This is a genomic window from Rhizobium sp. YAF28 (assembly GCF_052113285.1).
Classification (GTDB): domain Bacteria; phylum Pseudomonadota; class Alphaproteobacteria; order Rhizobiales; family Rhizobiaceae; genus Rhizobium.
Map to the genome: position 1 here is coordinate 55,493 of NZ_JBFRCX010000012.1, position 57,392 is coordinate 112,884.

A 57,392-nucleotide genomic window follows, 5' to 3' on the forward strand; every position below is an offset into this window, starting at 1 on the left:
GATCGAAAGCTCGTATCATCTTCGATCCGGCCAAAGATCCGGCAAGCCTTAACTTCTGACCCATCACGAGGAAATCAGACAAATCCATGCGGGAAAGTGATTTCGTCAGCGGCTTCGCCCGCGGTCTCAAGGTGATCGAAGCTTTCGGCGAAATGCATCGTCGGCTATCAATCACCGACGCGGCGAAGCTCACCGGCCTCGACCGCGCCACCGTGCGTCGCTCGCTGCTGACGCTCGCCGAGCTGGGTTACGCCGATTACGACGGCAAGTTCTTCACCCTGACGCCGAAGATCCTGCGGCTTGGGCATGCCTATCTGGAGGCGACCCCGCTGCCGGTGCTCATCCAGCCGCACCTCGACGCACTCTCCGAGAAAGCCGGCCAGAGCGCATCCGCATCAGTGCTCGACGGCACTGACATCGTCTATGTCGCCCGCGCCTCGCAGCGCCGTGTCATGTCGATCAACCTCACTCCTGGCAGCCGCCTTCCCGCCTATTGTGCTTCGATGGGTCGTGTCTTGCTTGCAGCCCTACCGGAGGCCGAAGCCCGGGCTGTGCTTTCCAGGAGCGAGCTGAAAGCGAACACCCCGAACACGAAGACCGATCCCGGGGAATTGATAGCCGAATTCCGGAAGGTCCGCGCCGAGGGTTATGCCCTCATCGATCAGGAGCTGGAGCTCGGCCTCTGCTCCATCGCCGTGCCTGTCGAGAACGATCGCGGCCAGACGGTCGCCGCCATCAATATCGGCGCGCCGGCCGCCCATGTGCCGGCGGCTGAGATGGTCGCTCGCTACCTGCCGCTGCTGAAGGAAACCCAGGCCGCGCTGCGTACCGTGCTGCGCTAACGCATGTCGCGCAACGCTTTAGAGATGCCGGACCATCCAGCCGGCCGAAATCAGCGCGCCGTTCCAGATGAGACAGCCGATGAATGTGGCAACCGCAAAACGGATGGCATCGATCGAGACCACCGACGAAGCAAGGCCCGAATAGACCCGTGCGGCCGGCACGAGCTGCACCAGCGCCATGCGCGTCATGCTTTCCGCGTACCAGCCCGAGGCTCTGCGTGCTACCGTGAAGCGCCCAAGCCATACCGATAACGACCGAAGGCCCGGAGAGGCACCGGAGAAGCGCGCCAGATAGTACCAGCAAAGCGACCCGGCCATCGAACCGAAGGCGGAGATGATGACCAGCGGGATCACAGCCGAAAATTCCGAGCCTGCCGTCAGCCCGAAGAACAGCTAGATGCCGACGGACGGGACGACCGGAACCAGTTTTTCCAGCATCGCGACAAGCATCACGCCGCAGAGGCCTGTTGCAAGGATAAAGGTCACGAAGTTCGGCACGGTCATATCGTCACTCCGGCCGGCGCGAAATGCGAAAGACGCTGGCGGGCGGGATATTCAGGCGCACCCGGCCGAGCCTCTCTGCCCGCAGCCCGAAGTCATCGAGCACGTCTGCCGGTACAGAGCAGGCATGGCCGTAGGTGAACTGGTAGAATGCGCCGCCATGTTCCAGCAGGCCAAAGCTGCCGCCGACAATGGCGCGGATGATTTCCGAGGGCATATTGCGAAAGGGCAATCCGCTGACGATTGCCGCCTGCGGTCCAAGCTCCGCCTTGCAGGCGGCAAGCTCGCGCGCATCGCGCTGGAGTATCGTTACGTCAGGAAACCGTTGTTGCAGCGGAGCGATGAAGCGGGTTTCGAGTTCTACCAGCGTGAGGTCTCGCGCCGGCAGGCCGCGTTTCAGAAGCGCCTCCGTGAAAACCCCTGTGCCGGGACCGAGCTCCAGCACCTTGCCTGAGGAAGCCTCAATTTCGCTGGTCATCAGCCGCGCCAGCCGCCCTCCCGAGGGCACGATCGCGCCGATTTTCCTGGGCTCGGCGAGAAGCGCGCTAAAGAAGGCGGCCAGCGGCGGCTGTTGCATGCGGGTCTCCAGCATCGAATGTCCGTCTACGGTATTCCCCTTTCAAATGATGCGAACATGACCTGCACCCGCGCCATCGGAAAGATTCATGCGGTCTGGACCGTCGGCTCGAAGCTCATGTTGAAGCTTGCCCCACCGCTCTCCGCATTCGACACCCATACGCGCCCGTGGTGCAGCTTGACGATCTCGCGCACGAGATGGAGGCCAAGCCCGATGCCCTGGCTGCGACCGTTCGCACGCTGGAAGGGCTCGAAGATCCGCTCCTGGTCCTCAGGCGCGATACCAGGGCCTTCATCGCTGACGGAAATCTGTGCAGGGCGCTCGACCGCAATCGTGATCGTACCGCTCCTGCCGCCATGCTGGATGGCGTTCTGCACCAGATTGGCAATCGCCCGTTCCAGCGCCGTCTCATCGCCGAGGATGCGCTCCGGCATCGAACGCAACTCGAAATTCGCCTGATAGCCGGCGGCAATGATCAGCGGTGCAAGCTCGGCGGCCTGCCGCCGCGCAACGGTCGCAAGGTCGATGGAGCAATCCAGTACCGGCTCCTGATTAAGCCGCTGCAGGTCGAGCAGTTGCTGGGCTAGCGTCGAAAGGCGGGCGACATCTTCCAGCAGCCGGTTGGTCGCCTCCGTCGGCGGCATGGTTTCCAGCCGGTTCTGCAGGATGGCGATCGGCGTGCGCAGCTCATGGGCAGCGGCCAGCATGAAGCGCCGCTGCTTGTTGTGGTCGTCGTCGAGACGCTGCAGCGTCTCGTTCATGGCAATCACCAGCGGCGCAACTTCTTCCGGCACGTTTTCGAGCGGCAGGCGGTAGCCGCGTGTCGTCCCGTCGATGCCTTGTGCTGCCTGCGCCACTTCGCTCAATCCGCGGTGGATGCCGCGCGCCACAAAGGGTGTGACCGCCAGTGTTATGAGGCCTGTCAGCAAAATCACCGGAAGCACGATACCGGAAGCGATTGCCATGAAGACGACCAGAAGTTTGCCGGCCGAAAGGCTGCCCTGTCGGCCGACGATGACGAGCAGATCGCCGTGATCCGTCTTTATTTTCTGCAGGCGCGCGGCAATCGTCGCGGGATTGTCCTCGTCCCCATTGAAACGGGCTTCGGCGATATCGGTACCCGACGCGGCGATGGCGAGATATTGCGCCGGCACATTGCCTTCGCTGACCATGCGTCCCTGCTGATCGCGTACCAGAAACCAGAAGTCGGCCGCCTTGTCGCGCTGATAACCCAGATCGTCGGTGTTGGTGATACGCATCGAACCGTCGGCGTTCCAGGCAATCGATTCCGTGACCGCATCGATTGCATGTTCATCGGGTGCGAAGATGCCACTCATGCCCGAAATCCAGAAGACGAAGGCAAAGGCGATCGCAATCAGCACCAGGGTCGCTGCCTGCAGCGCCACCAGCCGGCGGATCAGCCTCCATTTCAGCGAATAGAACTTCATCTTCTTCATGGCCGGGCCTGCCGGATCAGATAACCGACGCCGCGGATCGTATGGATCTCGACCCCCGCGCACGCCGCATCGAGCTTGCGGCGCACGCGCGAAACATGCGCGTCGAGGGCATTGGACTGGATCTCGTCGTCCATGCCGTAGACCGCTTCCTCGAGGCTGGAGCGCTCAACCGTGCGGCCGGCCCGACGCATCAGCGCTTCCAGCACCAGCAATTCGCGGCGAGGCAGTTCAAGCGCCATCTCGCCGACACGCGCCTCGCGGTTGCGCAGGTCGAAATGCAGCCGGCCAAGGCACAAGCTCTCGATCTCGATATTACCCGGACGGCGCAGAATGGCCCGCAAACGCGCCATCAACTCCTCGACCGCAAAGGGTTTGGCGAGATAGTCGTCGGCACCGAGATCGAGGCCTTCTATCCGGTCCTTCAGATCGCCGCGCGCCGTCAGCATGATAACCGGGACAGCCGGCTGGATACGGCGCGCGTCGGCGATCAGCTCCAGCCCGTCGCCGTCAGGCAGGCTGCGGTCAAGCAGCAGGGCATCATAGCTGTTCAGCCGCACGGCCTCCTCGGCCGCCTCGATGGTAGAAACGTGGTCCGTGATGATATTGTTGTTGCGGAGCGCCGCCACGAGCACGGCGGCCATTTCCGGTTCATCTTCCGCCAGCAAGACGCGCATTTAACCGTCCAACTTCAAAAGCTGCTCTCTGCACCTGCAAGATTGCGTCAGCATGACACCAAATGCCAGAGCGGTGTGGCGTCAATCCCCGAAAGGCAGGCTGATTGCCTCGGTTCGCGCTTCAAGGGCCCGAATGACGGCCGCCATATCCTCGCGCCCGAAACCCAGGTTTTCGGTTTCGGCATAGAGCGCATGGCAGGCATCGAGCAGCGGCGAGGCGACGCCCGCCTGCCGCGCCGCTTCGGCCACCAGCCTGTTGTTCTTCAACACGTCTGTTATTGCCGCCTGCACGGAGAAATCCCGCTCCACCAGCTTGCCGCTCTTGATCCGCGATATGTCGCTCGCCATCTGGCCGGCATCGACGACGGCCTTGAAAATCCCCATGTCCAGCCCCTGCCTACCGGCAAAATGGGCCGCTTCCGCCAAGCCCGTCACCGACGTGATGAGAAAGATGTTGACGGCGAGCTTCATCAACAACGCATTTGGCACCGCGCCACAGACGACCGTCTCCCGGCACATGGGCATCAGCAGCGGACGGACCTCATCGACCACACCAGCCTCTCCGGCAAGCATAGCCACAAGCTCGCCCCCCTCCGCCGGCCGGCGCGAACCCGAAACGGGCGCCTCGACATACCGACCGCCGGCTGCGCGGATATCCGCTTCAAGCGCTTTCGAATAGGCCGGCGCCGTCGTTCCCATATGGATGATGACATGCCCGGCGACGCGTGCAGCAAAATCAGGCGCGCCACGCCCGAGAACAGTGTCAATCACTGCCTCTGTCGCCAGCATCAGGATCACGGTGCGGGCCTTGCCGAACACCGCATCGACATCGGCAGCCACCTCGGCGCCTGCCGCCCGCAACCTTTCTGCGCTTTCCGGCGAACGGTTCCAGACGGTGAGGTCGGTGCCTGCCCGGGCGAGATTGAGCGCCATCGGCGTGCCCATCACGCCGAGACCGATGAAGGCTGTTTTCATTACTGCCGCCTCCTTGGATAGCCAGGGGCAACAAGTCTACGAACAAAGGTGGCTGCTGTCTTGAAGGTTAGTGCGCAGGTGCGGGCTGACCAGAAATTTCCAGCGCCGCCTCGCGGATCGTCTGCATGAGGATCGACAGCGGCAGCGAAGGAATGGAATCCGTACGCACCGTCAGTCCGACCGGCCCCTTCGTCTCGCTGGTATCGACAGGCAGGGCGGCAAGCACGCCATCGGCAATATCGCGCGCAACCACGCCGTTGGAAATAATCCAGATCGCGTCGCTGTCGCGCACAAAAGCACGGCCGAAGGCATCGGAGACCGTTTCGATCTGGCTTGGCAGACTGGCGACGCCATTGGCGATCAGAAAATTCTCGACGACCGGCCGGATAATCGAACCGCGGGTCGGCATCAGAAGCGTATAGCGGCCGAGTTCAGCGAAGAGCGATTTGCCGGAGGCAAGCAGCGGATGGCCGGCGCGCACGGCAAAGACGACCTGTTCGGAATAGAGATGCTCGAAGGAAAAGCCGGCCATCCTTTCCGCTCCCGCCAGACGCCCGACGACGAGGTCGAGATCGCCTATGCGCAGTTGCTCCAGAAGCACGGCATTGTCGCCGGTGACGATCTTCACCCGGCTCCAGGTATTTTCCTTCAGAAACAGGTCCATTGCCCGTGGCATGATGCGCGTCGAGACCGTTGGCAGCGCGCCGATACGGATCGGCGGAGCATCGCCGAACTGCTCCTGCGAAACGGAATCAAGCCCCTGCCGCAGCGCCGTCAGCGCAGCACCCGCATGGCGCAGGAAGACCTCGCCGTAGCGCGTGATCCGGATGCCTCGCCCATCGCGCTCGAAGACGCCGACACCGAGCGCCTGTTCCAGCTCACGGATCGTCTTCGTTACCGCCGGCTGGCTGATATGCAAAAGCTCGGCCGCCTTCATCACGCTTTTCTGCCGCGCCACCTCGACAAAGGCCTGCAGATGGCGAAACTTGATGCGGCTATCGATCATCGCTTTCATAACCCGCGAGTTATTGGAAAGCTAGAAAATATCATTTTACTTAACCGGATCAACTCACCAAATTGGGTGTGGAGGAGATTTAAAGTGCAGTTTGCCAGTATCAACGATGTAACGATCCACTACCAGCTCATCGGGGCTCCGGCTGACAGGCCGGTAATCGTCTTTGCCAATTCGCTCGGCACGGATTTCCGAATCTGGCGGGATGTGATCGTCCGTCTGGCCGGCGACTTCGCCATCATTCTCTATGACATGCGCGGCCACGGCCTCTCCGATGTCGGACAGGTGCCCTACGCCATGGAGGATCATGCCACCGACCTTGCCGGCCTGCTCGACCTTCTCTCGGTCAAGGATGCGGTCATCTGTGGTCTCTCGGTCGGGGGCCTTATCGCCCAATCGCTCTACCAGCGCCGTCCGGATCTGGTGAAGGCGCTGATTCTCTGCGACACAGCCCACAAGATTGGCACGGTCGAAAGCTGGAACAACCGGATTGCCGCCGTCGAGAAGAACGGCATCGCCAGCATTGTCGACATGGTGATGGAGCGCTGGTTCACACCAGCCTTCCGCCGACCGGAAAACATCGCCTATGCCGGCTACTGCAACATGCTGATCCGCCAGCCGGTAGAAGGTTATGTCGCCACCTGCGCGGCGATCCGCGACGCCGATTTCACCGAAGTCGCGCGCAAGATTACAGTGCCGACCATCTGCGTGGTCGGTGATCAGGACGGCTCGACGCCGCCGGATCTGGTGCTCTCAACGGCAAAACTGATCCCTGACGCGCGCTATGAAGTCATCAAGGATTGCGCCCATATTCCGCCTGTCGAGCAGCCGGAAGCGCTGACGGCGATCATCCGCGCCTTCCTCTCATCCATTGGAGAAAAGAGCCCATGAGCGAGACCGCGTCCGAACGCTATCACCAGGGCATGGTAACCCGCCGCTCCGTTCTCGGCGATCCTCATGTTGACCGCGCGCAGGCGGCCTCAACCGAGTTCGACAGACCGTTCCAGGAACTGATCACCGAGGCTGCTTGGGGCCATGTCTGGTCCCGGCCGGAGCTGACGAAACGCGAGCGCTCGATGATTACAATCGCGCTGCTTGCCGCGCTCGGTCAGGATGACGAGGTGGCAATGCATGTGCGCGCCACCGCCAATACCGGCGCCTCGCGGGAGGATATTCGCGAGGCGCTGCTGCATGTGGCAATCTATGCCGGTGTGCCGGCGGCCAATCATGCGATCAAGATCGCAAAGCAGGTTTTCGAGCAGATGGACGCCGGCAAGGCGGCCTGAGGGGGAGAGAATGTCCGACTTACCGAACCGCAAGCCAGAAACCGGGGCCTTCTTCGCTCGTGACCGCGCCTGGCATCCGCCGGCCTATGCGCCAGGCTACAAGACCTCGCTCCTGCGCTCGCCCCAGCGCGCGCTGCTATCGCTCGATGGCACGATCTCGGAAATCACCGGCCCGGTCTTCGGCCATTCGATGATTGGCGAGATGGATAACGACTTGATCCATAATTTCGCCCGGCCCGGCGAGAGCGCCATCGGCGAGCGGATCATCGTGCACGGCCGGGTGCTCGACGAGCGCGGCCGGCCGCAGGCTGGCGTTCTCGTGGAATTCTGGCAGGCCAATGCCGGCGGTCGCTACCGCCACAAGAAGGAAACCTATCTCGCCGCCATCGACCCGAATTTCGGCGGCTGCGGCCGCTTCATCACCGATGAGGAAGGCCGGTATTTCTTCCGCACCGTGCGGCCCGGCGCCTATCCCTGGCCGAACGGCGTCAACGACTGGCGCCCGGCCCATATCCACTTTTCGATCTTCGGCCACGGTTTCTCGCAGCGCCTGATCACGCAGATGTATTTTGAGGGCGATCCGATGATCTGGAAATGTCCGATCGTCGGCTCGATCCCGGACAAGGCGGCGATCGAGCAGCTGATCGCCCCGATGGACTGGGGCAATACGATCCCGATGGACAGCCGCGCCTATAAGTTCGATATCGTGTTGCGCGGTCGACGCTCGACCATGTTCGAAAACAAGCCGGAGGGGAACTGACATGCAGGAACTCGGCTACCTCAAGGAAACCCCATCCCAGACCACCGGCCCCTATGTGCATATCGGCTTGACGCCGAATTTCTGCGACATCGCCGGCGTCTATGATACCGACCTCGGTATTCAGATGGTCAATGACAAGACGCTCGGCGAGCGCATCACCATCAGTGGCCACATCTTCGACGGCGCCGGCGCGCTGGTGCGCGACGCTGTGATCGAGATCTGGCAGGCCGACAGTGCCGGCCTCTATAACAGTCCCTCAGAAATGCGCGGCACAGCCGATCCGAACTTCACCGGCTGGGGCCGCTGCCCCACCCGCGCAGAAGACGGTGTCTACAGCTTTGAGACCATCAAGCCCGGCAAGGTGCCGTTCAAGGACGGGCGCAAGATGGCGCCGCACATCACCTTCTGGATCGTTGCCCGCGGCATCAATATCGGCCTGCACACACGGATGTATTTCCCGGATGAACAGGAAGCCAACGCCGCCGATCCGATCCTGGCGCGCATCGAGCACCGTGATCGTGTGCCCACGCTGATCGCCACCCGCGACGGTGCGAACCTGACATTCGACATCTATCTTCAGGGGCCGAAGGAAACGGTGTTTCTCGACATCTGACCCGCACGCAGACGCTACTTGTCCACAATGTGCCGGGCAAGTAGCGTCGTGCTGCCCTAACTTGTCCTGAGCTTGATGGCGCGACAGGCCAGACGGGCGGTTATGAAACGAGACTCCGAATGACCTCTTCCCCTTTCGATCATCCCTTCCTCTCCGGCCTGCTCGGCGACAGTGAAATAGCCTCGTATTTTTCCGCCGCGGCGGATATCCGGGCAATGCTGTCTTTCGAGGCAGCGCTTGCTCGTGCCGAGGCCACACACGGCGTCATTCCGGCTGAAGCCGCACGGGCGGTTGGCCAGACCTGTGCAGGTTTCACCCCCGACACGGAAAGCCTAAAAGCCGCGACCGCCCGAGATGGCGTCGTCATTCCCGATCTGGTTCGGCAGCTTCGGGAAGCAGCAGGGGAAGAGGTTGCAAAGCACGTCCATTTTGGGGCGACCAGCCAAGATGTCATCGACACCAGCCTCATGCTGCGGCTGAAATCTGTGAGCTTCCTCTTTGGCGCACGCCTGCATTCGGTAGTCACGGGACTTGCCGCACTCGAGCGCCAACTCGGCGACAACCGCCTGATGGGCCATACGCGCATGCAGGCCGCGATCCCTATCACCGCTGCCGATCGCATAGCCGCCTGGCGGCTGCCGTTGGAGACCTATCGAGACCGGCTGACGGAGCAGACCTTCCCCGTTCAGTTCGGCGGTGCTGCCGGCACGCTCGAAAAACTCGGACCCGAGGCATCCGCCGTGCGCGCCTCGCTGGCACTGGAACTGGGGCTGACCGACGAGCCGCAGTGGCAGAGCCGGCGGAGCCGCCTTGCCGATCTCGCCAATCTCTACTCATTGATTTCGGGCAGCCTTGGCAAATTCGGACAGGACGTGGCGCTGCTCGCCGAAGCCGGAGGCGAGATCGAGCTTGCGGGCGGCGGCACATCCTCGGCCATGGCCCACAAGCAGAATCCGGTCGCCGCCGAAACATTGGTCGCGCTTGCCCGGTTCAACGCCACGCAGCTTTCAGCGATCCACCACTCGCTCGTCCATGAACAGGAGCGATCGGGCGCCGCCTGGACGCTCGAATGGCTGGTGCTGCCACAGATGGTCATGGCGACTGCCGCGTCATTGCGGCTCGCCACGGAACTCGTTGGTAATATCAAGCGTCTAGGGACGAACTGATCGCCTTTGCACTCAGTCGGTAAAACCGGCTATGCAGGGATGGTGATTTCAGGAGTGATCTCGTGACCTTTCCCCTCTTCGATCTTTCCGGCCGCCGAGCGCTCGTGACAGGCTCCAGCCAGGGCATCGGCCATGCGCTGGCGCTCGGGCTTGCCGAGCACGGGGCCTCAGTCATCATCAACGGGCGCAATGCCCAGAAAGCGGAAGCGGCAGCCAAAGCGATCCGTGAAAACAAAGGCCATGCCGTCAGCGCTGCCTTCGATGTAACCGATGCCGAGGCCTGCCGTTCGGCGATCGACTATATCGAAGCGGAAATCGGCCCGATCGATATTCTCGTCAACAATGCCGGCATGCAGTTTCGCACGCCGCTGGAGGACTTCCCGGTCGAAAAGTGGGACGAACTTTTCCGCACCAACGTTTCCAGCATCTTCTATGTCAGTCAGCCGGTCGCGCGGGCGATGATCGGCCGCGGCCGCGGCAAGATCATCAACATTGCCTCGGTGCAGGCCGAACTCGCCCGCCCAAATATCGCGCCCTATACGGCGACTAAGGGCGCTGTGCGCAATCTCACCCGTGGTATGGCAACGGACTGGGCAAAACACGGTTTGCAGGTCAATGCCATTGCACCCGGCTATTTCAAGACGCCGCTCAACCAGGCGCTTGTCGATGATCCGAAATTTTCCGCATGGCTTGAGGCCCGCACGCCGGCCGGCCGCTGGGGCGATGTCAAGGAGTTGGTGGGTGCGGCTGTCTTCCTGGCATCGGACGCGTCGTCCTTCGTCAATGGTCATATGCTGATGGTCGACGGTGGGATTACGACGTCGCTCTGAGCTTAATCGCCTCCTCCGTCGCCACCGCCATCATCTCCATCAGCGAAATCAAAACTCATTTCGAGTCCGCCCTCGGCTTGGCTACGAACAGAACGCCGTGGAAAACGAAGGCGCGCCCACCAGATAGGGTTCCAAGACGAGAATACGGCAAATGCGACGATCAGGATGGAAACGACCGCGAGGCCTATAAGGATCTCCGTGACTGGAGCCATGTTCACTCCAAAGGTTGCCCAAGGAAATTATCTCAGCAATTTCCGCGAGAAACAAGAACATCTCAATTTTGAGCACGCCTCAATCGACAACCATATTGCCACGTCGCATCAGCCCCATGAAGATCAGCGGCAACAACGTCGTGATACAGATGGCGATGAAGGCCATCGCCATGCCGAGGCCGATCGAGCCCTGTTCGAACTGACGCCAGATAAAAGTTGCGATCGTCTGCATGCCAACAGGTGCGACGACGACGGAAGCAATGAGTTCGCGCGAGGCGAGCGCGAAGACGAGCAGCATGGAAGAGGCAAGGCTCGGGAAAACGAGCGGCAGGAGGATACGGCGGAAGGCAGTCACGCCGTTTGCGCCACAGACGCGGGCTGCAGCTTCGAGATTGTCGCCGATTTGCTGGAATGCCGCCGTCGTGTAGCGCACCGGTTGCGGCAGTAGAATGCAGCAATAGGCGAGCAGCAAGATGAATGCGGTGTTGTAAGGCGTGATAGGCAGGCCCGGCATGTTCCAAGCGAGGATGAGGCCGACGGCCACGACGATACCCGGCAGCGCATTCGGCAGAATGGTCATGACATCGATCGCCATCCGGCCGGACATCTTGGTCTTTACGACTGTGTAGGCAGCAGTCACGCCGATCAGGCCCGTTATCAGCGCCGTGCCGATGCCGAGGGAGAAGCTGTTGATCAGCGCCGTCACGGCGCCAGCGCTATTGCCGAAGACCGCCATGAAATTGTCGAGGCTGACATTGTCGAAGGCGAGGCCGCCGGAGATCGTGCGCGCCAGCGCCGTCGCAAGGATCGCCAGCAGCGGCACGCCGGTCGCGAGAAACGCCACGACGCTGAAGGCGATCATGACGGGTAGCTTCAGCGTGCCAAGCGGGCGCTTGTCCTTTGCCGTCGGTTTGCCGCCGACCGTCTGGTAGGAGCGCCGTGCCAGGATCCAGCGCTGCAAGAGGAAGGTGACGAGCGACATGGCGACCAGCACCAGCGACAGGATCGCTGCACCCGGCAGATCGATCGGCCAGTCGGTGACACGAAGGTCGATGCCGGTGACCAGCACCTGGAAACCGGCGCGGCGACCGAGCGCTGCAGGCGTGCCATATTCCTCGATCGCAGCGGCAAAGACCAGCATGAGGCTCGCCGTGAGGCCAGGCGCAGACAGTGGCAACGTGATACGCCAGAAGGCGCGTGCCGGCGACGCGCCGAAGACGCGGCCGACATCGGCATAACGTGCGCCGACGGCCTCGACCGTGCGCGACACCGCGAAATAGACGACCGGGAAGGTGTTGAAGGCCATGACCAGCGTCATGCCGAAGATCGAAAACAGGAAGGGTGCCAGATTGAAACCGGCAAGCTGCTGCAGATAACCGCGCGGCTGCAGGGTCATGATCCAGCCGAGCGTGGCGATATAAGGCGGGATCATGAAGGGCACGAGCAGCAGCACGTCCCAGACAGGCGCAAAGGGAATTCTGTAGAGGGCCCGGAAGACGCCGAGCGGCACAGCGACGAGCGCCGAAGCAAACACCACGCAAGCGCCGAGCAGGATCGTGTTGCCGCCCATGCGGATCAGCGAACTATCGGCGAGCGTTGTATAGAGAGAGGAGAAAGGGCTTGCAAACGAGCCCTGTCCGAGTTCGGGGAAGATGCCCTGCAGTACCACTGCGATGAAGGGAACGGCAACGACGACAATGAGACCTGCCGTTGCCAGCCAGGCGGCCGGAGCCGTGCCGCCGATGCCGTTTCCTCGCATTGTCTGGACCTTACTTGGCGCCGTAGAGATCGGCGAAGGTCTTCAGCGTTTCCTTACGCTTGCCGTAAACAGCAGCCGTGTCGTATTTCAGAAGCGTCAGGTCGCTGATCAGCGGACGGCTGGCGGCAACGTCGGTGCGCGACGGCATCAGCATTTCGCCGGCAACCAGGGCCTGACCTTCGTCAGAGAGCATGTAGTCGATGAACTTCTTGGCGTCTTCCTGGTTCTTGGACGACTTCATGATCATGGCCGGGCGCGGCGCGATGACGGTACCGGACTTCGGGAACACGACTTCGATGCTCTCCCCCTTCTTCTGGGCAGCGAGAGCAATGTAGTCGACAGCGCCGAATACGACGGCCTTGGCACCCTGCAGAACCGGGTTCAGGGCGTCAGCATTTGCGCCGGCGATGATGGCGCCGTTTGCCTGCAGAGCCTTGAAGAGCTTCCAGTCGTCCTGGCCGCCGAGAGCAGCGGTCAGTTCGAAGGATGAACCGGACTGCGCCGGATCCGGAATATTGACGAGGTCCTTGTATTCCGGCTTCGTCAGGTCGGCCCATTCGGACGGCTTCGGCGTGCCGCTCTTGGAGTTCCAGACGATGCCGAGAGCCGAGATGCCCTGTGCAACGGCGCCCTCGGACTTCAGGAAATCCGGAACCTTGGCTGCGTTCGGGCTCGAATAGATGACGAGCCAGCCGCGCTTGGCAAAGTCGTTGGCCGTATCCCAGGAAGCCGAGATGACGACGTCGACAACGGGGTTTGCGGCTTCGGCTTCGATACGGGCCATGACCTTGCCGGTCGTTGCCTGGAAAACATTGACCTTGACGCCGGTCTGCTTGGTGAAGCCGGCCGACAGCTTGTCGATGAGGCTCTGCGGGCCGGCGGTATAAACGGTGACGTCGGCATGGGCGACACCGGCCATCAGGGCGGCGACGACGACGCCAAAAGTGATGCTCTTCAATGACTTAAACATGTTCCAGTTTCTCCTCTATGGATTGGTGTATTTTCTGCTGAAACCAACGGATTTGCGCTGAGTCGATCGAAAGGCCGACCGTCTCGCCGGCACGCAGCTTGGCGCGGCTCAGAACCTGCAATTCCAAGCCGGGCAGACCGGAGAGCGAAACGCTTGCCAGATGCCCATCGCCGCGGAACTGCGAACGCAGCACGGTGGCGGCTAGTCGATCGGGAGAGGCTTCACCGGCCGAGATGCAGGCGACCGGGATCAGCACGCGAGCGTCGTCGCCGGCAACTCCTTCGGCTTCGGTCAGCACGATGTCGCTGTCCTTGAAGTACCAGGCGCGTCCGCGCCGCGCGATATCGGCGAGGCAGCCAAGCCGCAGGAAGTCGGCAACCTCGGGTGTGGCCGGCCGCTCGATCAGGTCGTCAGGCGAGGCAAGCTGCTCGATAAGGCCGGAGCGCATGACCGCGACCTCATCAGCCAGCGTCAGCGCCTCGCTATGGTCGTGCGTCACATAGATCGCCGTCAGGCAGAGTGTGGAGATGAGCTCGGCGAGCTCGCCCACCATGTTTTCGCGCAGTTCGCGGTCGAGGTTGGAAAGCGGTTCATCGAAAAGGATAAGCTGCGGCTCGGCGACGATGGCGCGCGCAATCGCCACGCGCTGCTGCTGGCCGCCGGAGAGATCGCTTGGCCGCCGGTCGGCATAGGCCGAAAGGCCGACGCGCTCAAGGGCGCGCATCGTCCGGGTATGGCGCTCCGCCTTGCCGACGCCGCGCATTTCAAGCGGAAAGGAGACATTGCCGCCGACCGTTAGATGCGGCCAGAGCGCATAGTCCTGGAAGACCATGCCGAGCCCGCGCCTCTCCGGGGGAACGAAGGCGCCGGTCGTATCATCGGCAACGATGGTGCCGGCAATCGAAACAGCCCCCTTGGTCGGCGCAAGCAGGCCTGCAACCAGCCTAAGAAGCGTGGTTTTGCCGCAGCCCGAAGGGCCGAGCAACGCCAGCGTCTTGCCCTTTTCCAGAGAAAAATCAATGCCTTTGAGGATCTGCGTTCGCCCGTAGCTCAATTCCAGGCCCGCCGCGGCAACGGCAGAGGACGATCGAATTGAGGGGGCGTTCATGGGCAGACCAAATGTCGCTTTAAAGAAAGTATGGCGACATTTAGGCACCCCGGATGACAGCTCTGCGACAGATCTATTTCAGTTTTATGACAATATCTTCTGCAGAAGCGGACGTTGGCGTCTCGTGCCGGGGTCCACCACTAAGACACGCAGCCTTCACGCCGCCGCGCTTTGCCGCTGTCCAACTTCGACGCATTTTTCAGGCCGTTCCGCGGCTTCAGCACCGCCAAAAGCAGGGGATTTGCATTTTCGGTCGCGCGCAACCATTTAAGTCGCATGATCCCGCGGGAAATGTCGCGACCTCGCATACGCCGGAACGTTTACAGAAAACGAACCATACCGGCTTGCATTCTGAGCCAAAAGCCGATTGCTTAGGAAAATCTACTTCTTCTTCGGCTAGCCGTTAGAAGAGTGCGAGGGGATATAGGCAAACCCGTGGAATTCTGCAGCTTCGCATCGGGATCGATGGTGACTACGATGACGAAGCGGGAAAGCTGGTTTGAAGGAAAATGAGTAACGATCTGTTTCAGGTAAAATTTTGGGGCGTTCGGGGAAGCATTCCCGTGTCAGGCCCGGAATTCGACCGATATGGAGGCAACACCTCCTGCATAGAAATTCGCTGCGGCGAGCACCGGATGATCTTCGACGCAGGCTCGGGACTGCGCGAGGCTGGCCTTTCGCTTCTTGCGGATGAGGTCCATGATGTCGACCTCTTCTTCAGTCACTGCCATTACGACCACATCATCGGCCTGCCCTTTTTCAAGGCGATCTACTACCCGTCGATCAACGTCAACATCTGGTCCGGCCATCTGGACGGCAAGATGAGCACGCGCGAGATGGTCGAGCAGTTCATCAGCCCGCCCTGGTTTCCGGTAAAGACCGATATCTGTCAGGCGACGATGAATTTCCGCGATTTCCATGCGGGCCAGACGCTGACCCCGCATGAAGGCGTCGAAATGCAGACATACATGCTGAACCATCCGGGCGGTGCGATCGGTTATCGCATCCACTGGAAGGGCCGCATCGTGGCGCTGATCTACGACATCGAGCACATTCCGGGCACGCATGATCCGGTGGCGCTTGAGATGATGAAGGACGCCGATCTCGTCGTCTACGACTGCACCTATAACGAAGACGAGATGCAGCGCTTCAAGGGTTTCGGCCACTCTACGTGGCAGCACGGCACTGAACTTGCGAAGATGGCAGGCGCAAAGCGCTTCGCCTTGTTCCATCATGCGCCGTCGCGCACCGATGAACAGCTTGCCGTCATGGAAAGCGAGGCGCAGGCCGCCTTTGCCGGTGCCTTTGCCGCCCGCGACAATCAGGTCGTCGACATCTGATCCTTCACCAACGTGCCTGCTGAAACCCATTCCACAGCGGGGTGGCCTGCGGTCGCCTCAAAGAGTTCGGCAAGGAAATCCCAGGCGGCCGCATCATGCACCAGATGATGCCCGAGCACGCCGATCGGCTCGCTGCTGCCCTCGAACCTGTCCTGCAGCTCGGCGACCAGTGCGCCGATCAGGTCTGCCATCGGCCGCCCGCCACGGGTGCCGTGCCAGTCCATAAGGTCGACATGAGAGTTGACGACGGCAAGCGGGCTTTCGCCCTTGACGCGTCCGTAGGTCGAAAGGGATTCGAAGCCGAGCGCCGACAGCTTAGGAATGAGACCCTTGTCGATTCTGTTCCAGGGCGGAACCAGCATCGTCAGAAAGCGTGTCGGGTAGAGATCCTTCAACTTCAGGAAGCCTTCATAGAGCTCGCCGAGAATGGTCTCTTCCAGCCGTGATCCACCGAGTTCCTGTTTCTTGTCGTCAGGTCCGGCATAATTGTGATGCGCCCAGCCGTGAACCGCGACACTGACATGCGCCTCGTCCGCAAGCCGCTGAGCGAGCGGTGCGCCGGTAAGGGCCGGAATGATCGCAAGCGTAATCGGGATGCCGTAGTTTTTCGTCTCGGCGAGCAGTCGCTCCAGCGCCGCCGTCGGCTCGATTGCATCGTCATCCCGCAGCCAGAGCCTTGCCACGCGGCCGGCGTCGCGCCAGCGCTCCAGCTCCCGATACAACGGCTCGAGGATACTGCTATCGATCATATGCTGCTCCTGCATGATTGCGTAGGATCAAATCCAGTTCTTTCGACGCGCCAGCAAGCGAACGCTCGTCGAGGACGAAGCGGCGGGCGGCGGATGCCATGACGTCACGGGGCGCCCGGTCATCCAGCAGTACGGCAATGGCTCGCGCATAGGCTTGCATATCGCCATCAGGCGTCAGTAGCCCGGTCATATCGGCCTCCACCACGGCAGGCACGCCGGCGGTCTTCTGCGCCACGACAGGAAGACCCGCCGCCTGCGCTTCGAGATAGGCAAGTCCATAGGCTTCGCCGCAGCCTGGCCACACATAGATGCCACTCTTCGAAAGCAGTTCGGCTATCTCTTCCGGCTCCCTCTGGCCGAGCCAGTCGATACGACTGGGGGCAAAACCCGCAAACAGCGCCTCCACCTCAGCCCTTAACGGACCGTCGCCAATGATGCCGAGCGTCCAGGGCCGATCCTCGATCATGCGCAGTGCCGCAGCGAGCATCTTGTAGCTCTCCATCTTGTCACCGGCCCGCATCATGGCCACGCTCACCAAGCGTTGCGGATCGGGAGCAGGCGTTACCGTCTCGAAAAACGCTGTGTCGATGAACGGCTTTATTCGGGCAATACGCGCTTCGGGAAAGACGTCTTCCAATCCTTTCCGGTCGCGTTCGGTAAAGGCGATATTGACCGCCGCACAGCGGATCGCCTCGCCCACCGATTTCTGGAGCAAGGCCCACCCCATTCCGTCGCGCTTGCGCGAATAGGAGGCTTCCGCCGTAACGTAGGGAACCGTGAATTCCGCCGCGATCGCGGGTCCGAAGAGATCGGGGGACTTGTAGTAGGGATGATAGCAGAACCAGAGCTCCGGCTTCGGCTCCTCCCACCATTTGCGTCGAAGCCGCTCAAGCTCCTCTTTGGCCCTCGCCAGCGCTTCGGCCGCCGCTTCCGGCGTGCCAGCATGGATGCGGAATTCGGACACAACCTCGACCGAATGCCCGGCCATTTCCAGCGCCCGGATCAACAGCCGCGCCATCAACCGGTCACCTGAGGGCACCGGATGGTGCGGCGACTTCATCGGCGCGTAGAAGGCAATCCGCATCGCGACACTCCGCGTATGACAGTGTGTTTCCAATCGGCGCTCGCGCCGTAAGCGAAAATTTCCGCTATTGTCACTATCCTTGAACGATACAGGCAGACATACCGAAGCGATCGTGATTAGACGAGACGATAATTCCGCCCTTTTTCGTCTTCTCTAGTGCATTTGCGATTTGAGCTTCAAGAACAGGAATTGATGACGACGGTCTGGGCCACAGGGATTTTTTCGGAGCGCACGATCAGGAAGGCCAGGCTCGGTTCCGGCCTTGTGATGTTCGTCTTCATCATCCTGCATATGTCAAACCATGCGTTGGGGCTTGTTTCGCTGACGGCAGCCGACGATGCGCGCCGGCTGTTTCTGGTGATCTGGCGCAATCCGCTGGGCACACTGCTCTTCTACGGCTCGGTCCTCGTCCACATGACGCTCGTGCTGCGTGGGCTCTATATGCGTCGCAGCCTCGTCATGCCGAAGAACGAAATGGCACAGATCGTTCTCGGCCTTCTGATTCCTCTGCTGCTCATCGACCATGTCATCGGCACACGCATCGTCCATGCGCTCTACAGCTATACCGATAATTATGAGACGATCGTTCGCACGCTCTGGATCAACTCGCCGAAGGACGGCGTACGCCAGACTTTCGCCCTGCTTGCCGTCTGGATCCACGGCTGTATCGGCATACATTTCTGGCTGCGCTATCGGCCGTGGTACGACAATTCCTCATCGCTGCTTCTGGCCATCGCCATCCTCCTGCCCGTGCTGGCGATGCTCGGTTTCGTCGAGATGGGCCGCACGCTGTCCGATCCCTCTTATATCGAGGCCGAATCCGGACATTACCTGGAAACGATCAATACCCGCTATTACAACGATCCTAAGGCGCGCGAGAAAATCGCGACGATCCGCGCCGGGCTCTACGGCAGCTTCTCCGCAGCGCTTGCCCTCGTCATCCTGGCACGGGCGCGCCGCAGACTGAAAGAGCGGGCGAACCAGGTCGCAGTTCACTATCCCGGCGGCGAGACCGTGCGCGTGCCACGCGGCTTCACAGTGCTGGAGGCAAGCAGGCTTGGCGGCCTGCCACATTATTCGGTCTGCGGCGGCAAGGGTCAGTGTTCCACCTGCCGCGTGCAGATCCTCGGCGATTATTGGACCCTGCCGCCGCCCGACAAGCTGGAACAGACGACTCTGAAGCGCATCAATGCGGCACCCGACGTACGCCTCGCCTGTCAGCTCCGCCCGGATAGGGACTTGACCGTCGCGCCGCTGCTTGTGCCGCAGACAGAGGCTGCCCTTCCCGCCAACAGCCAGGAAACCAGCCCCGGTCGCGAACGCGAGATCGCCGTGCTCTTCTGCGACATGCGCCATTTCACGACGCTGACCGAAACCCGCCTGCCCTTCGACGTCGTCTTCCTGCTCAACCGCTATTTCGGGATCGTCGGCAAGGCGGTGGAACAGGCCGGCGGACGGCTCGACAAATTCATCGGCGACGGCGCCATGGCACTCTTCGGCCTCAACACCACGCCTGAGGAAGCCTGCCGGCAGGCGGTAGCTGCCGCGACCGCGATTGTTGCCGAGGTGGAAAAGCTTGCCGCCGAACTTTCCGACGAACTGCCTTTGCCGCTGCAGATCGTTATCGGTATCCACACCGGCCCGGCAGTCGTCGGCACGATGGGCTATGGGCGGGTACGCAGCCTGACGGCCGTCGGCGATACAGTCAATGTCGCAAGCCGCCTGGAGACGGCGGCCAAGGAGCTTAACGCTGCGATCGTCATTTCCGAGCCGGTCGCGATAGGCGCCGGCATTGATCTGGAAACGGTCGAAAGCTGCGAAATCAATGTGCGTGGCCGGGCGCTCCCCTTGAAAGTCTACGTCATTCCGAGAGAGAAAGCCGCCGAACCGCTCAAGGAAAGACAATAATGTCCGGCCATGCATGGCTTACTGGCAAATATTGGAAGCGCCGTCTGCGTAAGGCGCGCAATGCGCTGGCCACACGTTTCTTTGACACCCGCCCCGGCCGCCGGCTGCTGATCGAGAATATCGGGCCACGTGTCACCTCCATGACGATCGATGCCGGCGATCATCTGATGAGTTTTTCACCTACCGACTATATCGGCCGCAAGGTCTTCCGGAAGGGCCATTTCGAGCGCGAGGCAGTCGACCGGCTGCTCGTGATCCTGCGCCAGCGCGGTCTTCTGAAGAAGGGCAGCATGCTGCTGGAGATCGGCGGCAATATCGGCACACAGACAGTCTATTTTGCGCTCGCCCGCGCATTTGCCGGGATCATCAGCGTCGAGCCAGATCCGCGCAATTTCCGCCTTCTGGAACAAAATATCCGCCAGAACGGTCTTATCGACACGGTGCGCCTCGTCAACTGCGCCGCGGGCGAAGGTGAAGGCGAGATCGACTTTTTTTTGAACAGCGCCAATCACGGCAAGAGCAGCGCCATCCGCCAGAGCGCCAGCGACCGGAAGATCAGTGTTCCGGTGCGGTCCGTGACCGGCATCCTCGACGAGCTCGGCATCGACCAGACTGCCATCGGACTCGTCTGGATGGATATCGAGGGTTACGAGCCGGTTGCCTGCCGCTCGATGCTACCGTTGCTTGCCCGCCGCGCGCCTCTCTATATGGAATTCACGCCGCTCTTTTACGGCCAGGAGGGCACAAAGGCCTTCATTCGCACGCTCGCAGGCTTCTACGAGGATTGCCTCGTGGTCTTCGAGGACGGCGAGAAGGAGATGAAAGTCCGTGATCTGCCGGGCGGATTCGATCAGTATGACGTGCTGTTCCTGCCTTAGACCGAAGCAGAGCTATCGGGTGGGCTGTATCGCCAGCGATTGATGGCAATGCACACCGGCGAGGACGCCTGAGGCGGAAGCGAGCGTGGCGTTATGCATGGCGCTTGCCGCATCGCCGGCTGCAAAGACACCCTTGACGGAGGTTTCCTTGTTATCGCCGGTCCGGATGAGCGGGCCGAACGGACCGTCGTCGAAGACACAGCCGAGTTGTTCGGCAACCGGGCTTGCCATTGCCGTTTTCGGAGCGACGAACACAGCGTCCAGCCGCACGACCCGGCCATCGCCGAGGCGAACGGCCTCAAGCCTGGGAGTGTCGCCCAATAATTCCACGACAGGGCTGCGCTCGATCCGTACACCGCGAGCGGTCAGCCCTGCGAGTTGCCCTTCATCCGGCTCGAACAGCGCTTGGGTGAAATAGGTTGTCTCTCCCCAGTCGGGAATTAGCATGGCCGCATGTGCCGAATGCGGATGGTTTGCGAGAACGCCGAGCTTACCACCGCTCACCTCATAACCGTGGCAATAGGGGCAGTGCAGCACGGAGCGCCCCCATCGGTCCCGCAGCCCGGGGATTTCAGGCAGCGTGTCGCTTATGCCGGTTGCCAGGACGATGCGCGCTGCCCTTTCTTCGTCACCACCCGTGATGCCGATGACGAATTCGTCGCCATCGGCACGCGCCTGAACAACCTCCCCGTCGCGAATGGTGACGGTCGGATAAAGCGAAAGCTGCCGCTTTCCCTCCCGCATGATCGCTGTCGGTGTCTGGCCGTCCTGGCCCAGGAAGCCATGTGACGCCTGCGAAAACCGATTGCGCGGCGCGCCTGCATCGACAAGCAGAACGCGACGGCGCGCCCGGGCAAGCTGCATGGCCGCGGACAAGCCGGCGAAATTTCCGCCGATGACGATGACCTCGAATGACATGAAACCCTCTTTGACGCTGGCCCAATCACGAAGCAACATAAGTTACATGAAACAGCACGGTCAAGCATCATGTTACTTGTCTTGTTACGATCCACTTGTGATAATGACCCCATTCGACCGACGGGAATAGAATCTTATGCGCAATGACAGCCGCCTTTCACGCATGCTGCACGTGCTGATCCACATGGATCGGCACGAGCATTCGGCGACCTCCGAAATGATTGCAAAGATGCTGAACACCAATCCCGTCGTCGTCCGCCGCACCATGGCCGGCCTTCGCGAACAGGGCTATGTCCGTTCCGAAAAGGGGCATGGCGGGGGTTGGACGCTGGTGCGTCCGTTGTCGGAAATCACCCTGCTCGATGTCTACCACGCCATAGGCGAGCCGCATCTTTTCGCCATCGGCCCAGCCGACGATCAACCGAAATGCCTTGTGGAACAGGCCGTGAATGCCGCTATCGAGGATGCGATGAAGGAGGCACAGGCCCTGCTCCTGCGGCGATTGGGCAGCGTGACGCTGGACAAAATCGCGGCCGACTTCGAGGCAAAATTTGCCGCGCTTTCGGCTACATCCTATTCCTGCGCCTCATAAGCCCGGATTATTTCCGGCGGTAGAGAAAATAGCGCCCCTCCTTGATGCCGCCGGGCAGAGGCAGCGGCAAAAGCTCGGGATGTTCCAGTGGCAGGCCGCTAACGGCGATGCCGTGATGGGTAAGCACGCCAGCCATCAATTGCGGCAGCCAGGTCAGCGTCACGGCGTCGATCTCGTCATGGCCGGTGCCGATATCGGCATGGGCGAGCGCGGCATTGATCCCGAGGAACGCCTGGCCGGTATCGCGGATATTGCCCGTCACCATATTTTCGGCCGGCGGCGTGGAGGTGGAATAGGAGCGTATTTCCCAATCGAAGGCAATGATGCGGCGATCGGGAAAATGCTCGCGCAGATGGTCGTAGGTGCGGCCGTTGCCGAGTCCGAATTCGAGCACCGGCCCCTCCACCTCTTCCACCAGATCGATGATGGCATCGAGAATATCGCGTTGAGCCGTCAATCGGCGAATGAAGCTGTCGAGGCGGCTCATCTTGTCCTGTCCGTCATAAAATATGTCAGTGGTGCTACCATATCGATGCAGTGTAAGTCGATTGCCGGAAACGCAAATTGCCATTGCAGCGGCAACACGGGTCTGTGATAAACTCGGCCTCATGAACGAGATGTCCAATGACGCATTCTTCGCCAACGTGCCGGTCTTCAGCGACTTCGAAGGCGTGACCGATGAGAGCAATTACCAGCCGCTGCCCGAAGGGTGGGTGCTGGCGATGGCCGATATCGTCGGCTCGACGAAAGCGATTTCCGGCGGCCGCTACAAGGACGTCAACATGGCCGGCGCCAGCGTCATTTCCGCAGTGCTGAATGCCGTCGGCAAAGGCGACTATCCCTTCGTCTTTGCCGGTGACGGCGCGCTGATCGCCTTACCCGCTTCGCTTGAGAAGGAAGCGCGCGTGGCGCTTGCCGCAACGCAGGTCTGGGTGAAGGAGGATCTTGACCTCGATCTTCGTATCGCCATCGTGCCGATCGCCGATATCCGCGCGGAAGGTCTCGATGTGCGCGTCGCCCGCTATTCGGCAAGTGCTTACGTCACCTATGCGATGTTTTCCGGCGGTGGCACGATCTGGGCCGAGAAGAACATGAAGATGGGCCGGTACGGCGTCGAAAAGGCTGGACCCGGCACTCGGCCGGATCTGAGCGGCCTCTCCTGTCGCTGGAGCCCGATCGAGGCCCGCAACGGCGAGATCGTCTCGATCATCGCCGTACCCGGCGAGGATGGTCCCGGCCCGGAATTTCAAGCTCTCGTTGCCGGTATCGTTTCGATCACAGCCGAACAGAACCGCAGCGGGCATCCCGTGCCGGAAGACGGGCCGGAGCTTGGATTCTCGATGAAGGGCATCAATCGCGAGGTGAATGCTACGGCGCCCGAGGGCAAACGCCTGCGGCAAAAGTTCCTCATTCTGCTGCAGATCGGCCTGATCGTTTTCCTGCACAAATTCGGCATCACCTTCGCCCATTTCAACGCGCGCCGCTACAAGAAGGACGTCTCGGGCAATTCGGATTTCCGCAAATTCGACGACGGGTTGAAGATGACCATCGACGTCGACGCCGCCCACTTCGCCCGCATCGAGATGCTATTGAAGCAGGCGCAGGAAAAGGGCGTGGCGCGTTACGGCTTGCACCGCCAATCATCGGCACTGATGACCTGCTTCGTACCGACGCCGTTGTCGCGCGACCACATGCATTTCATCGATGGCGCTGCCGGCGGTTACGCCGTCGCCGCCAGCCAGATCACCGGCAAGCAGCTTTCCGATGTGCTCGTTACGCCTTGATGACGTGATCGGCAGTAAGGCCGAGCCGGCTGAAGACGTTTCGGGTATCGACAATCAGTTTGGCGCTCTTCGAAAGAGCCGCATAGTCGATCACGTCGTGATCGGTCGCGATGAGAACCGCATCGTATCCCGCAATGGCGTCCGGCGTCAGGTCGATGGAGTTCCGGCCCTTCAGCGCCTGATATTCACGGGTCGGCGGAATCTCCGCGACGAAGGGATCATGATAGTCCGCCTTGCCGCCGCGCTCCTCGATGATTTCAATCAGGCGCAGCGACGGGCTTTCCCTGATATCGGCAACGTTTTTTTTGTAGGCGAGCCCAAGCACGAGGACGCGTGAGCGGCTGAGCGCCTTGCCGGCACGAATATCCAGCGCCTCGGCCAGCTTGCCGACGACATAGCGCGGCATCGCCGAATTGATTTCGCCGGCAAGCTCGATGAAGCGTGTCGGCAGCTCGTATTCACGCGACTTCCAGGTGAGGTAGAAAGGGTCGATCGGAATGCAGTGACCACCGAGACCAGGACCGGGATAGAAAGGCATATAGCCAAACGGCTTGGTCTTGGCGGCGTCGATGACTTCCCAGACATCGATGCCCATTGCCGCATAGACGGTCTTCAGCTCGTTGACGAGTGCGATATTGACCGAGCGGAAGATGTTTTCGGTGAGCTTGACCGCTTCCGCCGTTGCATTGGAGGAGACCGGAACGACGGTCGAGACGACGGCACCGTAGAAAGATTTCATCAGCGACAGGGCCTGCGTGCCATCGCCTGCAACGACCTTCGGGATCGTCGCGGTGTGGTAATGCTGATTGCCGGGGTCTTCGCGCTCCGGCGAGAAACCGACGAAGAAGTCGGAGCCGGATTTCAGGCCGGTCCCTTCGAGAATGACCTTCACGATGTCATCGGTCGTGCCGGGATAGGTTGTCGATTCTAGCACGATGAGCTGGCCCGGCCGCAGATGGGCGGCGATCGACCGCGACGTCGCCTCCACGAAGGAAAGATCGGGATCGCGATGTTTGGTGAGCGGCGTCGGCACACAGATGACGATCACGTCGCAATCAGAAAGGCTGGCGAAATCGGTCGTCGAGGAGAACCGCCCCGCATCGATCTCGGCCGTCAGCGCCTCGCTCGTCACCGCATCGATATAGGAGCGGCGGGCATCCAGCGCGACGATCTTCTTCGGATCGATATCGAAGCCGGTCACGGCAAAGCCGCTGCGCGCCACAGCGATCGCCAGCGGCAGGCCGACATAACCAAGACCTATGATGCCGGCGCGCGCAGTGCGGGCCTCAATCTTCTTTGAGAGCGTCTCGAAAGTGGAAGAGCGTGCGTCCAAGGCCATGCCTTTTGCAAAAAGTGAATCCAAACGCTGATCTAATGCATGATCGCGGCAAATTAAACCCAGCCCGCTCGCAGTGTCTGGTCGTGCCGCGCCTTGGAATCTTCAACAGGGTGTGGCCAAAATGACTCGGGGTCGCCATCCCGGCAACCGGGACGCACAAAAAAAATCAGAATCCCATTGTTTCGCACTTTCAGCGTGCCTATTTTGGCAAATGATAATGAACCACTTTGCAAAGATTGCTCGCCCGTTTCCAGGAGGTCGGAAGCCGGCGGGTGTCATAGCCGGTCATCGGCAATCGTTGACACGATAATACCGCTCGTACATCCTGATTTCTTTGTGATCTGCTCATTCTGAATGGGCAGGTCCGGGTTGTTTTTGCCTTTCGGGATGGACGTGCGCCATGAGGATAATACCAAGAATGAGCACGATCGAATCCAGCGTATCCTCCATTTTGTTGGACCGTGTTGCTGAATGGCTGACGAATTCTTCGCTGGCCGGTGACGACCTTGAAAACATCGTGCGCGGTTTCTGCGAGCGGCTTGCGGCCGCCGGCCTGCCACTCGCGCGCGTGCACCTGACCTTCTCAATGCTGCATCCGCTTTACGACGCGCTGAGCTTTACCTGGAAGCGCTCCAGCGGCGTGACCATCGAGGGCTTCCGCATGCCGGCCGGCCAGAAGCCGGACCGTTTCCTGCAGAGCCCTTATTTCCATCTTCTCGACAACAATCTGCAGCATATCCGCCGCCGCATCATGCCTGACGGCCCGAGCGAATTTCCGATCTTTGAGGATCTCCGGCAGGAAAAGGTCACCGATTACCTCGCCTTCGTGCAACCCTTCGGCGACGGTTCGGTGCAGGGCATGATGGGCTCCTGGTCGACCGATAGCCCGGCCGGTTTTTCCGACGATATGATCGACGCGCTGCTGCGCATGCAGAACCATCTGGCGGTTGCCGCCAAGATGGCGGTGCTTGCCAAGCTCGCCAACAATATGCTGACCACCTATCTCGGCGGCGATGCTGGCAAACGCGTGTTGAACGGCCAGGTTCGCCGTGGCGATGGTGAGACGATCCGCGCCGCTCTCGTCATGGCGGATATGCGCGAATCGACCATGTATGCCGAGAAGGAAGGCAGGCAGGCCTACATCGATACGCTCAACCAGTTCTTCGACGCGATCGCCGCGCCCTTCAACCGCAATGGCGGCGAAATCCTGAGTTTCCTCGGCGACGGCTTCCTGGCCGTGTATCCCTGCGGTCGCCACAAGGACCCGTCCAAGATCGCCTGCGAGGCAGCGCTTTCAGCAGTGCATCATGCGCAGGCGCGGGTTGCTGAACTGAACAAGGATCGCGAGGCGAAGGGCCTTCCGAAGATCGGCTACGGCATCGGCCTGCATGTCGGCAATGTCATGTTCGGCAATGTCGGCCTGAAGGACCGCCTTACCTTCTCCGCCTTCGGCTCTGCAGTGAACGAGGTGCAGCGCCTGCAGGTGCTGACGAAGAAATACAGCCGCGAGGTCGTCGCGAGCCAAGCCTTCGCTGGTTATTGCGGCGGCGAATGGATCACGCTCGGCGAGGAAAAGCTGCGCGGCATTCGCCAGAAGGTGACGGTGCTGCAACCGCGGGCGCCGGCATCCGGCCTCCATGTCGACGAAGGCTTCCGCGAATCCGTTCAGAACGGCCTTTCGGAAGCCGAACAGGTCATCATGCTTCACCGCGACAAGAAACAGGTAAAACGTACGCCGATCGAAAAATTCATTCAGTAATCACGCGCGAACATTGCAGCCGCTTTAGCCGCTGCACCGTACATGAGAACCCTCGCATCAAGCGCCTTGTAAAATAGACGCCATGCGGTGCTTTTCCCCATGCCTGTCATCAACTAGACACCCCGTTTACGGTACGATAGTGTGCCTTAACGGGAACACAAAAGACTGGGGAATTTCGTTGGTATGGCGTCTGCAGCCGATCTGTTGCGTATTGAGAATCTGGACGTCGCCTTCTCCGTTTTCGGCGACCGACTGCGCGTCGTAAAGGAAGCCAATCTCCGCATCCTGCCGGGGAAAGTGACTGCCCTCGTTGGCGAAAGCGGCTCCGGCAAATCTGTTATCAGCCAGTCGATCATGGGCATCCTGCCGGCACCGGCCCATGCGAGCGGCCGCATCCTGTTTACCGACCCGCTGGATGGCAAGGCGACCGATATTCTCTCCCTGTCGCGTGATAGCGCCGAAATGCGCGACCTGCGCGGCCGCCGTATGGCGACCATCTTCCAGGAGCCGATGACGTCGCTCTCACCGCTCCACACGGTCGGTAATCAGATCGGCGAGGTTTTGCTGATCCACACGAATGCCGACAAGAAGGAAGCGCGCGAGCGCACCGAGGAAATGCTTGGCCTCGTCGGCTTTTCCAATCCGAAACGCACCTACGACATGTATCCGTTCGAGCTTTCGGGCGGCATGCGCCAGCGCGCCATGATCGCCATGGCGCTGATCTGCAAGCCGGCGCTCCTGATTGCCGACGAGCCGACCACCGCGCTCGACGTGACGATCCAGGCCCAGATTCTCGAACTGCTGCGCGACCTGCAGGCCAAGCTTGGCATGGCCATGCTGCTCATCACCCACGATCTCGGGGTCGTCGCCAATATGGCCGATGAAGTGGTGGTGATCTATCACGGCGAGATCATGGAAGCCGGCCCGGTCGAGGCAATCTTCCGCAATCCGCAACATCCCTATCTCAAGGCCCTGATGGCTGCGGTTCCGCATTTCGACATGAAGCCGGGCGAGCGCTTGAAAGCTCTGCGGGAGGTTCCGGTCAACCTGGAATCGATGATCGGCAAGAAGAAGCCGGTCGAAAAGGAAGCGCCCGGCGTGCTCCTTTCCGTCGCCAACCTTTCGAAGACCTACAAGACACGCAAGCGTAGCTTCTTCGGCGGCCAGGAAGCCACGGTCGTGCACGCTGTCGACGACGTCAGCTTCGATATCCGCCGTGGCGAATGTCTGGGGCTCGTCGGCGAATCCGGCTGCGGCAAAACGACCGTCAGCAAGATCCTCATGCGCGCGATCACGCCTGACAGCGGCGCGGTCGTCTTCAACGACGGCAAGGATGTCATCGACGTCCTCTCCGTCAAGGGTTCGGAACTGCAGGACCTGCGCACCAAGATCCAGATGGTGTTTCAGGACCCGGTTTCTTCGCTTTCGCCGCGCATGACGGTGCGCAATATCCTCAGCGAGCCGCTCGAAATCCACGATCGTGGCAACAGCGCCGAGCGCAGGGCCAAGGTCGAGGCGCTGATGGGCGCGATCGGCCTCGACCGGCGCTACCTCAACCGCTATCCACACAGCTTCTCCGGTGGCCAGCGCCAGCGCATCGGGATTGCCCGCGCGCTCGCCCTTGGCCCCAAGCTTCTCATCCTCGACGAACCGGTATCGGCCCTCGACGTGTCTGTGCAGGCGCAGATCCTCAACCTTCTGAAAGATCTGCAGAAAGAACTGGGGCTCACCTATCTGTTCATCTCGCACAATCTCGCAGTCGTCGACTACATGGCAGACCGCATCGCAGTCATGTGCAAGGGCCGTATCGTCGAGATCGCCCCGCGTGAGATCATTCTGCGCAATCCGGTTCACCCCTATACGAAGTCATTGCTTGCCGCCGTTCCCTTTCCGGATCTCGACCGGCCGCTCGACTTCAAGGCGCTGCAGGAAAACGGAGCGGCCGATAAGCAGAATTGGGGGCCTGTCTTCCGGGCGGACCACGATGACGCCTCCGAACTCGCTTATGCCGATCTCGGCGGCGGCCATCTGGTGCGCGCCCGCAAGGGCGCCGATGCGAAGGAGCTAGTCTGATGGTGACGCGCCGCATCTTTCTCGGTGGCCTGATCGGTTCGGTCATCGCGCCTTCGGTGCTTCGGGCCCAGCAGGTCGCCGAGCCAGAATTTTTGAAGGCCAGGGTCGCTGACGGCAGTCTGCCGCCAATGGCTGAGCGCATTCCGACTGAGCCGCGTATCGTCAATCTCAAGGACATGGGCCGCGTGCCCGGCAGCTATGGCGGCAATGTGCGCACCATCATCGGCGGTGTGCGCGATATCCGCTACATGACGGTCTACGGCTATTCCCGGCTGGTCGGCTATGACACGAAGCTGCAGTTCCAGCCCGATATCCTGCGCGACTTCACCTCGGAGAATGACACGATCTTCACCTTCCGTCTGCGCGAGGGGCACAGATGGTCGGACGGTCATCCCTTCACGGCGGAAGCCTTCCGCTACTGGTGGGAAGAAGTCATCCTCAACAAGGAACTGACGCCCGGCGGCGGCGCTCTGGAGCTGCGTCCGCACGGCTCCCTGCCGCGCTTCGAAGTGCTCGACGAGCTGACTGTGCGCTATAGCTGGGACAAGCCCAACCCGGTTTTTCTGTCGGCGCTTGCCGGACCTCTGCCGCTCGTTATCTATGGCCCAGGCCATTACCTGAAACAGTTCCACAAAGGCTTTCAGGACAAGGCCAAGCTCGAAGAGCTGATGAAAAAGAACCGCGCCAAGAAGTGGGCCGATCTGCACATCAAGATGGCCCTCGCTTCCCGACCCAACAATCCCGATCTGCCGACGCTCGATCCCTGGCAGAACCGCACGGCTCCGCCGGCCGATCAGTTCGTCTTCGAGCGCAATCCGTTCTTCCACCGTGTGGACGAGAACGGCATGCAACTGCCCTATCTCGACCGCTTCATCCTCAACGTATCCTCCTCCTCGATCATCGCTGCCAAGGCGGGTGCGGGCGAATCCGACCTGCAGGCGACCGGCATCGACTTCAACGACTACACCTTCCTGAAAGAGGCTGAAAAGCGCTTCCCGGTGAAGGTCAATCTCTGGAAGATGGCGCGCGGCTCGCGCATCACACTGTTGCCGAACCTCAATGTCGCCGACGAAGCCTGGCGCGCGCTCTTTCGCGACGTGCGCTTCCGCCGAGCCTTGTCGCTGGCGATCAACCGGCATGAGATCAACATGGTGGCCTTCTACGGCCTCGGCAAGGCGAGTGCCGATACGGTGCTGCCCGAAAGCCCGCTCTTCAAGCAGGAATATGCCGACGCCTATGTGAATTTCGACCCCGACACCGCCAACAAGCTGCTCGACGAACTCGGCCTCGACAAGCGCGACAGCGATGGCATCCGCCTGCTGCCTGACGGGCGCCGCGCCGAGATCACCGTCGAGACCGCCGGCGAGAGCAATCTCGACACGGACGTTCTGGAACTCGTGCACGATCACTGGGCCAATATCGGTCTAGCGCTCTTCACCCGCACCTCGCAGCGCGACGTCTTCCGCAATCGCGCCATGAGCGGCTCGATCATGATGTCGATCTGGTACGGGCTGGATAACGGCGTGCCGACCGCCGACATGTCTCCCTATGGACTAGCCCCTACGCTCGATGACCAGCTTCAATGGCCGCTCTGGGGCATGTACTATCTTTCGGCCGGTCAGGAGGGCAAGGCGCCCGATCTGCCAGAGGCGGCCGAGCTTGTGGATCTCCTGAATCAGTGGGGCGCAAGTGCCACGACGGAAGAGCGTGAGGTTATCTGGCACAAGATGCTGTCCCTCTATACCCAGCAGGTCTTTTCGATCGGCCTCATCAACAGCACGCTGCAGCCGATCCTCAGATCCGCCAAAATGCAGAACGTGCCGGAGCACGCGCTCTACGGCTTCGATCCGACCTCTTTCCTCGGCGTCTACATGCCGGACACCTTCTGGTTCAAGGAGGCCTGAGCGATGATCCGCTATATCCTCTGGCGTATCGCCGCCATGGTGCCGACCCTGCTCGTGATATCGGCGCTGGTCTTCGTCATCATCGAACTGCCGCCGGGTGACTTCTTCGAAAGCCAGATCGCCGAACTGCGCGCCCAGGGCGAGACTGCAAACCTGCAGGAAATCGAGGAGCTGCGCCATCAATACGGCTTCGACCAACCGGAGATCGTGCGTTACTTCTTCTGGGTCGGCGGCATGCTGCACGGCGATTTCGGCTATTCCTTCGAATATCAGCTGCCGGTTTCCGACGTTGTGGGCGACCGCCTGTGGCTGACGATCCTCGTCTCCTTCTCAACCATCCTTCTCACCTGGCTGATCGCCTTCCCGATCGGCATCTATTCGGCGACCCATCAATATAGCTGGGGCGATTACGGGTTGACCTTCCTGGGCTTGCTCGGCATCGCCATCCCGAACTTCATGTTGGCGCTGATCCTGATGTATTTCGCCAATGTCTGGTTCGGGCTCTCCATCGGCCATCTGATGGACCAGCAATATCTGAACCAGCCGATGAGTTGGGAGAAGGCGAGGTCGATCCTTGCTCACCTCTGGATCCCCGTCGTCATTGTCGGAACGGCCGGCACAGCCGGCATGATTCGCCGCCTTCGCGCCAATCTGCTCGACGAGATGCAGAAGCAATATGTGACGACGGCGCGCGCCAAGGGCCTACATCCGATACGCGCCCTTATCAAATATCCGCTGCGCATGGCGCTCAACTTCTTCGTTGCCGATATCGGCTCGATCCTGCCGTCGATCATATCAGGCGCCGAGATCGTCGCCATCGTGCTGTCCCTGGAGACGACCGGGCCGATGCTGATCAAGGCGCTGCAGAGCCAGGACATGTACCTTGCCGGTTCGTTCCTTATGTTCCTCGCTTTCCTGAACGTCATCGGCGTGCTGATTTCCGATATCGCACTCGGCTTCCTCGATCCCCGCATCCGTCTGCAAGGCAGGAGCACCAAATAATGTCGCCCCTACCCGCACCAGGTGCACCGCTGCCGCATTATGTTTCGACTGCCCCGTTCGATCCGATCGCAACGGAGACGATGACATCAGCGCAGTCGCGTATCCACCTCGCCTCGCAGAAGCAGCTCATGTGGTGGAAGTTCAAGCGCCACAAGCTGGCGCTTGCATCCGGCATTTTCCTTGCCGTGGTCTATCTGATGATCCTGATCGTCGAGTTCCTGGCGCCTTACGGGCTGCATACCCGCAACGTCGACTTTATCCATTCGCCGCCTCAGCGCGTCCGTCTTTTCGACAGCCAGGGCAATTTCGTCGGCCCCTTCGTCTATGGCCGGCAGATGACGCTCGATATCGACACCCTGCACCGTCTCTATACCGACAATCAGAAGGACATCCAGCCGATCCGCTTCTTCTGCCGTGGTGATGGCTACAAACTCTGGGGGCTTGTCGCTTCCAATTATCATCTCGTTTGTCCGGCAATCGGCGGGCAGATGTTCCTGCTCGGCACCGACCGTCTCGGCCGTGACGTGCTTTCGCGCATCCTTTATGGCGCGCGCATCTCGCTCACCATCGGGCTGATCGGTATTTCCATCAGCTTTGTGCTCGGCATCGTCATCGGCGGCCTTGCCGGTTATTGGGGCGGCGTCTTCGATCTCATCGTGCAGCGCCTGATCGAAGTGCTGCAATCACTGCCCTCGCTGCCGCTTTGGATGGCGCTTGCCGCCATCATGCCTGTGACGTGGAGCCCGATCGTCATCTATTTCGGCATTACCGTCATTCTTGGCATCATCGACTGGACAGGTCTCGCCCGCGCCGTGCGCTCCAAGCTTCTGGCACTGCGTGAGGAAGATTATGTCCAGGCCGCCCAGCTCATGGGTGCCAGCACCCCCCGTGTCATCGGCCGGCATCTCGTGCCCGGTTTCATGTCGCATCTCATCGCATCCGCCACGATTTCCATCCCTGGTATGATCCTCGGTGAGACGGCGCTTTCCTTCCTCGGCCTCGGCCTGCGGCCGCCCATCACCAGCTGGGGCATCCTGCTGACGGAAGCCAAGAGCGTAAGCGTGATCGCCTTCTACCCATGGCTGTTGTTCCCGATCGTTCCGGTGGTGCTGGTGATTTTGGCGTTCAATTTTCTGGGAGATGGCTTGCGCGATGCGGCAGATCCCTACAAATAACGTCGAGCTCGGCAGGGTGCTTCGCGTCCGCCGCCTCGTGGCCTCCGATTTACGGGGGTGGTAGAAGTATGTCGTCCACCTCAGAGGGCACCCACATGGCCAGACGCCTCGAAGATGCGCGCATCCTCATGTACAGCCACGATACATTCGGCCTCGGCCATTTGCGCCGTTGCCGCACGATCGCTCATGCCCTCGTCGAGGATTATCGCGGCCTGAACATCCTGATCATCTCGGGCGCGACGATTGCCGGCGCCTTCGATTACCGCGCCCGAGTCGATTTCGTGAAGATCCCGAGCGTCATCAAGCTTCGCAACGGTGAATATACGTCGCTCGCCAGCCATATCGATCTTCAAGACACGCTGAAGATGCGCGAATCGAGCATTCGTCATACGGCCGAAACCTTCCAGCCCGATATCTTCATCGTCGACAAAGAGCCTATGGGCCTGAAGGGCGAGATTGAGGAAACGCTTGCCTATCTGAAGTCGCGCGGCACCACTCTGGTGCTTGGTTTGCGAGAGATCATGGACGCACCACATCTGCTTGAAGCCGAGTGGAAGAGAAACAGCGTCATGCAGAAGATCGACCAGTATTACGACAGTATCTGGGTCTATGGGCCGCCGGATTTCTACGATCCGCTTGTCGGCCTGGACGTGCCCCCGGGGGTCCGCCGCAAGATGGATTTCGTCGGTTTCCTGCAGCGTAGCGTCTCCAAGGGCAAGAACTCGCTGAATGCCCGCAAGGATGACTATATCCTGGTGACGACAGGCGGCGGCGGCGATGGCTCCGATCTCGTTCACGACGTGATGAATGCCTATGAGGCCGACGAGACGCTGACGCAGAAGGCGCTTGTCGTGCTTGGTCCGTATATGCCGGCGGCCGAACGTGCAAAGCTGGTGAAAAAAGGGGAGAAGATCTCCTATATCGAGGTGATCGAATTCGACAATCACATGGAAGAGTTGATCGACGGCGCGACCGCCGTCGTCGCCATGGGTGGCTACAACACCTACTGCGAGATCCTCTCCTTCGACAAGCCGGCGCTCATCGTGCCGCGCGTCGCCCCGCGCGAGGAGCAGCTTCTGCGCGCCCGCCGCGCCAGCGAACTCGGTCTCATCGACATGCTGCTGCCTGAGCAGTCGGCCGACCCCTCCGTCATGGCGGAGACGCTGAAGCGCCTGCCCTCTCGGCTGCCGCCGTCGAAGAGTGGCTGCAACATGCACCTCGAAGGGCTGGATCATATTTCCCGCACCGTTGGCGGATGGCTGGACAGCCGCGGACGCCATCTTTCCCTCGTCGGCGCAGAATAAAGAGCCATCCTTTGCCGCCACGCCGCAAGATCCTCGTTGTGCTGAAAGGCTATCCCCGCCTTTCGGAAACCTTCATTGCCCAGGAATTGCTCGGTCTCGAAAAGGCCGGCTTCGACCTGACTCTGATTTCCATGCGCCGGCCGACCGACAAGAAGCGTCATCCTGTCCATGACGAGATCAAGGCGCGCGTCGTCTATCTGCCGGAATATCTGCACGAAGAGCCGATCCGTGTCCTGAATGGCCTTTTCGCCTGTTTTTCGAAACCAGGCTTCGGTGCGCTGATGAAGCGTTTCTTCGCCGATCTGCCGCGCGATATCTCCCGCAACCGCCTCCGCCGGCTCGGACAGGCCTTGGTGCTGGCGCGCGAATGGCCTGACAACGGCGAATGGCTGCATGCTCATTTCATCCACACCCCGGCTTCCGTGACGGAATATGCGAGCATTCTGACAGGCACGCCCTGGACCTGCTCGGCCCATGCCAAGGATATCTGGACCTCGCCCGACTGGGACCTCGGCCAGAAGCTTGGAAGCGCACGCTGGGCCGTGACCTGCACCCGCAGCGGCTACGAGCATATGAAAGCGCTGACCGGCCGCAAAGATGCGGTACATCTGAGCTATCACGGTCTCGACCTTGCCCGCTTCGGCCATTTCGCCGGCGAGCGCTCGAACCGTAACGGCAGCGATCCCGCCGACCCCGCTTTCATCCTCAGCGTCGGCCGCGCGGTGGAAAAGAAGGGCTATGACGTACTGCTGCGCGCCCTTGCCCTGCTACCGAAAGAACTGAACTGGCGCATGGATCATATCGGCGGCGGCGAGGAGCTTTCCAAGCTGAAGAAACTTGCGGCTGAACTCGGCCTTGCCGAGCGCATCACCTGGAAAGGCGCGCTGGCGCAGGAAGATGTGCTTGACCACTATCGCCGCGCCGATCTCTTCGCGCTCGCCTGCCGCATTGCCGCCAATGGCGACCGCGACGGACTGCCGAATGTGCTGGTCGAGGCCTCCAGTCAGCGGCTCGTCTGTCTTTCCACCAATGTCTCAGGCGTACCGGAACTGCTGAGCGATGGTGAGAACGGTCTGGTCGTGCCACCGGAAGATCCGTCGGCTCTTGCAAAAGCACTCGAGACGGTGATCCGCAGTCCCGATCTGCGCAAGCGGCTGGGCGACGCGGCCGAGGAGCGCGTGCGCGGCCACTTCGATTATCACTCCAGCATCCGACAGTTGAGTGGCCTGTTCGAGGCAGAATGGCAGAAGGCGTCATGACGGCTCCCCGCATCTTCTTTTATGTCCAGCATCTGCTCGGCATCGGCCACATTGCGCGTGCGAGCCGTATCGCCAATGCATTAGTGAAGGACGGTTTCGAGGTAACGGTCGTTACCGGCGGCCTGCCCGTGCCGGGTTTTCCGGGCGAGAGTGTCAAAACGGTCGAATTGCCGCCGGTCGTCGCCAGTAATGTCGGCTTTTCCGGCCTTGCCAATGCCGATGGAAAGCCGGCCGACGAGAAATTTCTCTCCAATCGCCGCGACCTCCTTCTCAAAGCCTTCGACAAAGAAAAGCCTGACGTTGTCATCCTCGAGGCTTTTCCCTTCGGGCGCCGGCAGATGCGCTTCGAATTGCTGCCGCTGCTCGAGGCGATCGAAAAGGCCAGCCCACGCCCGAAGCTTTTGAGTTCCGTGCGCGACATTCTGCAGGAAAACCGCAAGCCTGGTCGCGACGAGGAAACCGTCAAGCTGGTCAAGGACCATTTCGACGCCGTGCTCGTCCATGGCGATCCTGACTTCGTGCGTCTGGAAGATACTTTCCCTCTGACAGCTGAGATCGCCGATCGGCTGCGCTATACCGGTCTTGTTGCTCCGTCGCCCGCGCCAGAACCATCCGAGACATTCGACATCATCGCCTCGGCCGGTGGTGGCGCCGTCGGGCTGGAGCTGATCCGCGCCGCGCGCGATGCGGCCGCACTCATGTCTGCCGATCTTCGCTGGCTGCTGATTACCGGCCCCAACCTTCCCGCAGCAGATTTTTCCGCTTTGTCGGAAGATGCACCTGCCAACGTCACGCTGGTACGGTTCCGCACGGATTTCCCCTCGTTGCTGCGCGGCGCCAAAGTCTCGATCTCGCAGGCCGGCTACAACACGGTGGGTGATCTCCTGCGCACTCAATGCAGCTCGATCCTCATCCCCTTCGTGGCCGAAGGTGAAACGGAGCAGACCGTGCGCGCCGAACGGCTGCGGACACTCGGCCTTGCCGAAATTCTGTCGGAGAAGGCGCTGACCCTCGACGATGTCAAAACAGCGATCGAACGGGCGCTTGCCGCCCCACTGCGTCCGGCCGTTTCCCTCGATCTCGACGGAGCTGCAAAAAGTGCAGCCATCATTCGTTCAATGATCGGCTGAAACCCTCGCCTATTCTAAAATTCATGTGATATAAGAAAATTTCCGGCGAGAATCGGCGTTTCGACATCAGTCCGCTCCGCCTTGTTTTCGTTGCGATATCGGCGGTCTGACTGCATGGTCCTGTACTCGGAGATTCCCCCTTTCCCAGCATCAGGATCGCTGTCCGGACTTTTCCCACAGTCTGACGGTTAGCCATGGAAAAAAGCCTCGCGCGCTACATCTGGAAGAACACGCGGCTGCAGCAGCTCTGGATTCTGCTGGTCGTCGCAGCTTCCATGGTGCCCTACTTCCTGTCCTTCGACCTGCCGAAGCAGATCGTCAACGGACCTATTCAGGGTGACGGCTTCGAAGGGCCGGGTGCGCGACAGACCTTCATGCACATCGCCTACGACATCCCGCTGATCGGTCATGTCGAATTCTTCAAGGGCCTGGAGCTCAACCGCTTCCAGATGCTGATGGCACTGAGCCTCGTCTTCCTGGCGCTGGTGGTGCTAAACGGCCTCTTCAAGTTCTATATCAATACGTACAAGGGCCGGCTCGGCGAGCGCATGCTGCGCCGCATCCGCTTCGAGCTTATCGATCGCGTGCTGCGCTTCCCGCCCGCCCATTTCAAGCGGGTGAAATCGGCCGAAATCGCCACCATGATCAAGGACGAGGTGGAGCCGATGGGTGGCTTCACGGGCGACGCCTTCGTCTCGCCCGCCCTGCTCGGCGGTCAGGCGATCACCGCGCTTGCCTTCATCATCATCCAGAATTTCTGGCTCGGCATGATCGCTGCAGGCATCGTCGGCGTCCAGGCGATCGTCATTCCCCGCATGCGCAAGCGTCTCTTGGAGCTCGGCCGTCAGCGGCAGCTGACCGCGCGTGAACTGTCGGGACGCGTGGGGGAGATCGTTGACGGCATCGGCACGATCCACGGCAACGACACCTCCAACTTCGAGCGCGCCGATATCGCAACCCGCCTCGGCCGCATCTTCTCGATCCGCTACGACCTTTATCAGTGGAAATTCCTGGTCAAGTTCATCAACAACTTCCTCGCCCAGGTCACGCCCTTCCTCTTCTACGCGATCGGCGGCTATCTGGCTCTGCAGGGCCGGCTCGATATCGGTCAGCTCGTTGCCGTCATTTCCGCCTACAAGGACTTGCCCGGCCCGCTGAAGGAACTGATCGACTGGGACCAGATGCGCCAGGACGTGCAGGTCAAATATGCGCAGGTCTACGAGCAGTTCAATGTCGAGCCGCTGATCGACAGCCGCATCCAGGAGCTTGCAACGGCGCCGGTCGCGCCGCTGACGAGTGCCTTCGTCGTCACAAACCTCTCTGTCAGCGACGACAGCGGCGCCCGCCTCGTCGACCACGTCTCGGTTGAGATCAAGCCGAACGAGACGGTTGCGATCGTCGGGCCGAATGGCAGCGGTGCAGAAGCCTTCGCCGAAGCGCTCGGCCGTCTCGTATGGCCGGATTCCGGCCGCATCACCATCGACGGGCAAGACCTGCTGGATCTGCCGGAATCGATCACTGGCCGGCGCATCTCCTATGCGTCCGCCGAAAGCTACTTCTTCCACGGCACGCTCCGCGACAATCTGGTCTACGGTCTCAAGCATGCTCCGATGAAGGAGCCTGAATATGATGACAAGACCGCACAGGAATACAAATGGCACGTGGCGGAATCGCAGAAGGCCGGCAATCCGACGCTCGACCTCAACAGCGACTGGGTCGACTACAATGCTGCCGGCGCAAAAGGACCTGAAGATCTGCTGAAGGCGATCCGGCCGGTGCTCGACGCCGTCATGATGTCGCAGGACATTCTGGACCTGGCGCTGCGCTCCACTGTCAATACCGAGGTTCACACTGCCCTCGGCAGCCATATCGTCAAGCTTCGGACATCGCTGCGCGAGCGGCTTGCCCGGGAAAACCTCGACGCCATCGTCGTGCCCTTCGATTTCGACGCTTACAACACACAGGCGACCGTCGGCGAAAACCTGCTGTTCGGCACGATGAAGCGGCCGCTGATGAACAACCGCCGGCTTGCCGGCCATCCCTATTTCCAGCAGCTCTTCCGCGATACCGGGCTCAGCACAGATCTCTATGCGATGGGCCTGGAAATCGCCGAGAACGCGGTGGAACTCTTCCACGACCTACCGCCGGATCACCCCTTCTTCCAGCAGCTCACCTTCATGACGGCGGACGACATTCCGACCTACCAGGCGCTGCTGCAGAAGCTGCAGGGCAAGCGCTTCGAGGATGCGACGCCCGAAGACCGTGCAAGCATCATCCGCCTGAGCTTCGCCTATATCGAACCTCGGCATCGCTTCGGTCTCTTGACCCAGGCGCTGATGGACAAGATCGTCAGCGCCCGCAAGCAGTTCCACCAGAACATCCCTGACGATCTCGCCGAGCTGATCGAGCGTTATGACGTCAGCCGCTTCACGGCGTCCGCGAGCCTGATGGACAATGTGCTCTTCGGCCGCATTGCCTATCAGCAGGCGGATGCCTCCGACCGCATCCGCCTCATCATGGGTGAACTGTTCGATACGCTCGATCTCTATGACGATGTATTGTCGATCGGGCTCGAATTTGACGTCGGCTCCGGCGGCAAGCGCCTGACGGGGGTGCAGCGTCAGAAGCTCAATCTCGCCCGAGCCCTGCTCAAGCGCTCCGACTACTTCATCTTCAACCGGCCGATCCCGGCGCTCGACCAGCGCATTCAGGACCAGATCACCCACAACATCATCGAAGGCCTGCACGAGGAAGGCAAGCGCCCGGCGATCATCTGGGTATTGTCCAACGCCAAGCTTGCGGAAATCTTTGATCGGATTCTGCTCTTCGATCGCGGCGATCTTGCCGAGGCGGGCAACTATCCGGAACTTTCCGAGAAAAACGGGATGTTCAAGGAACTGTTATCGTAATATTCTATTGGGGCGGCAGAGACGGCGCTCGCAAGGCGCTTGGAATTGGTTTTTAGCGCATGATCAAGGACCATGCGGCAGGGGGTTATAACGCTCATGCTGTTGAGAGATGAAGTCGAAATGCTGCGGCGGGTGCCGATCTTCTCGAGGATCGCACCGGCGAAACTCAAGCTCTTGGCGTTCACCTCCGACCGTATGACCTACAACGCCGGCCAGAACCTGTTCCGTCAGGGCGATGTCGGCGACGCCGCCTATGTCGTACTGTCAGGCACCGCCGATATCATCGTTTCCTCACCTGCCGGCGAAATCAAGGTCGCCGATGTCGAGGTCAATTCCATCGTCGGCGAAATTGCCATTCTCTGTGACGTCTCGCGTACCGCGACCGTGCGTGCTACCTCGCCGCTCGAAGTCCTGCGCATCAGCAAGGAACATTTCCTCAAGCTTCTCAGCGATTTCCCGGAAATGGCCGTGGAGATCATGCGCGTGCTCGCCGACCGTCTCAACCACACGACTGCCGAACTGACCGCCGCGCGCGCTGCCAAGCAGCCGCAGATGGCGCAGTAAAGCCCGAAATAGATCCCAAACAAAAAGGCCCGCCTGGTTTCCCAGGCGGGCCTTTTTGGTCTGCCTATGCGCTACTCACGCTGCTCCAGCGCCCTGCTGAAAGCAAGAGCCGCCAGCGTGCAGATTGCACCCGAGAGCAGGTAGTAGCCAACGAAGGGCAAGCCGAACTGGCTCGACAGACTGAGCGCCACCAGCGGTGCGAAGCCAGCGCCGATCAGCCAGGCAAGGTCGGAGGTGAAGGCCGCACCGGTGTAGCGGTAGCCGCGGCCGAAGCGCGACGAGATCGAGCCGGTCGCCTGGCCGAAGGAAAGGCCGAGCACGCCGAAGCCGATGATGACGAAAGCGTCATGACCGGTGTTGCCGGCGCCAATCAGGTACGGGCCGATGAAGCTGAAGATCGCAATCAGCACAGCGCAGATCGCAAGTTGCTTACGCCGGCCGATGCGGTCAGCGATCACACCCGAGGCAATGATGGCAACGAAGCCGACCACGGCGCCGATGACCTGCACCACCATGAAGGCGCCGATCCGCTGGTTGCCGTAAAGGCTCATCCAGCCGAGCGGGAAGATGGTGACGAGGTGGAACATGGCAAAGCTTGCAAGCGGCACGAAAGCGCCGATCAGGATATCGCGGCCGTGGACGCGCAGCACCTCGAGGATTGGTGCTGCTTCAAGCTCATGCTGTTCCAAGAGCGTGCCGAAATCCTTGGTCATGACAAGCCGAAGACGGGCAAAGAGCGCGACGACGTTGATCGCGAAGGCGACGAAGAACGGATAACGCCAGCCCCATGAGAGGAAGTCTTCCGGGGAGAGGTTGGCGACGAAATAGCCGAACAGGATGCTCGCCAGCGCAAAGCCGATCGGTGCGCCGAGCTGCGGGATCATTGCATACCAGCCGCGATGATTCGGTGGCGCATTGAGGGCAAGCAGCGATGCAAGGCCATCCCACGCGCCGCCGAGGGCAAAGCCTTGCCCGAGCCGGAAGAGCGCCAATAGCGCAATCGACCAGTAGCCGATTTCATCGTAACCCGGCAGGAAGGCGATCGATGCCGTCGAGCCGCCGAGCAGGAAAAGCGCAATAGTGAGCTTGGTGCCACGCCCGTACAAACGGTCGATCGTCATGAAGACAACGGAGCCCACGGGACGGGCGAGGAAGGCCAGCGAGAAAATCGCGAAAGAATAGAGCGTGGCCGTCAGCCGGTCCGGCGCGAAGGGAAAGACGAGCTGCGGAAAGACGAGAACGGATGCGAGGCCGTAAACAAAGAAATCAAAAAACTCCGACATGCGACCGATCACCACGCCGATCGCGATGCTGCCGGGCGAAACCGGCTTGTCACCATGAATGCGCCGCGCATCCCGCTCCAGCGATGAAGATGATGGTCCTAAATGTGTGGCAGTAGCCATATGAAACGCCTCCCTCGTTTAAGGTGCTTTTTGCAAAGCACCTCAAGCTGATCTTGTTCCATATTTGCAGCTTATCAAGTCCTTGTTGCGCAAATAGTTGACGCCGAATTCGCAAAAATCGATGCGATGGAAAAATGGCGTGATACCTATCCCGACCTATTCCAGAGTTTTATTGGGCAAAGGCACGCTTTTCGGCTATACACGAGGCGGCGCCGGAAAAATTTCCTTCTGAGTTTAATCAGGATTTGTGGGCGCCGTGGAAGCTGACTTCTCCCGCGGTGCAAAATGCATGTTGCACTGCGACCAAAGACCTCATATCGCTCATCGTGCCAGTGCTTTAGTCGGCAATCGAACGAAACAAAAAGAGCTTAGAGACGTGCCAAAACTGCAGAAGTTTTCCCGCCTTCTATTAATCTTGCCGCTGTTTTTTTTGGCAGGATGCAACATGGTGGTCATGTCGCCTTCGGGCGATATCGCCACCCAACAGCGTGACCTCATCATCGTCTCCACGGTGCTGATGCTGCTGATCATCATTCCGGTGATCTTCCTCACACTGTTTTTCGCCTGGCGCTACCGGCGCACCAATACGGCCGCGGACTACGCGCCCGAATGGCATCACTCCACGCGCCTCGAAATCGTGATCTGGTCGGCGCCGCTCGCCATCATCATCGCGCTTGGCGCCGTCACCTGGATTTCCACGCACAAGCTTGATCCCTACCGCCCGCTCGACCGTATCGATGCGGACCGTGCCATTCCGGCGGATACGAAGTCGCTGACCGTGGAGGTGGTGGCGCTCGACTGGAAATGGCTGTTCTTCTATCCCGACCTCGGCATTGCGACGGTCAATGAGCTTGCAGCTCCCGTCGACGTGCCGATCGACTTCAAGATCACCGCCTCCTCGGTGATGAACTCCTTCTTCATCCCCGCCCTTGCAGGCCAGGTCTATGCCATGCCCGGTATGCAGACGAGACTGCATGCCGTCATCAACAAGGAAGGCGAGTATGACGGCTTCTCCGCAAATTACAGCGGTGAAGGCTTCTCGCACATGCGCTTCAAGTTCCACGGCATGAACCAGCAGGGCTTCGATGCCTGGGTTGCGCAGGTCAAGCAGCGCGGCACGATGCTCAATCGCGACGCCTATCTGAAGCTCGAAAAGCCGAGCGAGAAGGAGCCGGTGCGCTACTACGCCGGCGCCGATGCCGATCTTTACGAGGCGATCCTCAACATGTGCGCCACGCCCGGCAAGATGTGCGCGAGCGAGATGATGCACATCGACATGATGGGCGGCGGCGGCAAGGAAAGCGAAGAAAACCGCGAAAAGCTGACCTACGACAATCGCCATGCGGACGAAGGGATCGTCGCGCCTGCGGCGACCGTGCCTGCAACGGGCGCACCCGCACGCAGCGAGCCGGCCGAAAGCACCGATGGCAACAGCATGCAGAACATGCCCGGAATGGACATGCAGCATGAGGGTCATTCCATGCCCGGCTCGAGCAATGGCGGCGATCCGGCGCCGGCGCAGCTCAACAATAACAATTAACCTGGCGCTTTGCGTCGCAAGACATAATGAACGGGTTGTTCCATGTTTTCCAATCCTGACCTCCTGAAGTTCATCTTCGGCCGGTTGACCCTTGACGCGATCCCGTATCACGAGCCGATCCTGGTCGTGACCTTCATCGGCGTCGCTATCGGCGCCATCGCGGTGCTCGGCATTATCACCTATTTCAAATTCTGGGGTCCGCTCTGGCGCGACTGGATCTGCAGCGTCGATCACAAAAAGATCGGCATCATGTATGTGATCCTCGCCGTCATCATGCTGTTGCGCGGCTTCTCCGACGCTCTTCTGATGCGTGGCCAGCAGGCAATCGCCTTCAACGGCAATGAGGGCTACCTGCCGCCGCACCACTACGACCAGATCTTCACCGCCCACGGCGTCATCATGATTTTCTTCGTGGCGATGCCCTTCGTCACCGGCCTCATGAACTTCGTGGTGCCGCTGCAAATCGGCGCGCGCGACGTCTCCTTCCCGTTCCTCAACAACTTTTCGTTCTGGATGACGACGGCGGGCGCGATCATCATCATGCTCTCGCTCTTCATCGGCGAATTCGCCCAGACCGGCTGGCTCGCTTATCCGCCGCTGTCGGGTGCCGCCTACAGTCCTGGCGTCGGCGTCGACTATTACATCTGGGGCCTGCAGGTCGCCGGTGTCGGCACGACATTGTCAGGCATCAACCTGATCGCGACCATCGTGAAGATGCGTGCTCCGGGCATGACCTTCATGAAGATGCCGGTCTTCACCTGGACCGCGCTCTGCACCAACATCCTGATCGTCGCTTCCTTCCCGATCCTGACTGCAACGCTCGCTCTCCTGTCGCTCGACCGCTATGCCGGCACGAACTTCTTCACGAACGACCTCGGCGGCAATCCGATGATGTATGTCAACCTCATCTGGATCTGGGGCCACCCGGAAGTCTACATCCTGGTTCTGCCGGCCTTCGGCATCTTCTCCGAAGTGGTCGCAACCTTCTCCGGCAAGCGCCTCTTCGGCTACGCTTCGATGGTCTACGCCACCTGCGTGATCATGATCCTCTCCTACCTCGTCTGGCTGCACCACTTCTTCACGATGGGTTCGGGCGCTTCCGTCAACTCCTTTTTCGGCATCACCACGATGATCATCTCGATCCCGACGGGGGCGAAGATGTTCAACTGGCTCTTCACCATGTATCGCGGCCGTATCCGCTACGAGGTGCCGATGCTGTGGACAGTCGGCTTCATGGTGACCTTCGTCATCGGCGGTATGACCGGCGTCATGCTTGCCGTCCCGCCGGCCGACTTCGTGCTGCATAACTCGCTATTCCTGATCGCCCACTTTCATAACGTGATCATCGGGGGTGTTCTCTTCGGCATGTTCGCCGGCGTGAACTACTGGTTCCCGAAGGCCTTCGGCTTCAAGCTCGATCCCTTCTGGGGCAAGATGAGCTTCTGGTTCTGGCAGATCGGCTTCTGGTTTGCCTTCATGCCGCTCTACGTGCTTGGTCTGATGGGCGTCACCCGCCGCATGAGCCAGTTCGAGGATCCGTCGCTGCAGATCTGGTTCATCATCGCCGCCTTCGGCGTCGGCCTGATCGCGCTTGGCATCGCGTCATTCCTGATCCAGATCGTCGTCTCCTTCATGAGGCGCGAAGAGCTGCGCGATGACAGTGGCGATCCGTGGAACGGCCGCACGCTGGAATGGTCGACCTCTTCACCACCGCCGGATTACAACTTCGCCTTCACGCCGGTCGTGCACGATCACGACAGTTGGTACGACATGAAGAATCGCGGCTACGAGCGTCCGCTCGGCGGTTTCAAGCCGATCCATATGCCGAAGAATACCGGCACCGGTGCGATTCTGTCCGCCATCAGTATCGCGCTCGCCTTCGGCTTGATCTGGTACATGTGGTGGCTGGTGGTCGTCTCCGCCGTTGCCATGCTCGTCGTCGCGATTGGCCATACCTTCAACTACAACCGCGACTTCTACATCCCCGCGGATGAAGTCACCGAAACGGAAGGCAAGCGCACGCAGTTGCTTGCCGAACAGGTGTAAGAGACCATGAGCGATCATACTATCGACACGGCCGAAAAGCCTGAATTCTATCTGACGGAAGACCATCATCCGGAGAACAGCACCAATCTGGGCTTCTGGCTCTATCTGATGAGCGACAGCCTGATATTCTCGGTGCTGTTTGCCACCCATGCCGTGCTCGGCCGCAGCTATGCAGCCGGCCCGTCGCCGGCCGATCTCTTCGATCTGCCGCTGGTCGCCATCAACACCTCGATGCTGTTGCTCTCCTCCATCACCTATGGCTTCGCCATGCTGCAGATGGAGCGAAACGCAAAGGCCGAAACGCTGTTCTGGTTGGCCGTGACCGGCCTTTTCGGCGCGGCCTTCCTCGGCCTCGAGCTTTACGAGTTCGTGCACCTTATCCACGAGGGCGCCGGTCCGCAGCGCAGCGCCTTCCTGTCGTCTTTCTTCACGCTGGTCGGTACGCACGGTCTGCACGTCACCTTCGGCATCATCTGGCTGATCACGCTGATGGTGCAGGTCTCCATGCATGGCCTCCATGAAGCCAACCGCCGCCGTCTGATGTGCCTTTCCATGTTCTGGCACTTCCTCGACGTCGTCTGGATCGGCGTCTTTTCCTTCGTTTACCTGATGGGAGTTCTCGGATGAGTTCGCAAGCACCCGCACATGAGGATGCCCACGAGGCTCACCACGGCCACAGCCACGGGCACCAGGCCGGTCACGGCAGTTTCAAGAGCTACGTGACGGGCTTCATTCTGTCCGTCATCCTCACGGCCATCCCCTTCTGGCTGGTCATGGGAGAGGTCTTCGAAAATCATGTCGTGACCGCCATCTTCGTGATGGTGCTCGGCGCCGTGCAGATCGTCGTTCACATGATCTTCTTCCTGCACATGAACACGAAGTCGGAAGGCGGCTGGACGATCATGGCGCTGATCTTCACGATCATCATCGTCGCGATCGCTCTCTCGGGTTCGCTCTGGGTCATGTATCATCTGAATGCGAACATGATGCCGATGAGCCCTGAAATGATGAAGAATATGCCATAAAGGCAAAGGAACGGGCGGCGACAATGCCGCCCGTTGCGGTTTACCTATGACCGATATCTCTTCCGACCAACAGGACAGGCCGCGTTCAGCCGTCACCCTCGCCATCTTGGGGCTCGGCCTTCTGGCCCTGATCGCCGCCTTGCTCGCGCTCGGCACCTGGCAAGTTTATCGACTCTCCTGGAAACTCGATCTCATCGCTCGCGTCGATGCCCGCGTCCACGCCGAGCCAGTCGCCCCGCCGACTCGCGGCGACTGGGGCAAGGTCAACGCCGCCGATGACGAATACCGGCGAGTGACGGCTACAGGCACTTTCGAAAACGACAAGGAAACGCTGGTCACGGCATCGACAGCACTCGGCGCCGGCTATTGGGTGCTGACGCCGCTCAGGCTCGCGGACGGCAGCGCGATATCAATCAATCGCGGCTTCGTACCGACCGACCGTCGCGACCCGGCCTCTCGACCGGAAAGTGAGATCGCCGGACCGGCTAATGTCACTGGGCTGATGCGCATGACCGAACCGAAGGGCATGCTGCTACGCTCCAACGATCCGGCTGCCGACCGCTGGTATTCGCGCGATGTCGCAGCCATTGCCGAGAAGCGTGGCGTTGCAGGCGTTGCCCCCTTCTTCATTGACGCAGACGCGACACCCAATGCCGGCGGCTTGCCCGTCGGAGGGCTGACGGTCCTCGATTTCCCGAATAACCACCTTGTCTATGCAATCACCTGGTATGTGCTGGCGATCATGGTGGCGGGGCTGCTCATCTATATCGTGCGGAACGAAGCCAGGCTTCGCAGGATCTCTTAACGAGAGATCTATTGGGCAATGCGGCTGATCGCCTCGGCAAGCTGCGCCTGTGAGAAGGGTTTACCGAGGCGCGGTATATCGATAATGCCGGAACCCTCGGGAATCTCGGCAAAACCAGTTGCGAGGATGATCGGCATCTTCGGCCACTCGCTGCGGATTGCCAGCGCAAGTTGCGAGCCTGTCATGCGCGGCATGGCATGATCGGAGATAACGAGATCGACGTTTTCGTTGCGAAGAATATCGAGCGCGGCGGCGCCGGCCGTCGCCTCGATCACCGTGTGGCCGAGATCCTGCAGCATCAGCGCGGTATTCATCAGGACCAGCCCGTCATCATCGACGGCAAGAATGCGTAGCGGCCGTGAGTTATTTGCGGCTTTGGGCACGGATTGTTCAGGCTCTTCAACAATGTTTGCGGCTCCCGTGACAGGAAACCAGAGTTCAGCTGTCGTACCTTCACCGAGCCGACTTTTCAGCACGAGCCTGCCGCCGGACTGACCGGCGAGCCCCTGCACCATGGAAAGGCCGAGACCCGTTCCCTTGCCGACGCCCTTGGTCGTGAAGAACGGGGTCACCGCCTGTTTCAGCGTCTCTTCGTCCATGCCTTCACCCTCATCGGCAACAGCGACGCGCACATAATGGCCGGCCGGCATGGTACCGCCGCCAGACACGACCTCTTCAGTGGCTTTGATCCTAATAAGCCCGCCGCCAGGCATGGCGTCGCGGGCATTGACGACGAGGTTGAGCACTGCCGTCTCAAGCTGTGCCGGGTCAGTAGCGATCGTAGCCAGGCTCTCGGGAAATTCGGTTTCAAGCGAGGAGACCGGCCCGAGGGATCGCGCGACCATGTCCATCATGCCACGCAGAAGCTCGGAAACATCGATCGTCTCCACCTGCAACTCCTGGCGGCGGGAAAAGGCGAGCATGCGCTGGGTCAGCGCCGCGCCGCGCTGGGCGCCGAGCATGGCATTGTCGACAAGCGGCGACAATGCAGGGTCCTGCGGCATGCGCTTCTTGAGGATTTCGAGGCTGCCCAGCACCGCCATCAGCAGATTGTTGAAGTCGTGCGCGATGCCGCCCGTCAATTGGCCGATCGCCTCCATCTTCTGTGCCTGGAAAAGTTCTTCGCGGGTCCGCTCCAGCGCACGCTGTGTCTCCATCTTCTCGGTAATGTCGCGGGTAATCTTCGCAAAGCCGATAATCTCGCCGAAATCGTCCTTGATCGCGTCGATCACGATACTGGCCCAGAAGCGGGAGCCGTCCTTTCGCTGGCGCCAGCCCTCCTTTTCGAACCGTCCGTCGCGGCTGGCGGTGGCCAGTGCCTGCTGAGGCAATCCGTTAAGGCGATCCTCATCCGTGTAGAAAGTGGAGAAGTGTCGACCGATGATCTCTTCCGACCTATAACCCTTGATGCGTTCGGCACCGGAATTCCAGCTCGTCACGTTGCCTTCCGGGTCGAGCATGTAGATCGCATAATCGGAGACGCCCTGAACGAGAAGGCGAAATTGCTCTTCGCTGCGCTTCAATGCGTTCTCTGTCGCCTTGCGCTCCGTCAGGTCACGGGTGATTTTGGCAAAGCCGATCAGCTCGCCCGAGGAATGGCGGATCGGATCGATGATGACATGTGCCCAGAAGCGCGTACCATCCTTTCGCTGGCGCCAGCCCTCACCCTCGAAGCGTCCCTCTTTCGTGGCAATCGCCAGCGCGCGGGCTGGCAGGCCGGCTTGGCGATCGGCATCGAGATAAAATCGGGAAAAATGCTGGCCGAGGATTTCGGAAGCGCGATACCCCTTGAAACGCTGGGCGCCGGAATTCCAGCTCGTCACATAACCTTCGGGGCTCAGCATATAGATCGCGTAGTCGGTGATTGCATCGACGAGCACCCGGAAACGTCCCTCGTCCCGAACAGACGTATCATATCGATCCACCGCTTCCATCTGCCCCTCTAAACGATCTACCAGCGCACTATAACGCCGGCTCGGGCCGATGGTTCCCGCTGAAACGACGAATTCCTCAGACCGCCTGGCTCTGCGGATAGAAGCGTTCCGCAATTCGTTCCGACGCCGAATAGGCCTGCGTGACGATTTCAGGCACAAGATCGATGTCCGGCAGGCTGCCGAGGCCGAGCGGGCCGACCGCAAAAAGCCCATCGATCGACAAGCCGTCGTCCAGGAACGGTTCGCCGCGGGCATTGACCGCCAGTCCAAGCGCAAGCTCGTCAGGCACGGCGAGACGCGCCGCGAGCAAGCTCTGGATCAGAGGAGCAGAAAGATCGGGCGCATGGCAACGGCAGTCGACGATGCGTTCGGCGTGGATGACCTCCTCGCTCGACGAACCGGCCGGCGTGAAGAACAGGCCGCTGAAACCTCGACGCCCGGCGCGGCCGCGCCTGAGCACCGTGCGGCCTTCGGCAAGCTCCCGCTTGAGGCGCAGATGCATGGTCTCCGGCAGGCGGTTGCGGTGACTGTCATAGATCGCCCGCAGATGCCGGTTAAACTGCCGCTTCTCACGCGCCGGCAGCGATCGCCAGAGCGAACGGGCGTGTCTGCGAAGGCCGTTCATGACCGACTGCCAGCTTCGCCCCTCTTCTTCCGCCTCGCGGCAGGCCTGGCGGATGAAGCTGACAATGTCAGGCAGGCTTTGCGGTAGCGCGTCAGCGGGGAAGACCGGATCGGCGGAATTCGGCGTATGGCTCTGCGGCAGGAAACCGTGCCGTGAAATGATAGTTACCTGCCCGGCATACCCGGCGTCGCGAAGCTGCAGCAGCTGGTCCACGACGCGAATGCCGCTGCCGAGCAGCACTGTGTGCGGCCGAGCGACGAGGCGCTGCGCCCTGACCGGTGAAACCTCCTGCTCCTCGGCCTCGGGTCGAGGCAGGCCGTATCCTGTCGCGAGGATCACGGTATCGAAAAGCGGATTAGACGGATTGGCGCTTTCAAGCAGGAATCGGCTGCCATGGCTCCTGCGGATCGCCACGACCGGATCATGGCAAACTTGGACGGTGATGTCCCGGCGGGCAGCGAGCGCTTCTGAAAAGCGCTGGTAGACGTAGTCGCTGAAGATTTCCCTGGGTACGAAGATCTGCCGGAAACCGGGGATTGCGGCTGGCACGGCGGCGCGGAATTCGGCGTTGCTACAGAGCCAGTCGTTGAAATCGTCGGGATCGCCGAGCGAAACGGAGAGATCACGCACCCGCGTATTAAGGATGGTCGAGGACCTTGCTGACGCCAACGCCTGGCCGCCATTGACCGTAGAGTTCGGATCGAAAAGCTGGAGGTGAAACGGCGTGCGCACAGTGCGCATCAGCGCCACCGCCATCATCATGCCGGAAAACCCGCGGCCAACGATCGCAATGCGCGGCACGGCGGAAATCTGGGCCGCCGCATTCGCCTTGCCGGAAAAAAGTCCCTGAACCGTCATCTCAACTCCCTTGCGGCTCATCCGCATGTGTCTCGATCAAGGTTTCAACGCAGAACATTTGAAGCCCTGCGTTGGGCAGGTTCATGCGGCCATGCAAAACGTTCGCCGCTAAATCGGGTTCCATTCGGAACCATTCCAGGCCGGAGAAGACATTCTCAGTCCGCCCCATAGTCTATTAAACTAGTCGTGTATGAAAGCGCGAAAAGCGCATGGTGGCAAGAAGTTTATTTTACCACCTAACCAACACCCTGATCCAAAATGAAAAATGGGTTCGAGCCTATGCGAGGATTTCGGCGGCGAAGGAAAAACGCACCGTTTCGCCCGGAGCAAGCACCTTTGTATAGGGGCGACCCTCCAAATCGTCCGGGCCGCCATTTTCTGCAGCCGTTCCGTGCCAGGGCTCAATGCAGAGAAAGGGAGCGCCAGGCTTGGTCCAGAGCGCCAGATTGGGCAGGTTCTCGAAGCTGAAATGCATGGATGGGCCGCCTTCAGCCTTATATCGCAGGCCGGGGCCTGAGCATTCCGGAAAGATCATCGCATCCTGCTCGAACATAGAATGGCTGAGCACCAGGCTGCCGGACTTGAAGGGCGAAGCGAGTTTCTTCGGCGAGATCAGACCGCCCTCAAGCCTGACGAGTGCCGGCTCGGCGCCATTGTCCAGCGTGACTGTATGCGGCTTGTTTTCGGCACCCGGCAGCGGCCAGCGGAAAGCAGTATGAAAGCCGATACCGAAAGGCATCTGCCTGATATCGCGGTTGGTGACTTCGGCAGCAACGGTCAAGGCTCGGCCTTCGACGCTATGGATGACGGCCAGCAGGAAATCGAAAGGATAGACAGCCTTCGTCGCCTCTGAAGCGGCAAGCTCGTATCGGCAGCTCGCTTCGGACCAGGACGCCAGCGCAAATTCACTGCGACGGGCAAAGCCGTGCTGAGCCATCGGTGCGCTGTGACCGCCAACCTTTAGAATGTCGTTCGGTGCCTTGCCAACCATCGGAAACAGGATCGGCGAACGGCCCGTCCAAAAGGCGGCATCGCCATTCCAGACCCAGGAGCGGCCGTCGCTGGATGTCAGCGCCTGCATTTCGGCGCCGAGCGAGGAAACGTCGACGGTGAGAAACTGATTTGCGATCCGGACCGTGGATGACATCGAACGCCCTCTTCGTGCTGGTTGGCGAGCGGACCATACATGCGCGGCACACGGATTTCCACTGGCGATGCGCCGCTACGGGACTTTCGTTTCCCGGCAGAAAAATGCGCCTGCTGCGTGCAGTCGGCGGGCCCCAGCGGTAGCGTTACCGTCCAATGCGAGGAAGGCTCACGTAAAAATAACCGACTGGTGAATTCTTTACTTGAACCCCCTGTCGGAATCGGCAAATGTGGGTGCGCTATCAATCCCTTCATGGATTTGCCTTCTTTCCGGGCCACTTGGTCCGAGCACACATCTATTGGAAAAAATACCGTGAGCAGCGATGCGTCTATACGCGCGACGAAGCCTTCGGCTTCGATGGCGCTTGCAACCGCGGCAGGGTGGGGCAAGGGCCTCTACACACTGTTCCGCATCACCGTCATGGCCTTCCGCCATCCCTGGCAAGCCGGCCTCGCCATCGGCGCTACCCTGATCGCCTCCACCTTCCAGCTTCTGATCCCCCGCCTGCTCGGCCAGGCGGTCGACCATACGCAGGTGGCGCTTCACGGCGGCACGCTCGGGCAGCAGGCGCAGGACGCACTGTTGACAACGGCGCTACTTCTGCTTGGCGCCAGCGTGCTGCGCGGCATCTTCACGATGATCCAGAACTACTACAGCGAATCCGTCGGCCACCACATGGGCTACGAACTGCGCCTTGCCTGCTATGAAAAAATCCAGCGCCTCTCCTTCTCCTTCCATGACAGCGTGCATTCGGGCGACCTGATCACGATTGGCCTGCTCGATCTGGAGGGCGTGCGCATGTATTTCTCGACCGCCCTCGTGCGCGTCTTCCTGCTTTCAATGCTGATCGGCATCGGCGCCTATATGCTGTTGACGACGGATGTCGTGCTCGGTCTGCTGGCGCTCTCCTTCGTGCCCTTCGTCGGCTGGCGCTCCTCGGTCACGCAGCTTCGTCTGCGCGCCACCTGGCTCGACCTGCAGCAGCGGCTTTCGGTGCTGACACGCATCATGGAAGAGAACCTCGGCGGCATCCGCGTCGTGCGCGCTTTCGCAGCCCAGGACCACGAACTGTCGAAGTTCGAAGAAGCCTCGAAGAATGCGCTGGAACTTGCCCACCAGCGTGTTGGCATCCGCGTCATCAATACCAGCGCCATGACCTTTTCCTTCTTTGTGGCCATGGGGCTGGTGCTGTGGGTTGGCGGGGGTAAGGTGCACTCCGGCGAGATCACCGTTGGTACGCTGGCCTCGTTCCTTACTTTCATGACCATCCTGCAGATGCCGGTGCGGCAACTCGGCCTAATGGTCAACGCCTTCGCCCGTGCGTCGACCTGCGGCACGCGTCTCTTTGACCTTCTGGATCTCGAAATCGCCGTGCGCGACGCGCCGGATGCGAAGGAGTTGAAGATAACAGACGGCACGCTGCGCTTCGAGAATGTCAGATTCGCCTATCCGAGTTCGCCGATGCATGAGGTACTGCACGACGTGAGTTTCGAGGCAAAGCGCGGCGAGACGATCGGCATCGTCGGGCCGCCCGGCAGCGGCAAGTCGACGCTCGCGCACCTGATCCCACGCTTCTACGATGCGACCGCCGGCAAGATCACCATCGACGGGCAAGATATCCGTAAGGCCACGCTGCAGTCGCTGCGCCGCTCCGTCGCCGTCGTGCAGCAGGATTCCTTCCTCTTTACCACGACGATCGAGAACAATATCGCCTATGGCGATCCCTGGGCCAAGGAAGGCCGCATCGAGCGCGCCAGCGAAAGCGCGCAGCTGCACAACTACGTGCTCGGCCTGCCGACGGGCTACGGCACCGTCGTCGGCGAGCGCGGCGTATCGCTCTCCGGCGGCCAGCGCCAGAGGCTTTCGATCGCCCGCGCGCTGATGCTCAAACCCGCTGTGATGGTGTTCGACGATTCGACCGCAGCAATCGACGCGGCGACCGAACAGCGCATCCGCAGTGCCATGCGCCGCTATGCCGCCGACCGCGTAACGATCATCGTCGCCCATCGGCTTAGCTCGCTGATGCATGCCGACAAGATCTTTTTCATCGAGGACGGCCGCATCGTCGAGCAGGGCACGCATGACGAGCTCCTGACGCTCGGTGGACGATACAAGGCACTTTACGATTTGCAGGTGCGACCGGGCGACGACGCTTTGAGCGCGTAAGAAACCGGCGCAGGAGGAAACAAGATGGCCGAGGAACTGGAAACCGAGCGTGCTGACGTTCGCGAGGATGGCAGACGCCCGCCAAGGGCGGTCGTCGGATCGCAGCGCGTCGAAGAGGAAATCTTCGGCAAGGTCTTCGATTCCAACATCGTCAAGCGCATCTGGGCCTTCGTGCATCCCTACCGGCGCGATGTCATTTTATCGGTGATTTCGGTGTTGGTCTTCACCGGCATGCAGCTTCTCATTCCGCTGATCATCCGCTATGCCATCGACCATGGCATGCAGCCGGACGACAGCGGTTCCGCACTGACCTTAGCGATCGTCGCCTTCCTGATCGCCATCCTCATCAACTACGGCGCCAGCTATTGGCAGGAAACGCTGGTTGGCGGCGTCGCGGAAAACGTGCTCTTCGATATCCGCAAGGCGATGTTCTCCCATCTCCAGCGCGTATCGCTCTCCTTCATGGACAAGACTGAAGTCGGCCGGTTGATGTCGCGCTTGCAGGGCGACGTCAACTCGATGCAGGAATTCCTGGAAACCTGCGTACTCTCGGTCGGTGATATCTTCCTGCTCTTCGGCATCGTCTTCGTAATGCTCTATCTCGACTTCAAGCTCGGCTTGCTGACGCTGTCCGTACTCCCGGTACTCTTCGTCGTGCGCCTGTTCTGGCTGCCGCTCGCCCGCAAGTCCTTCATGGCGGCGCATGAGACGAACTCGGTGGCGAACGGCGCGCTGGCCGAAGCGATCCATGGCGTCCGCGCCGTCCAGAGCATGGACCGGCAGGAGGTCAACTTCACGCTTTACGATGACAAGGCGCATGCCAACCTGCTGACGCATCTAACGGCAGCCCGTTACGCCCAGATCATGGTGCCGATCGTCGACACGCTGACAGGCATCGCCATGGCGCTCGTCATCGTCGTCGGCGGTGCGCGCGTGTTGAACCAGGCGCTCGACGTCGGTGTGCTCGTCGCCTTCCTCTTCTACATCCAGCGCTTCTTCGACCCTATTCGCTCGCTGACGCTCCAATATTCGGTCATGCAGCGCGCCATGGCATCGGGCCAACGGTTGACCGACGTGCTCGATGTGCCGGTCGAAATCAAAGATGCTCCGGATGCCAAGGTGCTTTCACCCGACATGGACGGCTCTGTCGAATTCCGCGATGTCGTCTTCGGCTATAATCCCAAGCATCCGGTGCTCAAGCATGTGAGCTTCAGGGTCAATCCCGGCGAGACGGTCGCTCTTGTCGGCCCGACCGGTTCGGGCAAGTCGAGCTGCATGTCGCTGATCCACCGCTTCTATGAGGTGCAACAGGGACAGGTCGTGGTCGGCGGCCATGACGTGCGCGAGCTGACGCAGGATTCTCTTGGCCAGCAGATCGCCATGGTGCTGCAGGAGCCCTTCCTCTTCACGGGCACAGTTTTCGAAAACATCCGCTATCACAAGACGGAAGCCACCCGTGAGCAGGTGATCGAGGCTGCCAAGGCCGTCGGTGCGCACGACTTCATCATGCGCCTGCCCTTGGGCTATGACAGCATGCTCGGCGAGCGCGGCGGCAATCTTTCGCTCGGCCAGCGCCAGCTTCTCTCCTTTGCCCGCGCGCTGGTGGCGGACGCCAAGATCCTCGTGCTCGACGAGGCGACAGCCAATATCGACAGCTATACGGAGATGCTGATCCAGAGGGCATTGGTAAAGCTGCTCGAAAACCGCACCGGCCTCGTCATCGCCCACCGCCTGGCAACGATCCGCGAAGCCGATCGCATCATCGTGCTGCAGAATGGCGAAATCGTCGAAAGCGGCAATCACCAGCAGCTCATGAAAAACGGCAAGCTTTATTCAAAGCTCTATAACCTCAACTACGCTTCCTTCGACGATATTCCCGAGGACGTGCTGGAAGAGACGGTGACGGAATCGGCGACCTGATGCTATCACGCGTCACGCGACCTGACACAATGTCACCGAACATGACATTTTCCGGGCCTGCCCGGTAACAGCTCGCACTCACCGGCTTTTGCTGAAGAGTTCGTCCCGCTTCCCGCCAACAGGCCCCATCGTGTAGCCCTGCTCGGGTCTATCGGCGGCGAAGTTTCGGTGAGCGCCGCGAATGCAACGATTTCAAGAGGATACCTCGACACTTAATTCGAGACGCGGCAAAAACGGCGCATTCTCGCGTGTAACTGCCAAACGACATGAGCCCCATTTTGCGAACGAGCATGAAGTGGCGCGAACGTTTCAGTGTGCGACGCCCGGTTTCTCGTGTGCCTTCACGATGGCATCCGCTTCCTTGCCATATAGCTCCTCGAAGTGATCGAAGGTCTTGGAAAAATAACCAATGCCCTGCGTCGCCGAGCGCAGTGCCCGCGCCAGATCGTCAAGCGCGCCGCCTGGAATAAGTGCCCGGAAGATGTCCCATCCCTTAGCGGTTTCATCCCGGTCGAAACCGAGAACCTGACCCTTGAGAGCGGAGACGATCTGGACGAGGCTGCCGGAATAGATCGACGGAATGTGAATTTCGCTGCGGAAGACCGGTTGCATTAAAACGGCCGCCCCTTCGGAAAGCGCCTGTCGCACTCCCATTTTCGACGCAGTCCGGAAGGCGTGTTCCGAACTGTCGACGGCATGGTGCTGACCATCGTACAGCGTTACGCCGACATCGATGACCTGGAAGCCGAGCGGCCCTTTCTCCATCGCTTCGCGCGCACCCGCTTCGACGGCAGGGATGTAGTTGCGCGGAACGACGCCACCCTTGACCGTTTCGCTAAAAGTGAAGCCCCGGCCGCGCTCATTGGGGCGAATACTCAGCTTCACATCCGCGAACTGTCCGGCACCGCCGGTCTGTTTGCGGTGACGGTAATGAACCTCAGATGGTTTCGCAATTGTCTCGCGGTAGATCGGGCTGGGCGTTCGATCGGTTACGCCGATGTGAAAGACATCGGACAGCGTCCGGCAGAGATCACGCAGATGCACCGGCCCTTGGGCGCGGACGAGTTGAGCGCCGGTGCCTTCCTCCTGCAAGACTTTGAGACCGCGATCCGTCTCGGAAAGTTTTGCCAGCGTTTCGGAAAGCTTATTCTCATCGCGATCGCTGACCGGAACTAGGATCCTTTCAAGCATCGGCGTGGGTGGCTCCGTCCATTCAGGTGGGGCAACCACCGCGTTTGATGTCAAGAGCGAAGGGACGTGCAAGTGATCGGACTTGACCGTCGCAAACACATCCCCCGGCGCAGGCAGAACCGCCGAATTGGACCGCCCGTTTGCGAGATCCTGTACTGCGCCGAGGCTGGAGCCGCCCAGTGATGCGCCCTGCCGCAATCCCTCGCCAAGCGCGCGCACGAGCACTGTCTTACCGACATTCTGGCGATGGTAGGCATGGAAGCTCACGGCGGTCAGCTTGTTTTCATCGACATTGCCTGCACGAGCGAGACGCTGCCGA

The 57,392-nt window shown here is 60.6% G+C and carries 48 protein-coding genes (1 of these 48 cut by a window edge); 29 read left to right on the forward strand and 19 right to left on the reverse strand.

Annotated elements, in window-relative coordinates; all coding sequences use genetic code 11:
• Nucleotides 1–86 precede the first annotated feature (86 nt).
• Nucleotides 87–842: an IclR family transcriptional regulator gene (locus tag AB4Z13_RS25260; protein WP_113323689.1), complete on the forward strand. Its 756-nt coding sequence runs from the start codon at nucleotides 87–89 to the stop codon at nucleotides 840–842.
• An 18-nt stretch (nucleotides 843–860) separates the two neighbouring features.
• On the opposite strand, the gene AB4Z13_RS25265 is transcribed toward AB4Z13_RS25260, so the two are convergent.
• The 6 genes from AB4Z13_RS25265 to pcaQ all read right to left on the reverse strand — a co-directional run bounded on the left by AB4Z13_RS25265 (nucleotide 861) and on the right by pcaQ (nucleotide 6,032).
• Nucleotides 861–1,196, reverse strand: a complete 336-nt coding sequence (locus AB4Z13_RS25265; protein WP_442207091.1) for a VTT domain-containing protein — start codon at nucleotides 1,194–1,196, stop codon at nucleotides 861–863.
• A gap of 154 nt (nucleotides 1,197–1,350) precedes the next feature.
• Nucleotides 1,351–1,920 (reverse strand): rRNA adenine N-6-methyltransferase family protein, encoded by a 570-nt coding sequence (locus tag AB4Z13_RS25270; protein WP_113323738.1) that lies wholly within the window; start codon nucleotides 1,918–1,920, stop codon nucleotides 1,351–1,353.
• A gap of 86 nt (nucleotides 1,921–2,006) precedes the next feature.
• Nucleotides 2,007–3,377, reverse strand: a complete 1,371-nt coding sequence (locus AB4Z13_RS25275; RefSeq protein WP_310382447.1) for a sensor histidine kinase — start codon at nucleotides 3,375–3,377, stop codon at nucleotides 2,007–2,009.
• Nucleotides 3,374–4,051, reverse strand: coding sequence for a response regulator transcription factor (locus AB4Z13_RS25280; protein WP_007821040.1), 678 nt, complete (start codon nucleotides 4,049–4,051; stop codon nucleotides 3,374–3,376). The genes AB4Z13_RS25275 and AB4Z13_RS25280 overlap by 4 nt, the downstream gene beginning before the upstream one ends.
• A gap of 81 nt (nucleotides 4,052–4,132) precedes the next feature.
• Complete coding sequence (locus tag AB4Z13_RS25285) at nucleotides 4,133–5,026, reverse strand: NAD(P)-dependent oxidoreductase (protein ID WP_442207092.1); 894 nt, start codon at nucleotides 5,024–5,026, stop codon at nucleotides 4,133–4,135.
• A 67-nt stretch (nucleotides 5,027–5,093) separates the two neighbouring features.
• Complete coding sequence (gene pcaQ, locus AB4Z13_RS25290; protein WP_442207093.1) at nucleotides 5,094–6,032, reverse strand: pca operon transcription factor PcaQ; 939 nt, start codon at nucleotides 6,030–6,032, stop codon at nucleotides 5,094–5,096.
• 93 nt (nucleotides 6,033–6,125) lie between these two features.
• Here pcaQ and pcaD point away from each other — a divergent pair, with 93 nt between their 5' ends.
• The 6 genes from pcaD to AB4Z13_RS25320 all read left to right on the forward strand — a co-directional run bounded on the left by pcaD (nucleotide 6,126) and on the right by AB4Z13_RS25320 (nucleotide 10,693).
• On the forward strand, nucleotides 6,126–6,929 hold the full coding sequence (gene pcaD, locus AB4Z13_RS25295; RefSeq protein WP_113323683.1) for a 3-oxoadipate enol-lactonase: 804 nt from the start codon (nucleotides 6,126–6,128) through the stop codon (nucleotides 6,927–6,929).
• Nucleotides 6,926–7,324 (forward strand): 4-carboxymuconolactone decarboxylase, encoded by a 399-nt coding sequence (gene pcaC, locus AB4Z13_RS25300; RefSeq protein WP_442207094.1) that lies wholly within the window; start codon nucleotides 6,926–6,928, stop codon nucleotides 7,322–7,324. Before pcaD ends, pcaC begins: the two co-directional genes overlap by 4 nt.
• A gap of 10 nt (nucleotides 7,325–7,334) precedes the next feature.
• Complete coding sequence (gene pcaH / locus AB4Z13_RS25305; RefSeq protein ID WP_113323681.1) at nucleotides 7,335–8,084, forward strand: protocatechuate 3,4-dioxygenase subunit beta; 750 nt, start codon at nucleotides 7,335–7,337, stop codon at nucleotides 8,082–8,084.
• 1 nt (nucleotide 8,085) lies between these two features.
• On the forward strand, nucleotides 8,086–8,697 hold the full coding sequence (gene pcaG / locus AB4Z13_RS25310) for a protocatechuate 3,4-dioxygenase subunit alpha (protein ID WP_442207095.1): 612 nt from the start codon (nucleotides 8,086–8,088) through the stop codon (nucleotides 8,695–8,697).
• Nucleotides 8,698–8,816: 119 nt separating this feature from the next.
• Complete coding sequence (locus tag AB4Z13_RS25315) at nucleotides 8,817–9,863, forward strand: 3-carboxy-cis,cis-muconate cycloisomerase (RefSeq protein WP_442207096.1); 1,047 nt, start codon at nucleotides 8,817–8,819, stop codon at nucleotides 9,861–9,863.
• A gap of 62 nt (nucleotides 9,864–9,925) precedes the next feature.
• Entirely contained in the window at nucleotides 9,926–10,693 is a 768-nt protein-coding gene (locus AB4Z13_RS25320) for an SDR family oxidoreductase (protein WP_310382440.1), read from the forward strand.
• A 291-nt stretch (nucleotides 10,694–10,984) separates the two neighbouring features.
• Here AB4Z13_RS25320 and AB4Z13_RS25325 read toward each other — a convergent pair whose 3' ends face one another.
• From AB4Z13_RS25325 to AB4Z13_RS25335, 3 genes are read right to left on the reverse strand one after another with little or no spacing between them, the layout of a single operon-like run.
• The gene (locus AB4Z13_RS25325) at nucleotides 10,985–12,664 is read right to left on the reverse strand and encodes an ABC transporter permease (protein ID WP_442207097.1); all 1,680 of its coding nucleotides are present in this window, start codon (nucleotides 12,662–12,664) and stop codon (nucleotides 10,985–10,987) included.
• A 10-nt stretch (nucleotides 12,665–12,674) separates the two neighbouring features.
• Nucleotides 12,675–13,634 (reverse strand): ABC transporter substrate-binding protein, encoded by a 960-nt coding sequence (locus tag AB4Z13_RS25330; RefSeq protein ID WP_442207098.1) that lies wholly within the window; start codon nucleotides 13,632–13,634, stop codon nucleotides 12,675–12,677.
• On the reverse strand, nucleotides 13,627–14,742 hold the full coding sequence (locus AB4Z13_RS25335; protein WP_442207099.1) for an ABC transporter ATP-binding protein: 1,116 nt from the start codon (nucleotides 14,740–14,742) through the stop codon (nucleotides 13,627–13,629). The genes AB4Z13_RS25330 and AB4Z13_RS25335 overlap by 8 nt, the downstream gene beginning before the upstream one ends.
• A gap of 509 nt (nucleotides 14,743–15,251) precedes the next feature.
• On the opposite strand from AB4Z13_RS25335, the gene AB4Z13_RS25340 reads away from it, so the two are divergent.
• A complete protein-coding gene (locus tag AB4Z13_RS25340) occupies nucleotides 15,252–16,082 on the forward strand; it encodes an MBL fold metallo-hydrolase (protein ID WP_113323673.1) in 831 nt (276 codons plus the stop codon).
• Here AB4Z13_RS25340 and AB4Z13_RS25345 read toward each other — a convergent pair.
• A complete protein-coding gene (locus AB4Z13_RS25345) occupies nucleotides 16,064–16,831 on the reverse strand; it encodes a polysaccharide deacetylase family protein (protein ID WP_113323672.1) in 768 nt (255 codons plus the stop codon). The genes AB4Z13_RS25340 and AB4Z13_RS25345 overlap by 19 nt on opposite strands.
• Nucleotides 16,821–17,915 carry a glycosyltransferase family 4 protein gene (locus AB4Z13_RS25350; RefSeq protein ID WP_442207100.1) on the reverse strand — a complete coding sequence of 365 codons (1,095 nt, stop codon included), beginning with the start codon at nucleotides 17,913–17,915 and terminating at the stop codon, nucleotides 16,821–16,823. The genes AB4Z13_RS25345 and AB4Z13_RS25350 overlap by 11 nt, the downstream gene beginning before the upstream one ends.
• A gap of 192 nt (nucleotides 17,916–18,107) precedes the next feature.
• On the opposite strand from AB4Z13_RS25350, the gene AB4Z13_RS25355 reads away from it, so the two are divergent.
• Nucleotides 18,108–19,823, forward strand: coding sequence for an adenylate/guanylate cyclase domain-containing protein (locus AB4Z13_RS25355; RefSeq protein ID WP_442207101.1), 1,716 nt, complete (start codon nucleotides 18,108–18,110; stop codon nucleotides 19,821–19,823).
• Entirely contained in the window at nucleotides 19,823–20,701 is an 879-nt protein-coding gene (locus tag AB4Z13_RS25360; RefSeq protein WP_113323669.1) for an FkbM family methyltransferase, read from the forward strand. The genes AB4Z13_RS25355 and AB4Z13_RS25360 overlap by 1 nt, the downstream gene beginning before the upstream one ends.
• Nucleotides 20,702–20,713: 12 nt before the next feature.
• Here AB4Z13_RS25360 and AB4Z13_RS25365 read toward each other — a convergent pair whose 3' ends face one another.
• Nucleotides 20,714–21,619, reverse strand: a complete 906-nt coding sequence (locus AB4Z13_RS25365) for an NAD(P)/FAD-dependent oxidoreductase (RefSeq protein WP_113323737.1) — start codon at nucleotides 21,617–21,619, stop codon at nucleotides 20,714–20,716.
• A gap of 136 nt (nucleotides 21,620–21,755) precedes the next feature.
• Here AB4Z13_RS25365 and AB4Z13_RS25370 point away from each other — a divergent pair, with 136 nt between their 5' ends.
• The gene (locus AB4Z13_RS25370) at nucleotides 21,756–22,211 is read left to right on the forward strand and encodes an Rrf2 family transcriptional regulator (protein ID WP_442207102.1); all 456 of its coding nucleotides are present in this window, start codon (nucleotides 21,756–21,758) and stop codon (nucleotides 22,209–22,211) included.
• A gap of 7 nt (nucleotides 22,212–22,218) precedes the next feature.
• On the opposite strand, the gene AB4Z13_RS25375 is transcribed toward AB4Z13_RS25370, so the two are convergent.
• Complete coding sequence (locus tag AB4Z13_RS25375) at nucleotides 22,219–22,698, reverse strand: class I SAM-dependent methyltransferase (RefSeq protein ID WP_113323667.1); 480 nt, start codon at nucleotides 22,696–22,698, stop codon at nucleotides 22,219–22,221.
• A gap of 121 nt (nucleotides 22,699–22,819) precedes the next feature.
• On the opposite strand from AB4Z13_RS25375, the gene AB4Z13_RS25380 reads away from it, so the two are divergent.
• Nucleotides 22,820–23,995, forward strand: coding sequence for a DUF3095 domain-containing protein (locus AB4Z13_RS25380; RefSeq protein ID WP_442207103.1), 1,176 nt, complete (start codon nucleotides 22,820–22,822; stop codon nucleotides 23,993–23,995).
• Here the strand turns inward: AB4Z13_RS25380 and AB4Z13_RS25385 are convergent.
• Nucleotides 23,985–25,334: a nucleotide sugar dehydrogenase gene (locus AB4Z13_RS25385; protein ID WP_442207104.1), complete on the reverse strand. Its 1,350-nt coding sequence runs from the start codon at nucleotides 25,332–25,334 to the stop codon at nucleotides 23,985–23,987. The two genes, AB4Z13_RS25380 and AB4Z13_RS25385, sit on opposite strands and share 11 nt — an antisense overlap.
• A gap of 418 nt (nucleotides 25,335–25,752) precedes the next feature.
• Between AB4Z13_RS25385 and AB4Z13_RS25390 the strand changes: the two genes are divergently transcribed.
• The 10 genes from AB4Z13_RS25390 to AB4Z13_RS25435 all read left to right on the forward strand — a co-directional run bounded on the left by AB4Z13_RS25390 (nucleotide 25,753) and on the right by AB4Z13_RS25435 (nucleotide 40,413).
• Nucleotides 25,753–27,093: an adenylate/guanylate cyclase domain-containing protein gene (locus AB4Z13_RS25390; protein ID WP_113183851.1), complete on the forward strand. Its 1,341-nt coding sequence runs from the start codon at nucleotides 25,753–25,755 to the stop codon at nucleotides 27,091–27,093.
• A gap of 183 nt (nucleotides 27,094–27,276) precedes the next feature.
• On the forward strand, nucleotides 27,277–29,166 hold the full coding sequence (locus AB4Z13_RS25395; protein ID WP_113323664.1) for an ABC transporter ATP-binding protein: 1,890 nt from the start codon (nucleotides 27,277–27,279) through the stop codon (nucleotides 29,164–29,166).
• Nucleotides 29,166–31,070 (forward strand): ABC transporter substrate-binding protein, encoded by a 1,905-nt coding sequence (locus tag AB4Z13_RS25400; RefSeq protein ID WP_442207105.1) that lies wholly within the window; start codon nucleotides 29,166–29,168, stop codon nucleotides 31,068–31,070. The genes AB4Z13_RS25395 and AB4Z13_RS25400 overlap by 1 nt, the downstream gene beginning before the upstream one ends.
• Nucleotides 31,071–31,073: 3 nt before the next feature.
• Nucleotides 31,074–32,072 (forward strand): ABC transporter permease, encoded by a 999-nt coding sequence (locus tag AB4Z13_RS25405; protein ID WP_025670158.1) that lies wholly within the window; start codon nucleotides 31,074–31,076, stop codon nucleotides 32,070–32,072.
• Nucleotides 32,072–33,247: an ABC transporter permease gene (locus AB4Z13_RS25410; RefSeq protein WP_162748046.1), complete on the forward strand. Its 1,176-nt coding sequence runs from the start codon at nucleotides 32,072–32,074 to the stop codon at nucleotides 33,245–33,247. Before AB4Z13_RS25405 ends, AB4Z13_RS25410 begins: the two co-directional genes overlap by 1 nt.
• A gap of 95 nt (nucleotides 33,248–33,342) precedes the next feature.
• The gene (locus AB4Z13_RS25415) at nucleotides 33,343–34,551 is read left to right on the forward strand and encodes a glycosyltransferase family protein (protein WP_113323662.1); all 1,209 of its coding nucleotides are present in this window, start codon (nucleotides 33,343–33,345) and stop codon (nucleotides 34,549–34,551) included.
• An 11-nt stretch (nucleotides 34,552–34,562) separates the two neighbouring features.
• Nucleotides 34,563–35,810 carry a glycosyltransferase gene (locus AB4Z13_RS25420; protein WP_442207106.1) on the forward strand — a complete coding sequence of 416 codons (1,248 nt, stop codon included), beginning with the start codon at nucleotides 34,563–34,565 and terminating at the stop codon, nucleotides 35,808–35,810.
• Nucleotides 35,807–36,940 carry a glycosyltransferase family protein gene (locus AB4Z13_RS25425; RefSeq protein ID WP_442207108.1) on the forward strand — a complete coding sequence of 378 codons (1,134 nt, stop codon included), beginning with the start codon at nucleotides 35,807–35,809 and terminating at the stop codon, nucleotides 36,938–36,940. Before AB4Z13_RS25420 ends, AB4Z13_RS25425 begins: the two co-directional genes overlap by 4 nt.
• Before the next feature lie 194 nt (nucleotides 36,941–37,134).
• Nucleotides 37,135–39,849, forward strand: a complete 2,715-nt coding sequence (locus tag AB4Z13_RS25430; RefSeq protein WP_113323660.1) for an ABC transporter ATP-binding protein — start codon at nucleotides 37,135–37,137, stop codon at nucleotides 39,847–39,849.
• A gap of 96 nt (nucleotides 39,850–39,945) precedes the next feature.
• A complete protein-coding gene (locus tag AB4Z13_RS25435) occupies nucleotides 39,946–40,413 on the forward strand; it encodes a cyclic nucleotide-binding domain-containing protein (RefSeq protein WP_025669918.1) in 468 nt (155 codons plus the stop codon).
• A 71-nt stretch (nucleotides 40,414–40,484) separates the two neighbouring features.
• Here AB4Z13_RS25435 and AB4Z13_RS25440 read toward each other — a convergent pair whose 3' ends face one another.
• Nucleotides 40,485–41,816, reverse strand: a complete 1,332-nt coding sequence (locus AB4Z13_RS25440; protein WP_310382417.1) for an MFS transporter — start codon at nucleotides 41,814–41,816, stop codon at nucleotides 40,485–40,487.
• Between the two features lie 376 nt (nucleotides 41,817–42,192).
• Between AB4Z13_RS25440 and cyoA the strand changes: the two genes are divergently transcribed.
• From cyoA to AB4Z13_RS25465, 5 genes are read left to right on the forward strand one after another with little or no spacing between them, the layout of a single operon-like run.
• Nucleotides 42,193–43,356, forward strand: a complete 1,164-nt coding sequence (gene cyoA, locus AB4Z13_RS25445) for a ubiquinol oxidase subunit II (RefSeq protein ID WP_442207109.1) — start codon at nucleotides 42,193–42,195, stop codon at nucleotides 43,354–43,356.
• Nucleotides 43,357–43,398: 42 nt separating this feature from the next.
• Nucleotides 43,399–45,402 (forward strand): cytochrome o ubiquinol oxidase subunit I, encoded by a 2,004-nt coding sequence (gene cyoB / locus AB4Z13_RS25450; RefSeq protein ID WP_113320589.1) that lies wholly within the window; start codon nucleotides 43,399–43,401, stop codon nucleotides 45,400–45,402.
• Between the two features lie 6 nt (nucleotides 45,403–45,408).
• Nucleotides 45,409–46,029, forward strand: coding sequence for a cytochrome o ubiquinol oxidase subunit III (cyoC, locus tag AB4Z13_RS25455; RefSeq protein ID WP_007822614.1), 621 nt, complete (start codon nucleotides 45,409–45,411; stop codon nucleotides 46,027–46,029).
• Nucleotides 46,026–46,427 (forward strand): cytochrome o ubiquinol oxidase subunit IV, encoded by a 402-nt coding sequence (cyoD, locus tag AB4Z13_RS25460; RefSeq protein WP_113320590.1) that lies wholly within the window; start codon nucleotides 46,026–46,028, stop codon nucleotides 46,425–46,427. Before cyoC ends, cyoD begins: the two co-directional genes overlap by 4 nt.
• 46 nt (nucleotides 46,428–46,473) lie before the next feature.
• Nucleotides 46,474–47,232: an SURF1 family protein gene (locus AB4Z13_RS25465; RefSeq protein ID WP_442207110.1), complete on the forward strand. Its 759-nt coding sequence runs from the start codon at nucleotides 46,474–46,476 to the stop codon at nucleotides 47,230–47,232.
• Between the two features lie 8 nt (nucleotides 47,233–47,240).
• Here AB4Z13_RS25465 and AB4Z13_RS25470 read toward each other — a convergent pair whose 3' ends face one another.
• From AB4Z13_RS25470 to AB4Z13_RS25480, 3 genes are all read right to left on the reverse strand, one after another.
• The gene (locus AB4Z13_RS25470; RefSeq protein WP_442207111.1) at nucleotides 47,241–49,166 is read right to left on the reverse strand and encodes a PAS domain S-box protein; all 1,926 of its coding nucleotides are present in this window, start codon (nucleotides 49,164–49,166) and stop codon (nucleotides 47,241–47,243) included.
• A 76-nt stretch (nucleotides 49,167–49,242) separates the two neighbouring features.
• The gene (locus AB4Z13_RS25475; RefSeq protein ID WP_113320593.1) at nucleotides 49,243–50,649 is read right to left on the reverse strand and encodes an FAD/NAD(P)-binding protein; all 1,407 of its coding nucleotides are present in this window, start codon (nucleotides 50,647–50,649) and stop codon (nucleotides 49,243–49,245) included.
• A 277-nt stretch (nucleotides 50,650–50,926) separates the two neighbouring features.
• The gene (locus AB4Z13_RS25480) at nucleotides 50,927–51,796 is read right to left on the reverse strand and encodes an aldose 1-epimerase family protein (protein ID WP_442207112.1); all 870 of its coding nucleotides are present in this window, start codon (nucleotides 51,794–51,796) and stop codon (nucleotides 50,927–50,929) included.
• Nucleotides 51,797–52,108: 312 nt separating this feature from the next.
• Between AB4Z13_RS25480 and AB4Z13_RS25485 the strand changes: the two genes are divergently transcribed.
• Nucleotides 52,109–53,962: an ABC transporter ATP-binding protein gene (locus AB4Z13_RS25485; protein WP_442207113.1), complete on the forward strand. Its 1,854-nt coding sequence runs from the start codon at nucleotides 52,109–52,111 to the stop codon at nucleotides 53,960–53,962.
• A gap of 24 nt (nucleotides 53,963–53,986) precedes the next feature.
• Nucleotides 53,987–55,882, forward strand: coding sequence for an ABC transporter ATP-binding protein (locus AB4Z13_RS25490; protein WP_439017619.1), 1,896 nt, complete (start codon nucleotides 53,987–53,989; stop codon nucleotides 55,880–55,882).
• A 309-nt stretch (nucleotides 55,883–56,191) separates the two neighbouring features.
• On the opposite strand, the gene AB4Z13_RS25495 is transcribed toward AB4Z13_RS25490, so the two are convergent.
• Nucleotides 56,192–57,392 carry the 3' portion of an elongation factor G gene (locus tag AB4Z13_RS25495; RefSeq protein WP_113320629.1) on the reverse strand. Its footprint extends 761 nt past the window's final position, so only the last 1,201 of its 1,962 coding nucleotides appear in the window; its start codon lies off the right edge, out of view; it ends in the stop codon at nucleotides 56,192–56,194.

What these genes read in the sequence shown, in the direction of transcription:
- AB4Z13_RS25285 (WP_442207092.1), bottom strand. Translation starts at nt 5,026, where the DNA reads ATGAAAACAGCCTTCATCGGTCTCGGCGTGATGGGCACGCCGATGGCG.
- AB4Z13_RS25480 (WP_442207112.1), bottom strand. Translation starts at nt 51,796, where the DNA reads ATGTCATCCACGGTCCGGATCGCAAATCAGTTTCTCACCGTCGACGTT.
- AB4Z13_RS25340 (WP_113323673.1), top strand. Translation starts at nt 15,252, where the DNA reads ATGAGTAACGATCTGTTTCAGGTAAAATTTTGGGGCGTTCGGGGAAGC.
- AB4Z13_RS25360 (WP_113323669.1), top strand. Translation starts at nt 19,823, where the DNA reads ATGTCCGGCCATGCATGGCTTACTGGCAAATATTGGAAGCGCCGTCTG.
- AB4Z13_RS25470 (WP_442207111.1), bottom strand. Translation starts at nt 49,166, where the DNA reads ATGGAAGCGGTGGATCGATATGATACGTCTGTTCGGGACGAGGGACGT.
- pcaC (WP_442207094.1), top strand. Translation starts at nt 6,926, where the DNA reads ATGAGCGAGACCGCGTCCGAACGCTATCACCAGGGCATGGTAACCCGC.
- AB4Z13_RS25390 (WP_113183851.1), top strand. Translation starts at nt 25,753, where the DNA reads ATGAGCACGATCGAATCCAGCGTATCCTCCATTTTGTTGGACCGTGTT.
- AB4Z13_RS25370 (WP_442207102.1), top strand. Translation starts at nt 21,756, where the DNA reads ATGCGCAATGACAGCCGCCTTTCACGCATGCTGCACGTGCTGATCCAC.
- AB4Z13_RS25270 (WP_113323738.1), bottom strand. Translation starts at nt 1,920, where the DNA reads ATGCAACAGCCGCCGCTGGCCGCCTTCTTTAGCGCGCTTCTCGCCGAG.
- AB4Z13_RS25400 (WP_442207105.1), top strand. Translation starts at nt 29,166, where the DNA reads ATGGTGACGCGCCGCATCTTTCTCGGTGGCCTGATCGGTTCGGTCATC.
- AB4Z13_RS25405 (WP_025670158.1), top strand. Translation starts at nt 31,074, where the DNA reads ATGATCCGCTATATCCTCTGGCGTATCGCCGCCATGGTGCCGACCCTG.
- AB4Z13_RS25410 (WP_162748046.1), top strand. Translation starts at nt 32,072, where the DNA reads ATGTCGCCCCTACCCGCACCAGGTGCACCGCTGCCGCATTATGTTTCG.
- AB4Z13_RS25315 (WP_442207096.1), top strand. Translation starts at nt 8,817, where the DNA reads ATGACCTCTTCCCCTTTCGATCATCCCTTCCTCTCCGGCCTGCTCGGC.
- AB4Z13_RS25275 (WP_310382447.1), bottom strand. Translation starts at nt 3,377, where the DNA reads ATGAAGAAGATGAAGTTCTATTCGCTGAAATGGAGGCTGATCCGCCGG.
- AB4Z13_RS25425 (WP_442207108.1), top strand. Translation starts at nt 35,807, where the DNA reads ATGACGGCTCCCCGCATCTTCTTTTATGTCCAGCATCTGCTCGGCATC.
- AB4Z13_RS25475 (WP_113320593.1), bottom strand. Translation starts at nt 50,649, where the DNA reads ATGACGGTTCAGGGACTTTTTTCCGGCAAGGCGAATGCGGCGGCCCAG.
- AB4Z13_RS25395 (WP_113323664.1), top strand. Translation starts at nt 27,277, where the DNA reads ATGGCGTCTGCAGCCGATCTGTTGCGTATTGAGAATCTGGACGTCGCC.
- cyoC (WP_007822614.1), top strand. Translation starts at nt 45,409, where the DNA reads ATGAGCGATCATACTATCGACACGGCCGAAAAGCCTGAATTCTATCTG.
- cyoD (WP_113320590.1), top strand. Translation starts at nt 46,026, where the DNA reads ATGAGTTCGCAAGCACCCGCACATGAGGATGCCCACGAGGCTCACCAC.
- pcaH (WP_113323681.1), top strand. Translation starts at nt 7,335, where the DNA reads ATGTCCGACTTACCGAACCGCAAGCCAGAAACCGGGGCCTTCTTCGCT.
- AB4Z13_RS25260 (WP_113323689.1), top strand. Translation starts at nt 87, where the DNA reads ATGCGGGAAAGTGATTTCGTCAGCGGCTTCGCCCGCGGTCTCAAGGTG.
- AB4Z13_RS25380 (WP_442207103.1), top strand. Translation starts at nt 22,820, where the DNA reads ATGAACGAGATGTCCAATGACGCATTCTTCGCCAACGTGCCGGTCTTC.
- AB4Z13_RS25355 (WP_442207101.1), top strand. Translation starts at nt 18,108, where the DNA reads ATGACGACGGTCTGGGCCACAGGGATTTTTTCGGAGCGCACGATCAGG.
- AB4Z13_RS25350 (WP_442207100.1), bottom strand. Translation starts at nt 17,915, where the DNA reads ATGCGGATTGCCTTCTACGCGCCGATGAAGTCGCCGCACCATCCGGTG.
- AB4Z13_RS25345 (WP_113323672.1), bottom strand. Translation starts at nt 16,831, where the DNA reads ATGATCGATAGCAGTATCCTCGAGCCGTTGTATCGGGAGCTGGAGCGC.
- AB4Z13_RS25415 (WP_113323662.1), top strand. Translation starts at nt 33,343, where the DNA reads ATGGCCAGACGCCTCGAAGATGCGCGCATCCTCATGTACAGCCACGAT.
- AB4Z13_RS25280 (WP_007821040.1), bottom strand. Translation starts at nt 4,051, where the DNA reads ATGCGCGTCTTGCTGGCGGAAGATGAACCGGAAATGGCCGCCGTGCTC.
- AB4Z13_RS25330 (WP_442207098.1), bottom strand. Translation starts at nt 13,634, where the DNA reads ATGTTTAAGTCATTGAAGAGCATCACTTTTGGCGTCGTCGTCGCCGCC.
- pcaG (WP_442207095.1), top strand. Translation starts at nt 8,086, where the DNA reads ATGCAGGAACTCGGCTACCTCAAGGAAACCCCATCCCAGACCACCGGC.
- AB4Z13_RS25365 (WP_113323737.1), bottom strand. Translation starts at nt 21,619, where the DNA reads ATGTCATTCGAGGTCATCGTCATCGGCGGAAATTTCGCCGGCTTGTCC.
- AB4Z13_RS25490 (WP_439017619.1), top strand. Translation starts at nt 53,987, where the DNA reads ATGGCCGAGGAACTGGAAACCGAGCGTGCTGACGTTCGCGAGGATGGC.
- cyoB (WP_113320589.1), top strand. Translation starts at nt 43,399, where the DNA reads ATGTTTTCCAATCCTGACCTCCTGAAGTTCATCTTCGGCCGGTTGACC.
- AB4Z13_RS25375 (WP_113323667.1), bottom strand. Translation starts at nt 22,698, where the DNA reads ATGAGCCGCCTCGACAGCTTCATTCGCCGATTGACGGCTCAACGCGAT.
- pcaQ (WP_442207093.1), bottom strand. Translation starts at nt 6,032, where the DNA reads ATGATCGATAGCCGCATCAAGTTTCGCCATCTGCAGGCCTTTGTCGAG.
- AB4Z13_RS25465 (WP_442207110.1), top strand. Translation starts at nt 46,474, where the DNA reads ATGACCGATATCTCTTCCGACCAACAGGACAGGCCGCGTTCAGCCGTC.
- AB4Z13_RS25325 (WP_442207097.1), bottom strand. Translation starts at nt 12,664, where the DNA reads ATGCGAGGAAACGGCATCGGCGGCACGGCTCCGGCCGCCTGGCTGGCA.
- AB4Z13_RS25385 (WP_442207104.1), bottom strand. Translation starts at nt 25,334, where the DNA reads ATGGCCTTGGACGCACGCTCTTCCACTTTCGAGACGCTCTCAAAGAAG.
- AB4Z13_RS25335 (WP_442207099.1), bottom strand. Translation starts at nt 14,742, where the DNA reads ATGAACGCCCCCTCAATTCGATCGTCCTCTGCCGTTGCCGCGGCGGGC.
- AB4Z13_RS25435 (WP_025669918.1), top strand. Translation starts at nt 39,946, where the DNA reads ATGCTGTTGAGAGATGAAGTCGAAATGCTGCGGCGGGTGCCGATCTTC.
- AB4Z13_RS25430 (WP_113323660.1), top strand. Translation starts at nt 37,135, where the DNA reads ATGGAAAAAAGCCTCGCGCGCTACATCTGGAAGAACACGCGGCTGCAG.
- AB4Z13_RS25440 (WP_310382417.1), bottom strand. Translation starts at nt 41,816, where the DNA reads ATGGCTACTGCCACACATTTAGGACCATCATCTTCATCGCTGGAGCGG.